The sequence below is a fragment of the Cytophagaceae bacterium genome (assembly GCA_016722655.1).
Lineage (GTDB): Bacteria > Bacteroidota > Bacteroidia > Cytophagales > Spirosomataceae > Leadbetterella.
The window spans coordinates 749729-807399 of record JADKIR010000005.1 but is presented as its reverse complement, the minus strand read 5'-3'; the positions used below and the strand labels follow the sequence as shown (position 1 = coordinate 807399).

General features: G+C 36.8%; 51 protein-coding genes (2 of these 51 running past the window's edge). 30 read left to right on the top strand and 21 right to left on the bottom strand.

Features of this window, described 5'->3' with window-relative positions; genetic code table 11:
• A protein-coding gene (locus IPP61_19340; protein ID MBL0327284.1) for an AhpC/TSA family protein crosses the window boundary here: on the top strand, positions 1 to 921 show its 3' portion. 540 nt of this gene lie to the left of the window's left edge; the window shows 921 of its 1461 coding nt (coding positions 541-1461); its start codon lies beyond the left edge, outside the window; the stop codon is at positions 919 to 921.
• A gap of 44 nt (positions 922 to 965) precedes the next feature.
• Here the strand turns inward: IPP61_19340 and aroQ are convergent, their stop codons facing one another.
• On the bottom strand, positions 966 to 1388 hold the full coding sequence (gene aroQ / locus IPP61_19335; protein ID MBL0327283.1) for a type II 3-dehydroquinate dehydratase: 423 nt from the start codon (positions 1386 to 1388) through the stop codon (positions 966 to 968).
• Positions 1389 to 1701: 313 nt separating this feature from the next.
• On the opposite strand from aroQ, the gene hemN reads away from it, so the two are divergent.
• Positions 1702 to 3072, top strand: coding sequence for an oxygen-independent coproporphyrinogen III oxidase (hemN, locus tag IPP61_19330; protein ID MBL0327282.1), 1371 nt, complete (start codon positions 1702 to 1704; stop codon positions 3070 to 3072).
• A 26-nt stretch (positions 3073 to 3098) separates the two neighbouring features.
• Here hemN and IPP61_19325 read toward each other — a convergent pair whose 3' ends face one another.
• The 3 genes from IPP61_19325 to IPP61_19315 form a co-directional block, all read right to left on the bottom strand.
• Positions 3099 to 3413: a hypothetical protein gene (locus tag IPP61_19325; protein ID MBL0327281.1), complete on the bottom strand. Its 315-nt coding sequence runs from the start codon at positions 3411 to 3413 to the stop codon at positions 3099 to 3101.
• 59 nt (positions 3414 to 3472) lie between these two features.
• Complete coding sequence (locus IPP61_19320; GenBank protein ID MBL0327280.1) at positions 3473 to 3904, bottom strand: hypothetical protein; 432 nt, start codon at positions 3902 to 3904, stop codon at positions 3473 to 3475.
• A 140-nt stretch (positions 3905 to 4044) separates the two neighbouring features.
• The gene (locus IPP61_19315) at positions 4045 to 4665 is read right to left on the bottom strand and encodes a PorT family protein (GenBank protein MBL0327279.1); all 621 of its coding nucleotides are present in this window, start codon (positions 4663 to 4665) and stop codon (positions 4045 to 4047) included.
• A gap of 89 nt (positions 4666 to 4754) precedes the next feature.
• On the opposite strand from IPP61_19315, the gene radA reads away from it, so the two are divergent.
• Both radA and IPP61_19305 read left to right on the top strand, forming a co-directional pair.
• Positions 4755 to 6128, top strand: coding sequence for a DNA repair protein RadA (radA, locus tag IPP61_19310; GenBank protein ID MBL0327278.1), 1374 nt, complete (start codon positions 4755 to 4757; stop codon positions 6126 to 6128).
• Between the two features lie 6 nt (positions 6129 to 6134).
• The gene (locus IPP61_19305; protein MBL0327277.1) at positions 6135 to 6599 is read left to right on the top strand and encodes an Lrp/AsnC family transcriptional regulator; all 465 of its coding nucleotides are present in this window, start codon (positions 6135 to 6137) and stop codon (positions 6597 to 6599) included.
• Positions 6600 to 6738: 139 nt separating this feature from the next.
• Here IPP61_19305 and IPP61_19300 read toward each other — a convergent pair whose 3' ends face one another.
• Complete coding sequence (locus IPP61_19300) at positions 6739 to 7437, bottom strand: hypothetical protein (GenBank protein MBL0327276.1); 699 nt, start codon at positions 7435 to 7437, stop codon at positions 6739 to 6741.
• A gap of 146 nt (positions 7438 to 7583) precedes the next feature.
• Here IPP61_19300 and IPP61_19295 point away from each other — a divergent pair, with 146 nt between their 5' ends.
• The 3 genes from IPP61_19295 to IPP61_19285 all read left to right on the top strand — a co-directional run bounded on the left by IPP61_19295 (position 7584) and on the right by IPP61_19285 (position 8976).
• Positions 7584 to 7724 (top strand): hypothetical protein, encoded by a 141-nt coding sequence (locus IPP61_19295; GenBank protein MBL0327275.1) that lies wholly within the window; start codon positions 7584 to 7586, stop codon positions 7722 to 7724.
• Positions 7725 to 7842: 118 nt separating this feature from the next.
• Positions 7843 to 8082, top strand: coding sequence for a 50S ribosomal protein L28 (gene rpmB, locus IPP61_19290; GenBank protein MBL0327274.1), 240 nt, complete (start codon positions 7843 to 7845; stop codon positions 8080 to 8082).
• A gap of 72 nt (positions 8083 to 8154) precedes the next feature.
• Positions 8155 to 8976 carry a purine-nucleoside phosphorylase gene (locus tag IPP61_19285; protein MBL0327273.1) on the top strand — a complete coding sequence of 274 codons (822 nt, stop codon included), beginning with the start codon at positions 8155 to 8157 and terminating at the stop codon, positions 8974 to 8976.
• A gap of 28 nt (positions 8977 to 9004) precedes the next feature.
• Here IPP61_19285 and IPP61_19280 read toward each other — a convergent pair whose 3' ends face one another.
• Positions 9005 to 9463 carry a GtrA family protein gene (locus IPP61_19280; GenBank protein MBL0327272.1) on the bottom strand — a complete coding sequence of 153 codons (459 nt, stop codon included), beginning with the start codon at positions 9461 to 9463 and terminating at the stop codon, positions 9005 to 9007.
• A 165-nt stretch (positions 9464 to 9628) separates the two neighbouring features.
• On the opposite strand from IPP61_19280, the gene IPP61_19275 reads away from it, so the two are divergent.
• Entirely contained in the window at positions 9629 to 10474 is an 846-nt protein-coding gene (locus IPP61_19275) for a M23 family metallopeptidase (GenBank protein ID MBL0327271.1), read from the top strand.
• A 19-nt stretch (positions 10475 to 10493) separates the two neighbouring features.
• On the opposite strand, the gene pssA is transcribed toward IPP61_19275, so the two are convergent.
• The 3 genes from pssA to IPP61_19260 all read right to left on the bottom strand — a co-directional run bounded on the left by pssA (position 10494) and on the right by IPP61_19260 (position 15651).
• The gene (gene pssA, locus IPP61_19270) at positions 10494 to 11180 is read right to left on the bottom strand and encodes a CDP-diacylglycerol--serine O-phosphatidyltransferase (GenBank protein MBL0327270.1); all 687 of its coding nucleotides are present in this window, start codon (positions 11178 to 11180) and stop codon (positions 10494 to 10496) included.
• Positions 11181 to 11217: 37 nt separating this feature from the next.
• Positions 11218 to 11853 carry an MBL fold metallo-hydrolase gene (locus IPP61_19265; protein MBL0327269.1) on the bottom strand — a complete coding sequence of 212 codons (636 nt, stop codon included), beginning with the start codon at positions 11851 to 11853 and terminating at the stop codon, positions 11218 to 11220.
• An 87-nt stretch (positions 11854 to 11940) separates the two neighbouring features.
• Positions 11941 to 15651: a hypothetical protein gene (locus IPP61_19260; GenBank protein MBL0327268.1), complete on the bottom strand. Its 3711-nt coding sequence runs from the start codon at positions 15649 to 15651 to the stop codon at positions 11941 to 11943.
• Positions 15652 to 15778: 127 nt separating this feature from the next.
• On the opposite strand from IPP61_19260, the gene IPP61_19255 reads away from it, so the two are divergent.
• The 8 genes from IPP61_19255 (at position 15779) to IPP61_19220 (ending at position 23924) form a co-directional block, all read left to right on the top strand.
• Positions 15779 to 16285 (top strand): hypothetical protein, encoded by a 507-nt coding sequence (locus tag IPP61_19255; protein MBL0327267.1) that lies wholly within the window; start codon positions 15779 to 15781, stop codon positions 16283 to 16285.
• Between the two features lie 95 nt (positions 16286 to 16380).
• Positions 16381 to 16701 carry a YtxH domain-containing protein gene (locus tag IPP61_19250; protein MBL0327266.1) on the top strand — a complete coding sequence of 107 codons (321 nt, stop codon included), beginning with the start codon at positions 16381 to 16383 and terminating at the stop codon, positions 16699 to 16701.
• A gap of 69 nt (positions 16702 to 16770) precedes the next feature.
• Complete coding sequence (locus IPP61_19245; protein MBL0327265.1) at positions 16771 to 17676, top strand: dihydrodipicolinate synthase family protein; 906 nt, start codon at positions 16771 to 16773, stop codon at positions 17674 to 17676.
• Positions 17677 to 17683: 7 nt separating this feature from the next.
• Positions 17684 to 18685, top strand: coding sequence for a 4-hydroxyproline epimerase (locus tag IPP61_19240; protein ID MBL0327264.1), 1002 nt, complete (start codon positions 17684 to 17686; stop codon positions 18683 to 18685).
• Positions 18686 to 18694: 9 nt separating this feature from the next.
• Positions 18695 to 19960, top strand: coding sequence for an FAD-dependent oxidoreductase (locus tag IPP61_19235; GenBank protein MBL0327263.1), 1266 nt, complete (start codon positions 18695 to 18697; stop codon positions 19958 to 19960).
• Positions 19961 to 20009: 49 nt separating this feature from the next.
• Positions 20010 to 21812, top strand: coding sequence for an ATPase (locus IPP61_19230; GenBank protein MBL0327262.1), 1803 nt, complete (start codon positions 20010 to 20012; stop codon positions 21810 to 21812).
• Between the two features lie 27 nt (positions 21813 to 21839).
• Entirely contained in the window at positions 21840 to 22535 is a 696-nt protein-coding gene (locus tag IPP61_19225) for a TrkA family potassium uptake protein (protein ID MBL0327261.1), read from the top strand.
• A gap of 84 nt (positions 22536 to 22619) precedes the next feature.
• On the top strand, positions 22620 to 23924 hold the full coding sequence (locus IPP61_19220) for an OmpA family protein (protein ID MBL0327260.1): 1305 nt from the start codon (positions 22620 to 22622) through the stop codon (positions 23922 to 23924).
• Between the two features lie 39 nt (positions 23925 to 23963).
• Here the strand turns inward: IPP61_19220 and IPP61_19215 are convergent, their stop codons facing one another.
• Positions 23964 to 24476: a hypothetical protein gene (locus IPP61_19215; GenBank protein ID MBL0327259.1), complete on the bottom strand. Its 513-nt coding sequence runs from the start codon at positions 24474 to 24476 to the stop codon at positions 23964 to 23966.
• A 130-nt stretch (positions 24477 to 24606) separates the two neighbouring features.
• Between IPP61_19215 and IPP61_19210 the strand changes: the two genes are divergently transcribed.
• Positions 24607 to 25455, top strand: coding sequence for a hypothetical protein (locus IPP61_19210; protein ID MBL0327258.1), 849 nt, complete (start codon positions 24607 to 24609; stop codon positions 25453 to 25455).
• Positions 25452 to 27467, top strand: coding sequence for a helix-hairpin-helix domain-containing protein (locus IPP61_19205; GenBank protein ID MBL0327257.1), 2016 nt, complete (start codon positions 25452 to 25454; stop codon positions 27465 to 27467). Before IPP61_19210 ends, IPP61_19205 begins: the two co-directional genes overlap by 4 nt.
• 5 nt (positions 27468 to 27472) lie before the next feature.
• Here IPP61_19205 and IPP61_19200 read toward each other — a convergent pair whose 3' ends face one another.
• From IPP61_19200 to IPP61_19190, 3 genes are read right to left on the bottom strand one after another with little or no spacing between them, the layout of a single operon-like run.
• Positions 27473 to 28096 carry a YceI family protein gene (locus IPP61_19200; GenBank protein ID MBL0327256.1) on the bottom strand — a complete coding sequence of 208 codons (624 nt, stop codon included), beginning with the start codon at positions 28094 to 28096 and terminating at the stop codon, positions 27473 to 27475.
• A gap of 45 nt (positions 28097 to 28141) precedes the next feature.
• Complete coding sequence (locus IPP61_19195) at positions 28142 to 29473, bottom strand: hypothetical protein (protein ID MBL0327255.1); 1332 nt, start codon at positions 29471 to 29473, stop codon at positions 28142 to 28144.
• A gap of 59 nt (positions 29474 to 29532) precedes the next feature.
• Positions 29533 to 30114 (bottom strand): YceI family protein, encoded by a 582-nt coding sequence (locus tag IPP61_19190; GenBank protein MBL0327254.1) that lies wholly within the window; start codon positions 30112 to 30114, stop codon positions 29533 to 29535.
• A 280-nt stretch (positions 30115 to 30394) separates the two neighbouring features.
• Between IPP61_19190 and IPP61_19185 the strand changes: the two genes are divergently transcribed.
• Positions 30395 to 31090 carry an SDR family oxidoreductase gene (locus tag IPP61_19185; GenBank protein ID MBL0327253.1) on the top strand — a complete coding sequence of 232 codons (696 nt, stop codon included), beginning with the start codon at positions 30395 to 30397 and terminating at the stop codon, positions 31088 to 31090.
• A gap of 12 nt (positions 31091 to 31102) precedes the next feature.
• Here the strand turns inward: IPP61_19185 and IPP61_19180 are convergent, their stop codons facing one another.
• Positions 31103 to 32950, bottom strand: coding sequence for a gamma-glutamyltransferase (locus IPP61_19180; protein ID MBL0327252.1), 1848 nt, complete (start codon positions 32948 to 32950; stop codon positions 31103 to 31105).
• A gap of 75 nt (positions 32951 to 33025) precedes the next feature.
• On the opposite strand from IPP61_19180, the gene IPP61_19175 reads away from it, so the two are divergent.
• From IPP61_19175 to IPP61_19160, 4 genes are all read left to right on the top strand, one after another.
• Complete coding sequence (locus IPP61_19175) at positions 33026 to 33412, top strand: VOC family protein (protein ID MBL0327251.1); 387 nt, start codon at positions 33026 to 33028, stop codon at positions 33410 to 33412.
• A 48-nt stretch (positions 33413 to 33460) separates the two neighbouring features.
• Positions 33461 to 35674 (top strand): carbohydrate binding family 9 domain-containing protein, encoded by a 2214-nt coding sequence (locus IPP61_19170; protein MBL0327250.1) that lies wholly within the window; start codon positions 33461 to 33463, stop codon positions 35672 to 35674.
• Between the two features lie 85 nt (positions 35675 to 35759).
• Positions 35760 to 39005, top strand: coding sequence for a serine hydrolase (locus IPP61_19165; protein MBL0327249.1), 3246 nt, complete (start codon positions 35760 to 35762; stop codon positions 39003 to 39005).
• A gap of 119 nt (positions 39006 to 39124) precedes the next feature.
• Positions 39125 to 40423 carry a DEAD/DEAH box helicase gene (locus IPP61_19160; protein MBL0327248.1) on the top strand — a complete coding sequence of 433 codons (1299 nt, stop codon included), beginning with the start codon at positions 39125 to 39127 and terminating at the stop codon, positions 40421 to 40423.
• A 51-nt stretch (positions 40424 to 40474) separates the two neighbouring features.
• Here the strand turns inward: IPP61_19160 and ychF are convergent, their stop codons facing one another.
• Positions 40475 to 41578, bottom strand: a complete 1104-nt coding sequence (gene ychF / locus IPP61_19155) for a redox-regulated ATPase YchF (protein ID MBL0327247.1) — start codon at positions 41576 to 41578, stop codon at positions 40475 to 40477.
• Positions 41579 to 41807: 229 nt separating this feature from the next.
• Here ychF and IPP61_19150 point away from each other — a divergent pair, with 229 nt between their 5' ends.
• Positions 41808 to 42014, top strand: a complete 207-nt coding sequence (locus IPP61_19150; protein MBL0327246.1) for a DUF2892 domain-containing protein — start codon at positions 41808 to 41810, stop codon at positions 42012 to 42014.
• 53 nt (positions 42015 to 42067) lie between these two features.
• Here IPP61_19150 and IPP61_19145 read toward each other — a convergent pair whose 3' ends face one another.
• Complete coding sequence (locus tag IPP61_19145) at positions 42068 to 42340, bottom strand: RNA-binding protein (GenBank protein MBL0327245.1); 273 nt, start codon at positions 42338 to 42340, stop codon at positions 42068 to 42070.
• 378 nt (positions 42341 to 42718) lie between these two features.
• Here IPP61_19145 and IPP61_19140 point away from each other — a divergent pair, with 378 nt between their 5' ends.
• The 3 genes from IPP61_19140 to IPP61_19130 all read left to right on the top strand — a co-directional run bounded on the left by IPP61_19140 (position 42719) and on the right by IPP61_19130 (position 46840).
• Entirely contained in the window at positions 42719 to 44755 is a 2037-nt protein-coding gene (locus IPP61_19140) for a PD40 domain-containing protein (GenBank protein MBL0327244.1), read from the top strand.
• A gap of 24 nt (positions 44756 to 44779) precedes the next feature.
• On the top strand, positions 44780 to 45700 hold the full coding sequence (locus IPP61_19135) for an alpha/beta hydrolase (protein ID MBL0327243.1): 921 nt from the start codon (positions 44780 to 44782) through the stop codon (positions 45698 to 45700).
• 117 nt (positions 45701 to 45817) lie between these two features.
• Complete coding sequence (locus tag IPP61_19130; protein MBL0327242.1) at positions 45818 to 46840, top strand: hypothetical protein; 1023 nt, start codon at positions 45818 to 45820, stop codon at positions 46838 to 46840.
• Positions 46841 to 46893: 53 nt separating this feature from the next.
• On the opposite strand, the gene IPP61_19125 is transcribed toward IPP61_19130, so the two are convergent.
• From IPP61_19125 to uvrA, 3 genes are read right to left on the bottom strand one after another with little or no spacing between them, the layout of a single operon-like run.
• Complete coding sequence (locus IPP61_19125) at positions 46894 to 47718, bottom strand: amidohydrolase family protein (protein ID MBL0327241.1); 825 nt, start codon at positions 47716 to 47718, stop codon at positions 46894 to 46896.
• A 25-nt stretch (positions 47719 to 47743) separates the two neighbouring features.
• A complete protein-coding gene (locus IPP61_19120) occupies positions 47744 to 48322 on the bottom strand; it encodes a hypothetical protein (protein MBL0327240.1) in 579 nt (192 codons plus the stop codon).
• A 15-nt stretch (positions 48323 to 48337) separates the two neighbouring features.
• Positions 48338 to 51196: an excinuclease ABC subunit UvrA gene (gene uvrA, locus IPP61_19115; GenBank protein ID MBL0327239.1), complete on the bottom strand. Its 2859-nt coding sequence runs from the start codon at positions 51194 to 51196 to the stop codon at positions 48338 to 48340.
• A 195-nt stretch (positions 51197 to 51391) separates the two neighbouring features.
• Here uvrA and IPP61_19110 point away from each other — a divergent pair, with 195 nt between their 5' ends.
• Both IPP61_19110 and IPP61_19105 read left to right on the top strand, forming a co-directional pair.
• Positions 51392 to 52048: an HAD family phosphatase gene (locus IPP61_19110; GenBank protein MBL0327238.1), complete on the top strand. Its 657-nt coding sequence runs from the start codon at positions 51392 to 51394 to the stop codon at positions 52046 to 52048.
• A gap of 26 nt (positions 52049 to 52074) precedes the next feature.
• Positions 52075 to 52770: an SAM-dependent methyltransferase gene (locus tag IPP61_19105; GenBank protein ID MBL0327237.1), complete on the top strand. Its 696-nt coding sequence runs from the start codon at positions 52075 to 52077 to the stop codon at positions 52768 to 52770.
• A gap of 127 nt (positions 52771 to 52897) precedes the next feature.
• On the opposite strand, the gene IPP61_19100 is transcribed toward IPP61_19105, so the two are convergent.
• Together IPP61_19100 and IPP61_19095 are read right to left on the bottom strand one after the other, a co-directional pair.
• Positions 52898 to 53848, bottom strand: a complete 951-nt coding sequence (locus IPP61_19100) for a G8 domain-containing protein (protein MBL0327236.1) — start codon at positions 53846 to 53848, stop codon at positions 52898 to 52900.
• Between the two features lie 119 nt (positions 53849 to 53967).
• The gene (locus tag IPP61_19095) at positions 53968 to 56544 is read right to left on the bottom strand and encodes a transglycosylase domain-containing protein (protein MBL0327235.1); all 2577 of its coding nucleotides are present in this window, start codon (positions 56542 to 56544) and stop codon (positions 53968 to 53970) included.
• A gap of 238 nt (positions 56545 to 56782) precedes the next feature.
• Between IPP61_19095 and IPP61_19090 the strand changes: the two genes are divergently transcribed.
• Positions 56783 to 57671 carry the 5' portion of an ATP-binding cassette domain-containing protein gene (locus IPP61_19090; protein MBL0327234.1) on the top strand. It continues 26 nt past the right edge of the window, so the window shows 889 of its 915 coding nt (coding positions 1-889); it begins with the start codon at positions 56783 to 56785; the stop codon falls past the right edge of the window.

The window sequence follows — 57671 nt, the reverse complement described above, 5'->3', positions numbered from 1 at the left end:
TCCTTCGCCGCCAAGATTATTAATGCCAACATTGAGCCGGAACTACCCACAGAAGCCCCAAAACTTGCCAACGGCAGAACCGATTCCACTTATCTTTTTAATCTTTACAAAAAGAAATATTTTGATAATATTGACTTCTCTGACGACCGCATGTTAAGAACACCATTTATTCAGTCAAAAGTTGAAAAATATTTCAAAGACCTTGTATATCAGGTAACTGACTCTATCAATGTCGATGCCGATAAAGTGCTGAAATTGGCCAAGAAAAACAAAGATGTATATAGATATGTACTTTGGTGGATTACCAACAAATATGAAAACATTGAAATCGTAGGCTTAGACGGAGTCTTTGTGCACCTGGCCAAAGATTATTATCTGAAAGATGTTGATTGGATGGATAGCACTCAAACTGCAAAATTTAGGGAAAGAGTTCAGATTTTAGAACCAATCCAGACGGGTAAAATCATGCCTCCATTGGTTTTGCAAGACACACTCGGTCGTGATATTAATCTTTATGATATCAAAGCCAAATATACTATTGTGTATTTCTATAGCTATGATTGCGGGCACTGCCGCGACCACGCCCCGGAGTTGGTGAAGTATTATGAAGAAAACAAGAACAAAGGTATCGCCATTTACCATGCGGGCATACATGTGACTGGAGACCCAGCAGAAGAACTCAAAAAAACCAAGGAATTTATCAATAATTACAAAACCAAAAATCTGATAAATGTACTGGATTCAAAGTTTAGATATGATTTCAGAAAAAAATACGATATATATTCAACGCCGACTTCCTATATTTTGGATAGCGAAAAACGAATCATTGGTCGAAGGATACCGGTTGAAGAGTTTAATAAGTTTATAGAGTTTCACGAAAAGAAAGTACAAGCAGAAAAAGCAGCAAAAGCAAGCAAATAAAACGAAAAGCCGGACATCAAAATCCGGCTTTTTTTTTTCTAAATCTATTTTTTATCAAGAAACCATTGTACCGCCAATGAATAGCCTTCAATCCCCAGACCGGCAATAATACCCTTGCATTTTGGTGTAAGAAATGAGTGTTTTCTGAATTCTTCGCGGGCGTGAATATTGGAGATATGGACCTCCACCACAGGCGTTTTTACTCCACCGATGGCATCGGCAAGGCTCACAGAAGTATGTGTTAACCCACCGGCATTTAGGACGATACCGTCGTAGGTAAAGCCTACCTGATGAATTTTATCAATAATCTCACCCTCGTGATTAGACTGAAAATATTCCAGTTCTATTTCAGGAAAATTCTTTTTCAGAATCTCAAAATAATCTTCAAACGACTGACTTCCGTATATTTCAGGCTCCCGTTTTCCTAATAGATTGAGATTGGGACCATTGATGATGAGAATTTTCATAAAAATTATTTTTTCAAATGGACTTTTGCAAATTAATTGATAGTCTATTATTAATCAAAGAAAAAGAATTTCTGTAAAATTAAATAGAAATGTCCTTTTAAGGTTGAAATCTTAAAATAAAATAACCAAATCTACCTGAGATTTAATTTTTTCAAAATCCGGGAAATGCCAAGTCATTATTATCTCAAATGACCACATAAAAGACCTCTTAGAGGTGACATTTATTACAAATTGGGTTAATAATTTATTATTTACCCAGAATCTTTTAAAATTTAACCAATTCACAAGGTAATTTTGTGAAAATTATGCAAAGATGAGTTTGAGCAGAAAGGAATATTTGATTGGAAAATATAATGTAGCCGGGCCTAGATATACCAGTTATCCAACTGTGCCGTTTTGGGATGTGGCCAATTTTAATGCAGAAGTTTGGAAAAATAGCCTGGCCACTTTTGGGAAAGAAGAAATCTCGGAAAATGGTCTGAGTATTTATATACATCTTCCTTACTGTGAGAGTCTTTGCACTTTTTGTGCCTGCCACAAACGCATCACCAAAAACCATAGTGTGGAAGATAGCTACATTGATGCCTTGCTTGTGGAGTGGAAAATGTATCTCGATATCCTGAATATCAAGCCCTTAATAAAAGAAATTCATTTGGGGGGCGGTACACCCAGTTTTTTCTCGCCCCAAAACCTCAGAAGACTGATTGACGGTATTCTTGAAACCTCGAAAATAGCACCGGAACATGCTTTTAGCTTTGAGGGTCATCCCAACAATACCACTTTTGAGCACCTCAAAAACCTGTACGACGTAGGATTCAGAAGGGTGAGTTTTGGAGTGCAGGACTATGACCCGGTGGTGCAAAAGGCCATCCACAGGATACAGCCGTTTGAAGCCGTAAAAAATGTTACAAAATGGGCCCGGGAAATTGGTTACACCAGTATCAGCCATGATTTGGTGTTTGGTTTGCCATTCCAGCAGTTGAGTTCCATCGAAGATACCATAAAAAAGACTCTTGAGCTGCATCCTGAGCGGATAGCGTTTTATTCTTATGCCCATGTGCCCTGGATCAAGGGTGTAGGCCAGCGGGGATTTGATGAAGCTGATTTACCGACACCAGAGAAAAAAAGAGAATTATACGAGCTGGGGCTGGAACTTTTTGAAAACGCAGGCTATTCCGAAGTAGGAATGGATCATTTTGCGTTGCCCGGCGACGAGCTTTTTGAAGCCATGAAAAATGACACCCTGCACCGTAATTTTATGGGATATACCACCCAGTCGGCGAAGGCCATGATTGGTTTAGGTGCTTCTTCTATCAGTGATTTATGGGGAGCATTTGGGCAAAATGCCAAAGACGTAGAAAAATACAAAGAACTTGTTTTTGCCGGGCGGTTGCCTGTAGAAAAGGGCCATTTGTTATCGGAAACCGACCTTTTTGTGAGAAGACAAATCCTGAATATCATGTGTAACCTGCATACAGAATGGGCAGATACGGATAAGCAATTAATTGATTTTGAGGGAATTGAAAAACATCTCAAGGGATTTGAGGAGGACGAGATTTTGGTGAGAACCGAAAACGGCTTTAAAGTAACCGAAGGAGCCTTTGTGAGAAATATAAGTATGGCCTTTGATCAATATCTTGATCTGAAAAATATTGGTGAAAAGATGTTTTCGAAGACGATATGAGAGAGAATTTTGAAATTTGAGTTAAATCACAAATACCTCAAAAAATTCCAGAAACCCCTGGTTTTTAGAAAATCTTCTTTGCTTTCGTTTTGATAGGCTTCTTTTTCGAAACTGATGTGCATGTATGCCTGATGCAGGTTTCGGAATTGAATCAGTCTGAGGAGCCACTCAGTTATATACCAAAGATAAAATAGCAATATCAGCATCTCCAGCTGTTGTCTAAGGTGAATTCGCTCATGTAAAATGATAGTTTTTGAAGGATTTTTGGGCCTTACCAACACAAAAGGCCACAAAGCTATGCCCGTAATCTTTGGTAGTTTAACGCCCTTAATTAGAATCATTTTCCATTTTTGCCCAAAAATAATCAAAATTCAGGCAAGAACTGAAACACCCAGGATTTTCAATGATTCTTCCTGTCTGTTTCCGGCGAAGTGTTCACTTTAACTTCAATCTTTCCATTTACTGTGCCTTTAGCATTTCTTATCATCACCGAATACACCCCGGCCTGGCTCAATGCTATCTGGTCAATTTCCACTTTTGGAAGATACGACCGGAAACCATCAGGCCCTTCCCAGTAATAAATGGCCCGGGTAAAATAAATGGGTGCCTCCAAAACGACCTTGGCTCCCTGACTCACTTCGATTTTTTCCACAAAACCTTCCTGATTCTTGTTTTTCAAGTCAATGACCTTGTCTTCCAAAAAAGAATAATAATAGAGCCGGCTTGTATCAGAGGGGTATTTCGATGGCTTGTGTTTTGAAAATGGTTTATTTACAATAACCGAAAAAAGTGAACTCAACCCTATGAATAATAAGGTAAATGTTTTAATCATACTCAATTTATGTGCTTTCCTGACAATCCTATATTGCTTGTTATCAAGCAATATTCAGACCAGATTTCTTTTATCGAAAGGAATTAACACAAAAAAAGAGCCTCATTTCTGAGACTCTTTCAAATTGCTTTATTCTATAATTACAAAATCTTATGCCCGATAGTAAGTTGCCAGCCGTTAAGTCTTTGGCTGAATTTTGGGTCATTAAATTTATCAGAAGATAAATTACTCAAGCTACCTTCATTTCTCAGGTCAATTTCAAAACCCAAAAGTTTTATGCCCACACCTGCCTGATATCCAAAAGTAGCATTTTCAAAAGCAGCATCTACATCATTGGTCACTTTTTTGAGTTCATCTAAAAACTTCTGGTCTTCACTGATTTTAATAGAGGCCACCGGACCTGCATTGATTCTGATTCTGTTAAAAAGTTTATAACCAATCAGTATCGGAATATCAATATTATTGGTTTTGATATCCACACTTACGGGACTACCACCTCCAACCGGTACAAAATCAACTTTACCGCCTTTCGTGGCAAATAAAACTTCGGGTTGCAGATACAATTTTTTCCCGATACGGCTGTAAACACCAAACGAATAACCTGTTTTAGTGTCTTTACTTTCTTTAATGTTCTGGCTAAAAGAACCGGCATTGGTAACCATACTTGAGAAGTTGATCCCTCCTTTGATTCCTAATGTAAACTGGGCCATTGACAAATTTGAGATACAAATGGCAGCTAAAATCAAAATAGCTTTTTTCATAAAATTTGAGATTGATAATTAATTTTTTGATTCGTGTTACTAACGTATATTGCAAGTTATTAGTACAAAATTAACGAGTTCTTAACAAAATGGCTAAGCTTAAATCGGCTTATTTCTGTCAAAGTTGTGGCTATAATTCACCAAAATGGCTGGGAAGGTGTCCCTCATGCAACGAATGGAACACCATGGTTGAAGAACTTTTGGCCAAAGATGAACCCGAAAAGGGCAGCTGGCGGTTTGGTTCTGCTTCAAAAACTGCCTCTAAACCCAGACTTATTTCTGAAATCAATAAAGCTGAAAAATACCGTATCATCACGGAAGATGAGGAGTTTAACCGAGTTTTAGGCGGGGGCATGGTACCGGGTTCACTCACGCTGGTAGGAGGGGAGCCTGGAATCGGGAAATCCACGTTGATGCTACAGCTGGCATTGAGCCTTAAAGATTATATTGTATTGTATGTTTCGGGTGAAGAAAGTGAGCAGCAAATAAAAATGCGGGCAGAAAGAATACCGTACTCCAATCCGAGATGTTATGTACTGACTGAAACTTCTACCGATTTGATTTTCAAACAAATAGAACAAGTTGAACCGGATGTTGTCATCATCGACTCAATCCAGACGCTTGTTTCACCCCTCATCGAAAGTGGTGCCGGAAGTGTTTCACAGGTAAAGGAATGTGCCGCTGAAATCATGAAATATGCCAAAGAATCTGACGTGCCGGTGATTATGATTGGTCATATCACAAAAGATGGTTCATTGGCAGGTCCGAAGGTACTTGAGCACATTGTCGATACCGTTTTGCAGTTTGAGGGTGACCAATATATGACTTACCGTATTTTGAGGACGACCAAAAATCGTTTTGGAAACAGTTCAGAATTAGGGATTTATGAAATGCTAAGTTCAGGGTTACGTCAGGTAACCAATCCCTCAGAGATTCTGATTTCTGAAAAATCGGAGAGTCTTTCTGGGGTGGCCATTGCAGCCATGATTGAGGGCAACCGGCCATTGCAGATAGAAATTCAGTCTTTGGTGAGTACTACTTCTTATGGTACCCCTCAAAGGTCTAGCAATGGATTTGACCCCCGCAGGTTGCAGATGTTACTGGCGGTTTTGGAAAAAAGAGGTGGTTTCAGACTGGGCACACAAGATGTATTTCTCAATGTAGCCGGTGGGTTGAAAGTGGAGGATCCTGCTATAGACTTGGCGGTGTGTGTGTCCATTGTGTCATCTTATGAAGACTTGCCGGTGAGTCATTCCTATTGTTTTGCCGCCGAGGTGGGTCTTGGTGGGGAAGTGAGGCCGGTAAACCGCATTGAAAGCCGGATTTCGGAAGCGGCCAAGCTGGGTTATGAGAAAATTTTTATTGCCAAAAATCACCTGAAAAGCATAAAACCTGAAGATTTTAAGATTAAAATATTGTCAGTGAGTAAATTAGAAGAAGTTTTTTCTGAATTATTTGGATAAAAAATCATGGTAGAATTAGACGATATCGACAAAAAAATCCTGGATACCATCCAAAAAAACAGCCGGATTACCACCAAGGAGCTTTCGTATGATTTGGGCTTGTCCCAAACACCCATTTATGAGAGAATCAAGCGGCTGGAGCGGGAAGGCATCATCCAGAATTATGTGGCCTTACTGAGCAAAGAAAAGCTCGAAAAACCGCTCATGGCTTATTGCAATGTACAACTTCGTGACCATTCCAAGCCGTATCTTCAGGAGTTTGAGCGGGAAGTGGTGAAGTTTACAGAAGTGGTGGAGTGCTATTATATCGCCGGAAATTTTGACTATCTGTTGAGAGTAATAGTAAAAGACATGAATGCCTACCAAAACTTTATGGTCAACAAACTGGCAGCTCTTGAAAACATACAAAACGCCCAGTCGATGTTTGTCATGACCGAGGTAAAATGGTCCACCGAGGTGCCGATTGATTGAAGTAGTTTTGGTCAAAATTTTTTCGATTTTGTTTAGACATTTAAAAAATTTCAAAGGGCTCAGCATTTGAGAAATTTCGACAAAAATTTCATTTAATCTATATAATTCTTAAACTTTTAGTTTTGATTTAGGAGGATATTCATTTGTTTGTCATAGAATACAACAATTCATATATGAATTTGCCTAATCCTTTTTTTGCATGGATTTCCGAACCACTAAATCTGACAGTTTGCCATCCATCTAATAATAATTCTCTTGAGCGAAAGTTATCATTTCTTATTTGATCCTTTGTACTATGAAATTCATGACCATCGCATTCTATGTTGTATTTCGAAATGGTTATCCACTCATTATTGAAATATCTTTCAGCAGTTATTGCAAAATCCAATCGGTATTTACCAACTTTATGCTGTGGTAATAATTTAATTATATTTATTGCGGTTATTTCATTTTTATTTTCATTGTAGTTTATTTTTGAGGAGTTATATAAATTTAAATACCCATTTGAATCTAAAACTGTATTAAAATCTTCACTAATTAATGTGCCTAAAATTGCTGATGACTTTTCAATTCCGTTAAGTTGAAATCCAATTATTTTATAGTAATCACCTGTTATCAAATCATCTTGAATTAGCTTAGTGGAATTATTTCTTAACTCATTCTTTACCTCACTAATAAAACTAAAAGAAAGGTCACTAAATTCATTAAAATCAAAGAATAAACTGTGACTAATAATATTGAGGAATTCTTCCAAAAATTGTTTCTCAATTGGTGATTCACAAAGTTCAAGAAGTGAATTGAACCCAATATTTATTCTATCCAGTATTTTAAGATTCATACATTGAAAATAATTAAAAGTAAATTGTTTATTTTTTTAAAATTAGGGAAAATATTACATTAAATATAATTTGGATTTTAATATCTTATGGTTTGATATATTGAATTTAGCATTAAAACATTTAAATTCTCAAAACCTCCTATTCCATGAAAAACAAAACAAAAAATAAGCTCAAAGAAGGTCTCGATTATTACTTCGATGCCAATGGTTTGATGGTTTTTACACGGGAATATCATCTCAAAAGAGGGTATTGTTGTAAAAATAATTGCAGAAATTGCCCTTATTGAGATAAATTCTTAATTCAAGTTTTTTTTTTCAGGAAAAATTCGGATATTTGCAGCCCAATTAGGTGAATCGAATACTCAGTATCGAAGATTTTTATTAAATAAATAATATTTGTTAATCATGTCAAAGGTTTGTCAAATAAGCGGAAAGAGAACCAGTTCAGGTAACCACGTTTCGCACGCCAACAACAGAGTGAAACGTAAGTTTTATCCTAACCTAAAAACCAAGAAATTTTTCCTTGAGTCTGAAGGCGTATGGGTAGAATTGAAAGTGGCTACTAGCGTAATCCGTACCATCAACAAAAATGGTTTGGAAGCTACTATTCTGAAAGCAGCCCGCAAAGGCACGTTGTCTCTTTAATAAAAAAGATTTTAGTTTTTAGGATTGGATTTTGGGCTTATACCCGGAATTCAATCTTTTTTTTTGCATAAAATGGAAAATCAACTCATCAAAGCCGTAGAATTTCTAAAATCTCAAATCGGAGATTTTTTACCCCAAACCGGAATCATACTTGGAACCGGACTGAGCAAACTGGCCGATGAAATAGAGGTTTTGCATGTTTTTCCATATCAACAAATCCCTGGCTTTGTGGAGGCCACCGTAGAATTTCACCAGTCTCGTCTGATTTTTGGCTATATAGATTCCAAGCCTGTGGTATGTATGCAGGGTAGGTTTCACTACTATGAAGGCTACAACATGGCTCAGATCACCTTTCCAGTGCGTGTAATGCAAGCACTGGGCATTAAAACTATGCTGGTATCCAATGCCGCAGGTGGTCTCAATCCTGATTTTTCAGAAAGCAGCCTGATGATCATCAATGACCACATTTCACAGTTTTTGCCCGATAATCCCCTGAGAGGAAAGCACAATTTCGGAGGCGACCGTTTTCCCGATATGAGCGAGCCGTATGACCAGGAATTAATAGCTTCTGCCGTTTCGATCGCAAATGAACTTCAGATAGAGAGTGTGCACCAGGGTGTGTATGTGAGCGTAACCGGACCTCAACTAGAAACCAAAGCCGAGTACCGCATGCTCAGAATGTTGGGTGCCGATGCTGTGGGCATGAGTACCATTCCTGAAGTAATGATGGCCCGTCAACTAAACCTTAAAGTATTTGGGATGAGCGTTATCACCGACATGTGTATTCCTGAAACCCTCAAAAAAGCCGAACTTTCAAAGATATTGGCAGCGGCAGCTATTGCCGAGCCCAAAATGACCCTGATTTTTAAAGAATTGATAAAAAGAAGTCTTTAATTTCTTCTCATTCCTTTTACTTTATTCATCATTCCTGTGTCAGAAAAAGTAAAGAATTTGTGAGTGAAATAATTGAAAACAAAACTGAAGCCCATCCCGCAAAGTGGCTGATAGTACCAATAGGGCTAAATTTGTAGTCAATAATCGGAAGTGTAACCTCAAACTCGCCAAACATTGCTTTGAGTGCCAATAAAGTGTAATAAGCACCTTTAACCGTGATAATATAGGAAAAAAATAAAACTACAAGATATTTAAGAATTTCCGAATTAGTCTTGCCAGATTTTTTGGAAGAAAAAGCCAGGTTTTTGGTAAGAATAAATCCCACCGGAACAGAGGCAATATAACCAATCGAAACGCCTGTCTCATAGGCAGTTCCAAGAATTCTGATACATAGAATTGAACCAACAATATATTGGACAATTACCCCCGAGCCCGCAGCTGCAAAATATCCGAAGAATGATTTATGTTTACTGAGTTTACGTTTCAAGGTTAAATTTTAAGATGAAACACAAATATCCCATTTTTATACTAATTAATCAATTTTTTAGTTGAATTATTCAATAAAATCAGAAGCAAATTGCATTAAATCCCGCAGGATTTCACTCCAAAATTTTATTATATATATTTGCATTCACAGATGAAAATCAAAAGGATGAAGTTATTAATTTTAGTGGGATTATTTTCTGTATTTTCTTTAAAGGCTGATGCCAGCATAAATCCTCTTTTTGGACCGGGAAATGACTTTTTTGAAAGATATAAAGAATTACTCGTTGATATCAGAACGCAGAGGATTAGTCCTGATGCAGCAAAGACTGAATTTCAACAAATTATGATGCTTTTGCGTGAAAATTATCCAAATCATTTTCCTGAATCCGAAATTGAAAATATAGTTTTTCCACTAACAGGTAGTAACCTGAATGCAGTCGGTGGAAAGGGCAAGGGTTTTTATGTCAGAAATTTCAACTTGTTTGACTATTCAGTAAATGGAAGCCATCCAGCACATGATATCTTTATTTACGATCCCAATCAAGACTGTATTGATGACAGGAAAAGTTCTTTTGTTGATATTGTTTCAGTTGGTCATGGAGTTGTGCTGGCAACAGAAAAATCGTGGTCTGACACTTCCAGTTATCGGGGAGGTAATTATGTTTGGGTGTATGATTTTGAGCGTGGTGGCCTCTGGTATTATGCCCATCATAGAAAAGTGGTGGTAGAACCCGGCGATATCGTAAAACCCGGCGATAAACTCGGAGAAGTAGGTCGTACCGGCTTTAATGCTATGCATCGGAGAAGTGATACCCATTTACATTTGATGTATTTGAAATTAGATGATGAGCTTTCACCTGTACCCCAAAATTTCTATTCCTGGCTCAAAGAGGCAAAAACCATATCAAAATCAAGTACTGCCGATCAGGACGAATTCAGGATTTTTAAATCAGGAAGTTATGAATATTTAAAATCAATTACTACAGAAAAATTTCTGAAGAAAAATAATTAAAAACCTGAGTATAGCTTATTTAAATTTTTGACTTAAAAATAAAAGAAATCAAAATATAAGCAAGAATAATTAGTGGAATAGCTGCAAGCTGAATAAAGCCAAGAATAATAATAGAGCCTGCAAGAAACAGGTATTTGATATTATTTTTTTTCCAGGAAAAATCTTTAAATTTTAAGGCAAAAAGAGGGATTTCTGCATTTAACAGAAAACTAAAAAGTAAAACATATCCTATTATAATCCACTGATTTTGAAGTAATTGTTGAGCAATTCCGGGTTCTGAAATCAAAAAAGGGAAAGTTGCTACAACCATCCCATTTGCTGGCGTGGGCAAACCGATAAAGCTGTCAGATTGTCTTTCGTCAATGTTAAATTTTGCCAGTCTTAATGCCGAAGCAGCTGCCAGAATAATCGGGAAATAAGTCAAATATGGATTAATGCCTGAGATATTTTTCATCAAAAAATACAAAATAAACGATGGTAAAACCCCAAACGTAACCATGTCGGCCAATGAATCCAATTGTTTTCCTATGTCAGAGCCCATGTTAAACATCCGTGCAACAAAACCATCTAAAAAGTCTAGAATTAAGGCAAGCAACATAAGTTTGGAGCCCATTTGCAGGTCACCATCAAATACAAAAATAATCCCCAGAATACCACAAGCCAGATTGCCTAAAGTTATAAGATTTGGGATGGTATATATTTTCATTAATTATTGAAATTCAGATATTTGCAAAATTAAAAATTTATTTCAAAAAAGGATTATATAGTTTTTCTTCACCAATATTGGTAGGCTGCATGTGACCCGCATACACCACGTAATCGCCAGGTAAAGTAAAGAATTTTGTTCGGATAGAATTTAATAAATCAGTATGACTGCAATACGGAAAATCAGTACGACCGATGCTACGGCTAAAAAGGCAATCTCCACCTATTATAAAGCGGTCTTTATGAGAAATAAATGCCACATGTCCGGGTGCATGACCTGGGACAAATACGATATCCAGGCTGGAATTTCCAAATTTGAAAGTATCACCCTCACTAAAATATTTATCGGCTTCAACAGGTTCATAGCCTTCAATACCCCAGGTTTTACATCTTAGTTCTACATCGTCAAGAATCACTTTTTCGTTTGGATGCATATACATTTCCACCCCAAAAGTACGCTTGACATAAGCTGCTCCAAACACGTGGTCAAGATGGGCATGAGTAAGAAGAAGTGCCTTTACAATGAGTTGATTTTCAGCAATAAAAGCCTTGAGTTTTTCCTTTTCTGATTGTGAAAGACAACCCGGATCAATAATGACAGCCTCTTTGGTTTCGTCAAAAAGCACGTAGGTGTTTTCGGAAAAAGGGGAAAATACAAAGGATTTGACTTCCATTCTTAATAATTAAATTCAATGCAAATATAATTAAGAATGTGGTAGGAATAAGAAAATTGAATAAGGAGACAATGACTTTTCCCTTATTTAGAAAATTGGAAGATCAATAAAGAAAGTAGTTCCCACGCCTTCTTCAGTTTCAAACCAAATATTACCTCCAGCATGTTCAATTCCTCTTTTGGCCATGGCGAGTCCAAGTCCAGAGCCACCTACTTTGGTACTGAAATTTGGAATAAATACTTTTTTCCTGATCTCTTCCGGAATACCACTACCATTGTCTTTTACTTCAATCATTCCGAAATTTTCCTCCTCGTTTTTATAAACTTTTACCTTGATTTCCGGCTGGCGGATTGGCGGTACTGACTGTATCCCGTTCAGAATCAGGTTGGTTATGACACGATTGACCAGCATTCTGTCGCCCAAGACAAACACTTCGGTTTCAGATGAATCGAAATCAATTTTGATATTGTTATTTTGAGAATATAAATCAGTTGTTTTTTGCACCGACGCAACCAATTCAAATCTTTCATTTCTTGGTACCGGCATTTTCGCAAATTCTGAGAACGAATTGGCGATTTCACTGATATTGTCAATCTGCTCATTCAATGAATTCAAGGCCCTTTGTATTCTGTCTCTTGATTTAGGATCATCCATCGGAAGGGTCCTTTGGAGTTGCTGAATTGAAAGTTTCATTGGCGTTAAAGGATTTTTAATCTCATGTGCAACCTGTTTGGCCATCTCACGCCATGCTGTTTGTTTTTCGCTTTGAGAAAGTGCCAACTTGCTCTCATTGAGCTTTTTAAGCATCTTATTGTAAGACTTGGTCATCAAACCAATCTCATCATTTGAGCCCCATTCTATTGATTCGTCGAGTTTGTCGAGGTTGGTTTTTTTGAGTTTTTGAGCTATAAGTTTGAGCGGTGCCGTAAGGTTTGAACTCGCAAAATACGATAGAACCAATAACAGCAAAAACATAAAGAGGAAAATGATAAGGATGGTCGCAACCACTTCTTTCACTTGCTGGTCAAGCATGGTTTTGGAATCAAAAAACGGAATTCCTACAACGCCCAGATTGTGATTGTTTCCACTTTTTATGCCCAGATATACTGTTTTATAGTTGAGCGTTCCCAATGCTTCGTCGCTTATGGTTTCGTTGGCTTTTTGTTCAACTATTTTGCTATACGCCACAGGATTGAGATACGTTGACAACAGATGATATTGATATACCAGTGGTCGGGTCGAAAATGTTAGTCTTCCGCCCTGATTATAAATATTGATATCAACCTTAGTATTTCGGGAAAGTTCATTGATTTCACCCTCAAAAAAACCTTTGCTCATCTTTCCACTCTGGTAGTTTTCGAGATGAAGTTTCACGGTACTCGCAATATTTTTGGTGTTATCAAGAAATGATTTTTCCTGTATTGTCACAAGTGTGGTTCTTACTACACTTAAAGTAAGAATAATCAGGATAATAAGTGGCAATAAAAAGGCACCGTTGAGGTAGAGTTGAATTTTTGTAGAAAAATTCATCGAAAAACTCTTGAAACCATTTAAAAAAGCAAACAAACTCAAAAGAATTGAGATGCCCATTATTGACATCAGGAATAAAAATGAGAAGTTTGAAAGGAGTTTTTTAATATTGGTATCTTGTTGCGAAACGATAATAATTCGGCCTTTGCTGCCTTTTATGGCCAAATGGGTAAATCCGTTTACACTTTGTTCTTCTTCAAAAATCTTTTGATTCTCAAGGTTTTTTAAAGGGAAATTCATCATGTAATTAAAACTTCCCGAATTAAAAATCATTCTTCCGGTATTGTCAAATATGCCGTAGCTATATTGTTTTGACTCTGGATTTTGCACATATTTTTTGTCGAGCAAAAGTTCTGGATATACACTATTGGTATTTTCATCTTTAAGTTTCAGATCCAGTACTACAGTTCCAACCGGCGTTTGTCCTGACAAAATCTGATTAAAATACACATATTCCTTGATGAAATTATTTCCCGTTTCATTTACAAAAAATAAGTCTTTGACATCAGTTTTGTAATTATCCTGTCGGTATTTTTGTTCGAAATCAGTCAAAGTCATGGCCGATTCATCAGGATTAAAATTATTTCCCGTGGCATCAAAAACCTTTACATCTACATCGTATTTGTCAAAATACATGTCAAGTTTTGAATCTTTGATTTGCTGACTTATACTCTCTGCGGTAAGATTTTGTCTGGAGAAAGTATTGATAATGCTGCTATCGTTTTTGATTAACTTACCAAACCTGTCGAGCAAGCCTTCGCCCAGTAAGTCGTTGTCGGCAAGGTATTTAAGGCCAAAATTTTTCTTATCCAGAAGGTTCTTTTTTGTTTCTTGTTTTTCGACTGCTACTATTGAAATCAAAGCAAAACAAAAAGCAGCAAGAATAAAATACAGGAGGGTTTGGAACCGTAAAGCATAGAAAAACCTCGAAAGTTTGAAAAAATAAACCGAGAGAAAAAATATGCCTGAAAATAGAAAATACACTGAGGAGTTTTGCCAGAAAAAGAAAATAAAGCTGCCGGCAATAAATCCGTAAAGCCAATGAAAAAAGCCAATGCGGGTATTGGATTGAATTTTTAGAAAAATGTTAATAGCGATGTGCGAAGCCAGAAAATAATTGCACAATAGCAAAAAGTAATAGGCAAAGCTTATTACTCTATATTTAGAAAATCCCAGATCGAGCGAATATCCCAGATTATACATCGAATTTTCATAAATACTTTCAATTTTATAACCCATAAAATGTCCCAGTGCCATGACTCCGATTACAAGTAAAACTGAAATCAGGCTTTTGATAAAAGGCCGGGTTTTTGAAAGGCTGGAAAAAAACTGACTTCTGTAAAAATAATAGGCTGCAAATGTTAAAAACACAAGCAAAAATGCCCCATTGATAACTGTATCTCCGAAAGTTGGAGATAACATATTGCCTTCATAGAATGTCGGATTGAGAAATTCTTTATTTACTACCGAAAAGGGTAGCCCTGTAACCAGCATGATAATTCTGGTAATAAACCCAAACACAAATAGCAACAATAATGCGGCCCCGAATTTATGTACCTGGGCTAATTCTCTTACTTTTCCAAAAATATATAAAGCGAAAAAAATAAGGGTTAAACCAAGAAAAATCAGTGTGTTTTTTGGTATTTCGGTATTTAAGGAATTGTCTTTTTGAGGTGCAGTAAAATAAAACAAATCTTCGCCCTCCACTGATTTGATATCGAGTGATTTTTGATAAGGGGTTTTCGAAATTTTCAGAGGAAAAGGCTGAAATAACTGGTCGTTATAACTCGACTGTAAATAATCGTTTTGATTTTGATAGTGACGGTACAGATATACAATCGAAACAATGCTGATATCATCATTTCCTAATTTAAAGTCATTTTTTAAAAATATACCTTTGTTTTGGTGAAATTCTATAAGTTCGGTGTTTTTTATGTTCTTTATGGTCTCATATTCAGGTATATAATTATTATTTGACCAATAAGAAATTTTGCCATTTTTATAAATGTAATAGGGAAATAGGGTAGCGATTTTTATTTGTTGGAAAGACTTTGGATTGGTGGCGTTGTATTGTTCTTTTATTTGATTTGATTCTATTTGGGCATTATTAATTTCAAGGCTAATCTTTTTTTGCAGTTTTCGCTGGTAAAAAAAATCTGATCCCGTATAATTATTTTTATCAACCACTAAATAATAAATCACACCGGCTACAAGAGTGATTACTCCCAGCCATAAAAAAACTTTGTTTTTAAGAAGTGATTTAAACATTAATACCTGTTGCTATATTTTTTTAAAATTTACCTAAAATCATGCCAAATAAGAATAAAACCATGTTTTTGGGGATTAATTTGGCTTTAAGAAACCAACCGCATAATTTTGAACAAAAAACTAACGGATGTTAAATGAATTATTGATAATAGGCATACCTGCGATTTTGGTACTAACTGTTCTTTTTCTGATCTATAACTATTTCCTTAACCGTCATTTTAATTTTGCAAAAATCAAAAGCACCCAGGAAATCGCCCTACCACTACGCTTACAAGCCTATGAACGTATGGCTTTATTTTTGGAACGTATCAAGCCTGAAAACCTTTTGACAAGGCTGCCACTTGACCAAATTAGTCTTTCAGACCTCCAAAGTCATATTGTTGGTGATATCCGAAACGAACTGCACCATAATGCGGCTCAACAAATTTATGTGGCTGATGATACCTGGAAACTCATAGAAATTACTGCAAACAGCACTATCAGCGATTTGCATTCTATTTTGCAACAATTGCCAAAAGGAAATTCTGCCAAAGAGGGCTCATTGCATATTTTAAAAACCCAGGATTTGCCTTGCAAAAAATTGATTAGTAGTGCTTTAGATAAACTTAGGGAAGATATGAATACCTATTTTTAAGTAGAATATTCTTCAGACATTAAAATAATATTAATACATAATTCTTGGGTATCAATCTTTAATATTTTACCTTTAAACATAAAATCAACAATAAAATGGGAGTAACATCTAAACATCTGGCTACCTTTATTTTAGGGGCCGCTGCGGGTATTGCATTAAACAAATATCTTCAGACTGAAGAAGGCGAAAAACTGATGGAAACCTTGAAAACCAAGGGAAATGAACTAAAAGACGAAGCGGAATCTGCCATTGAAAAAGCTCCTGAATACTTTGAAGACCTGAAAACCGGAGCCAGTGAAAAAATGAATGAGGTCATGCAAAGTTTAAAAGAGAAATATCCTGAGGCAGAAAAAATGATTTCTGATTTGTTTTCAGGACTTATCAAACCCAAAAGCCCGGATACACCGGCAGTTTAATTTTTTAAATTATTTAAAGTTTTTATTATCAGGTATTTATTAATGGCCTGATGTTTTATTTTTTTGAATATGACTCCAACATGGGAAGGCGTTTACCCCGCCGTAACAACCAATTTTTTTCAGGATCAAAGCATCGATTTTGAAACTTTTAAATTTAATATCGAAAAACAAATAGAGGCAGGAGTTCATGGAATCATCATTTGTGGTTCTTTGGGCGAAAACGGCACTTTGTCATTTGACGAAAAATTAAGTCTGCTTCAGGAAGCAAAAAGTACTATTGCGGGCAGGGTACCATTAATTATGACTATTGCCGAAAGTGTAACTTCTGAAGCAAAAAAGCTTGCCAAATACTCTTCAGAGTTGGGTGCTGAAGGCTTCATGATGCTCCCTCCCATGCGTTATCATGCCGACGACCGTGAGATTTTACATTATATGCATTCTGTAGCTGATACCACCGACCTTACCGTAATGGCTTACAATAATCCGGTAGCATACAAAAACTTTATCTCAATTCCGATGTTTCATGAATTGGCTCAAAATCAACATTTTGTGGCCATGAAGGAGTCAACCGGTGACATCAGGAATCTTACGGATATCAAGAATTCTTTGGGCGATAGATTTAAGATTTTCAGTGGTGTGGACGACCTCGCTCTCGAGAGCCTTATGATGGGTGCCGACGGTTGGGTAGCTGGTTTGGTTTGTGGATTTCCACGCGAAACGGTCGTGATTTATGAATTGGTTAAGCAGGGGAAGTTTGCAGAAGCACTGGAAATTTATCGTTGGTTTTTCCCTCTTCTACATCTTGATATTGGAAATAAATTTGTTCAAAATATTAAGTTGGCAGAAGTAGCCACAGGTTTAGGAACTGAATGGGTTCGTGAACCACGCCTGCCTCTTGCCGGACAGGAAAGGCAGACAATTTTGGATATTATTGAAAAAGCATTGGCAAAAAGGCCAGTTTTACCTCAATTGTAACATGCCTATTAATCAGGATTTTCATTGTTATGATGCCCATACTTGCGGTAATCCGGTAAGATTGGTTGCCAAAGGTGGACCTCAATTAACCGGAGAAAGTATGTCTGAAAAAAGGCTTCATTTTCTTAGGGAATTTGACTGGGTGAGAAAAGGTCTTATGTTTGAACCTCGCGGCCATGATATGATGTCAGGAAGTATCTTGTACCCTCCGTCTGATCCCAAAAATGATGTTGGTGTTCTGTTTATCGAAACCAGCGGCTGTCTGCCTATGTGTGGTCACGGTACTATTGGAACTATAACCATTGGTATTGAAAAAGGCTTGATTTTGCCTAAAACTCCAGGAAAAGTATTGATGGAAGCACCTGCCGGCTTGGTGAAAATTGAATATCAAAGCGAGAAAGGGAAGGTTAAATCGGTGAAATTGACCAACGTGGCATCTTTTTTATACAAAGAAAATATCAAAGTAGAATTTAGCGGACTGGGTCAGTTAACTGTTGACGTAAGTTATGGTGGAAATTTTTATGCCATTGTTGACCCCCAACCCAACTTTCCGGGACTGGATAACTATACCGCCGAGCAATTGGTGGCCTGGGCCAGAGAAATCAGGGCAAAAATTAACGAAGAGCACCAATTCGTTCATCCCGAAGATGCAAATATCAACGGTTTATCTCATGTGATGTGGACCGGCAAACCGCTTGATGTGGACTCCAGTGCCAGAAATGCAGTTTTTTACGGTGATAAGGCCATTGACCGCTCACCTTGCGGCACGGGTACTTCGGCAAGGATGGCCCAATGGGCAGCCAAAGGAAAGCTTAAAGCAGGTGATAAGTTTATTCATGAAAGCATAATCGGAAGTAAATTTATCGGTACGGTGGAGGCCAAAACCAAAGTTGGAGATTTTGAAGCGATCATTCCGGGTGTAGAAGGTTGGGCAAGAATTTATGGTGAAAATTTTATAAATATCAATGAAACCGACGACCCCTATGCGTTTGGATTTCAAGTCATATAATTTCAGAAAATGAAAACAGAAAAACCCACCGTCATTATTGGTGGAGGAATAATCGGACTTTTCACAGCATATTATCTATTAAAATCAGGTAGAAAGGTAGTCATATTTGATGCTACCGATGGTTCAGATGGCTGTTCTTATGGAAATGCCGGAATGGTGGTGCCCAGCCATTTTGTGCCACTTGCCTCACCGGGAATCATCGAAAAAGGTCTAAAATGGCTTCTGGACAGTGAAAGTCCTTTTTATATTCAACCTAAAATCTCGATGAGTCTTTTAAGATGGGGTTTGAATTTTTATAAAGCGGCTTCAGAAAAAAACATGCTCAAATCTGTTCCATTTTTAAAGGAAATAAGTCTTTTATCAAAATCAGAATATCAGAAAATTGAAGATTCCGATGATTTTAAAACCGGACTGATACAGAAGGGTTTAATCATGTATTGTAAAACCGAAAAAGGCCTGGAAGAAGAAATAGAAACCGCCGAATGGGCCAATAAAATTGGAATTAATGCCGAAGTCCTGAATTTGAATGAAATAAAAATCAAAGAACCCCATTTAAATCCTGAAGTTGCCGGGGGAGTTTTTTTTCCGGGCGACGCACATCTTAATCCGGGAATTTTGATTAAAAATCTTAAAGAATATTTAGTAAATAATGGGGTAATATTTCACCATAAAACAACAATTGATAATTTTGAAATCTCAGGAGATACTGTTTCCATGATTAAATTTTCTGGAAAAACTCAGGAAATTCAGGACCTGGTTCTGGCCACAGGTTCATGGTCTGAGAATTTGGCAAAAAAATTAAAAATATATTTGCCCGTTCAGGCGGGAAAAGGATATAGTATTAGTCTGAAGTCTGAAGAAAAAAACCAAATGCGGTATCCTTCGATTCTTACAGAAGCCAGAGTTGCTATGACTCCCATGATGCCGGATATTTTGAGAATTGGCGGCACGATGGAAATCGGAGGAATAAATCATGAAAAAAATATGAACAGGGTAAAAGGCATTGTAAAGTCAATACCCGTTTATTTCAATGATTTTCCATTGCAAATGCCTCAAAAAGAGGATGTTTGGGTGGGTTTGAGGCCATGCTCACCTGATGGATTACCTTATATTGGTGGCTCAAAAAAAATCCGGAATCTCTATTTTAATACGGCTCATGCCATGATGGGTGTAAGTCTTGCACCTGGTTCAGGCAAATTACTGGCAGAAATTATGAACAAACACATTGTAAATATGGATGTTAGTGGTTTTGAAACAGAAAGATTTGCATATTGAAAAACCTTTCATACTTTTGTCAGTTAATTTAATGAAATAAGGAAAAACTTTGAACCTAAAAGATAAATGGGTTGACTATGAGGATACTTTGTCGCTCCTCGAAGACAAAATAGTCAAAAGGCTGAATCGTATTATTTTTCTTACACTTCTCTCTGGATTTTTACTAATTATCTACCAGATTGGATTTCCCAAAGAAAATTATATTACCTCATCTGTAAATAATGTATTAAGGCAGATTCCCAGGGTTTTGATGCTTCTGTTTTTGGTAAAATGGGTTTTTAAATTGCTGGCCAGCAGGTTTAAAGTCATTTTTCAGCGTAAACATATCACAGATTTTATCATATTCTCCAGCTTATTCTTATTTAATTTTTTAAAAGGCCTCAACGACATATTTTCAAGTGAGTATTTTCTTTATATTCTCATCACAACCTTCTTTTTGTTGAGATTGATGGTGGTTTCTGCGGAAGTCAAAAATTCACTCATGAGTCCTTCCATTCTTTTCACCATAAGTTTTAGTGCTTTAATATTCTGGGGCACTGCCATGCTTCTTATTCCTTCAGCTACACATGGAAACCTTAGTCTTATAGATTCTCTTTTTACTTCAACTAGTGCCGTTTGTGTTACCGGCCTGGCTACGGTCGATGTTTCGAGTAAATTTACCAATCTGGGACATGATATTATTCTGGCATTGATTCAGGTGGGTGGACTTGGCCTAATGACATTTACCAACTTTTTTGCGGTGTTGTTTCGGGGAGGTATGTCACTTCGTAATCATTTGATTTTGAGTAATATTATTGAAACAGATCAACCAAATTCTCTCTTTAGCATCCTGAAAAAAATACTGTTTTATACATTTGCGGTCGAAATTGCCGGAGCAATTTTAATTTACTTTTTTACTAATTCCAATCTTCCCGGTGGTTCATTTTCCGATTGGTACTTTTCTTTTTTTCATGCTATATCAGCCTTTTGTAACGCTGGCTTTTCGACGATTCCTGACGGACTTTTTAACAAAAATATCAGATATAGTTATAATTTTCAATTAGTTATCTCTTTTTTAATTATCATGGGAGGTATAGGTTTTCCTGTGGTTATAGACATGTACCAGACCTCCAAAGCGTATTTAAAGGGTTTTGTGAGATATTTCTTTTTTAATGAAAGAATAAGTTTTCAGGCCAGAAATCTGGGGGTCCATAGCAAATTGGTTTTGACCAGTACATTTATATTATTGGTTTCAGGAACTTTGATTTATTACTTTTTAGAATTTAATAATGTGCTCAGAGAACACCCAACTTTCTATGGAAAATGGGTCCAGTCTTTTTTTGGCTCTGTAACTCCCCGTACAGCCGGTTTTAATACTGTTGATATGGGTAAATTGATGCAGGGAACCATTTTGGTTTATATACTTTTGATGTGGATTGGTGCAGCACCAAGCTCAACAGGAGGTGGTATAAAAGTAACTACATTTACCCTTGCAGTTACGAATGTAATTGCTTTGGCTCGTGGAAAAGACCGTATTGAACTATTTAAAAGAGAAATATCAAACAGCTCGGTATTAAGGGCTTTTGTCGTAATTTTTCTCTCACTTTTGATATTAGGTGTCGCTATTTTTATGGTGAGTATATTTGATCCTCAAATCCCATTGCACAAAGTGGCTTTTGAATGTTTTTCGGCTTATGGTACTGTGGGTTTATCTCTCAATCTTACTCCACAGCTGTCTGATGGCAGCAAACTGGTGTTAATTGTTAGTATGTTTTTGGGCAGGGTAGGTTTGTTTACGATGTTATTTGGTGTGTTTAAAAAAGTAGATTGTGAAAATTATCGCTATCCAAAAGACAGCGTACAAGTTTTGTAAGAAAAAGAATTATTATTTTTTAAAAAAATGAGATATATAGTTGTTGGATTAGGAAATTTTGGCTCAACATTGGCTATGCGATTGACCAGTATGGGTCATGAGGTTTTTGGTGTTGATAGCCGTTTTGATGTGGTGGATCAATATAAAGATAAGATCACTCATACCATTAGTATTGATTCTACCAAAGCAAAATCATACAATTCGTTGCCAATCAAAGATATAGATGTTGTAATTATCGCGATAGGCGAGGATGTAGGTGCTTCTATTATCACCACGGCATTGATGAAACAGCATAATGCCAAACAAATTATCGGTCGTTCCATAAACCCGGTTCACAGAACAGTTTTAGAGTCTATTGGCATTGAAACCATTTTTAATCCGGAAGAAATTGCGGCGGAAATGTTTGCCAAGCAGCTGGAAATGAGAGGAGTGGTTGAATCATTTGACCTTGCCGACAATTGCAGTATCATCGAAATCGAAGTGCCGGAACGATATTTGGGTCGGCAGATTTCTAGTATAAATTTTGATCAGAAATACGACCTGAAATTAATCGCCATCAAGCGATTTGAAGAAAAGAAGAATTTCCTGGGAATGAAAAGCAATAAATCTGTGGTTGATATTCACGTTGACGAAAACCATATTCTTTCTGAACAGGATATTTTGGTGATGATGGGCGAGCTCAAAAACTTTGAGAATATGCTTGGCAAAGACCTCAGAGATTAATATCTGGTCTTTAACACTTATTAACTTTTTTCATAAACTAAACGTACTTCGGGAGCGTTTTTACCTTAAAAATACAGGTAAACTATGCGTAAAATACTTTTATTTTTATTCATTGTATCATACTTTGGGGCTTTTGCACAAATTACCCAAAACCCTAAAATCAAGAAAAAATCTACTAAAGATGTAAGCATCACAAAGGTGGAAATTACGCCTGAACACACCATTGTGTCCATGGAATTTGTGGCTAAAACTCAGAAAGAAACACTTAAGGAGTATTTTGAGAATAATCCAAAACAAAAAAGGGAGCTTGAAAATATTAATCCCATGGAGCGTCAGATGATCCTAATGCAGATGATGCAAAGTATTGGCGGTGCAACCATAAGTTTTCAAAAAACTTCTTTTATCAAGACCTCGGATGGTAAAAAATATAAGTTTTTAAAAGTCACCGGAATACCCGCTTCGCCCGATAGAATTGATGCCCAACCAGGCAAAAAATATAGTTTTAAAGTATATTTTGAAAAATTAAGCCCTGGATATGAGTTAATTGATCTGATTGAAAGCAATGCAGATAAACAGGAGCAAATGACCTATTGGAATTTTCACGGAATTACAATTAAAAATCCGGGTGAAAAAAATAACAAAACCATAGTCCCTGAAAAAGAAATTGCTAAAACTGATGATGAAGAAAATCAGGAAGATGTGGTCGAAGAAAGTCAGGATTTCAGGTTGTATGGTAAGGTTTTGGATGCCAATTCTGGTAAACCAATTTCTGCAAAAATAATTTGTTTGGATCCTGAAAATAACAACAAAGTAGATTCACTTTTAACTTCAAAATCAGGCAATTATGAGTTTTTTGTACCCAATAAAGAATTGGTATATGTTGTGACTTCAGAAGGTTTTGAAGGCCAGGAAGATAGTTTTGATCCCAAAGTATTTTTTAATAAAGGTAGTTTTCAGAGAGACATTTATCTTGAACCCCTCAAAAAAGAGGAACTAACAGAAACTAAAACTGAAATACCTGTGGGTGAAAAACTTGATAGTGCAGCGACTGGATTTAAGTTGGATAAAGTTTATTTCAACCTTGGCGATGCCACCGTGTTGCCGGAAAGTTACGATCAACTTAATCAACTAGCCGATTATCTGAAAAACAACCCAAAATTAAAAATACAGATTGAAGGTCATACAGATAACCGTGGCGATGCAGATGCCAATAAGAAGCTCTCCCTCGATAGAGCCTATAAAGTCAGAGAATATTTGGTAAATAAAGGAATACCCGGAGAAAGAATCAAATTTAAAGGCTATGGCGATACCCGACCGGTTGTGACCAACGACAAAGAAGAAAACCGGAGATTAAACCGCAGAGTAGAATACAAAATCCTTGAAGATTAATCTTCAAGGATTTTTTTTATCATATTAATTATTAATTTTTTAGCTCTTAAATTGGTGGTCTGTTTCTTTAAAAAGGATATTGAAGGTAGTCATACTGCCATAGCATCTTGATATGTACTGTTGAATATCCACTTTTTCTTCATCACTTATCATTGACGCATTAACTTTTTGCTCCAAAACCCGTAGTTTATCCCGCATCATCACGATTTTGTGAAAGAAGGTCTCAACGGGTATTTCTTTTGAAGCCAAACCCGTCTTCCCGGGTTCCAATATCATTTTTCCGCCTTTCCATCGGTCGCCAAGGGGAACAATTTCAGTAGCATCCATCCAATTTTGCAAAATTTTGGTCAGAGATCTTTCCACATCAAAAAGGCTGACCATATCGGCGTCAGGTGTCACAGACTCGATTATTTCAAAAGGTGCATTAAACTTAATTTTTCGAGTTCCTTCATCAATAAACGTTACTTCGTAGCCATCTGATTTGATGTTTAATACTACTCCGGCACCATAATTTTCGTGTTTTATCCTTGAGCCTATTCCCAGCAGTTCCATTTTTATGAGTTTATGTTTTCTATTAAAAATCAAAACTTGTGCCAATACATAAAAAAGATATTAAAGACAGATTAATTGAGAATTTCAAAAATATAAACAACTGAATTTCTGATTTTTGTGCTCATTTTTTTTGGAAATAATTTTTTTAAACTTATTTTTAAAAAAAATATTAATCCTGAAACACCTGATTGCCACAATATTACTTTTAAATGTATTCCATACATCTTCAGCTCAATATACTTCTCTTGGAGCCGAAAACTATGCGATGGCCAATAGCTTAGTCGCATTCCCTAACCGGACTTCAATTTATAATAACCCCGCCGGGATGTCTTTTTTTAAGGAAACTAGCTTGGGTTTAAGCTATTTTAGGGTTTTGCCGATCGAGGGCTTTAATACCTTGGGGGCATGGGCCACGACTCACAAAAAAGGATTTTCTTTTGGTTTTTCAGCCGATAGTTTTGGAGATCAATTCTATAAGGAAAGCAGAGCAGGCCTGGCTATTAGCAAAAAACTTGACAAAGTTTCGATGGGCTTGAAGTTCTCAATATTAAACAATAAAATCGAAGAGGTATCATCAAAACAAACCTTTCTTGGTGAATTTGGTATTATTGTGACTCCGCATCGTTTTTTCAATCTCGGGCTTCATGTAGTCAATTTTACCCGGGCATCACTATATTCCAGTCAAGATTTGCCAACAATAGTTTCTACCGGGGCGATTCTAAATCTTTCCAAAAGTGCCAGGTTTTCGATACAGCTTGATTATCCGTTAAACCGCAAACCCGAATTACGTACTGGCCTTCAATACGCCGTAAGACCTAATCTCAAATTGATGACTGGCATTAATCCGGTTCAAAAAACCGTTCATTTCGGGCTGGGAGGAGTTTTTGATAATAAATCGTTTGATTATGCAGTTGCCACGATTCCATCCGTAGGGTTGAGCCATCATTTTTCTTTACATTATAAAATTAGAGGAAAATGAAAAAAACAATTTGGGTATTTTTTCTTGTGGCAATGGTTATTAAAATCTCTTATGCTCAGGTTTTAATGAAACAGGAAATTGACTTAAATAATTTTATCCAAAATCTGACTCCGGTTCAAACCGAAGATATCAATTATGAAGATTTATATGAAAACCTTTTTACATTATACCAAAATCCCATTGACATTAACCGGGCTGACGCCGCTGAACTGAGGAGTCTGTTTTTGTTAAGTGAATCTAAAATTAATGCAATAATTAGTCACAGGCTAAAATATGGTGCATTTTTGAGTATTTATGAACTCCAGGCGGTTGATGGCATTTCTATTGAAGATATAAGGCTTATTTTACCTTTTATTACGATTAAAAATATTTGGGGGAGTACAAATCTCAAAAATTTTGCTTCAAAATCAACGGAACATTACCTCCTACTTAGAGCTGATCAGATTTTGGAGCCTTCGAGGGGCTATCGGGAAGATAAGTATTTGGGAAGCAGACAAAGGTATTACACCCGTTACAGAATGGCACACGCCAGAGATTATAGCATGGGTTTTGTAAGTGAAAAAGACGCAGGAGAAAAGAAGTTTTTTGATTTTGCAAATTTCCATATTCAGGTTCAAAACAAAGCTTTTTTGAAAAATATTGTTCTGGGAGACTACCTGGTTCAGTTTGGTCAGGGAATGATTTTTTCGGCAGGATTTGCCCCTGGAAAAGGTAGTGAGCCCGTTTATACAACCCGAAGGGGCAATTTGGGAATAAAACCATTTAATTCTGTTTTAGAAAATGGGAGTTTGCGTGGCATAGCAAATACTTTAAAATTTAAAAATCTGGAGATTACGTCAATGTATGGAAGAAATAGGAGGGATGCCTCAGTTACTGAAATGGAAGATGATCAGGATACTTATTTCAGTTCAATTCTAAGCTCTGGTTTTCATCGTACCGAAAGCGAAATTGCAAACAAAGACCAGATAATAGAAAATAATTATGGAGGAAATATCCTTTACAGACTTCCGCATCTGCATTTGGGCTTTTCGGTCTTGCATACTGCTTTTAATCAGGATTTTAAGAAGCGGGAACAATTGTATAATTTTTATGAATTTACCGGAAAAAACAATACAGTTTTAGGTCCCAATTTCTCAATTTCATGGCAAAATTTCAACTTTTTCGGGGAAGCAGCAAGGTCTTCTTCAGGCGGTATGGGTTATATTTTGGGTTCAGTTGGGTCTTTGGGTCCGAAGGTTGAATGGGCTCTTAACCTGCGAAATTATGCTCCCGATTTTCATTCGTTTTATGGTTCAGCTTTTTCGGAAGGCACAAGAAGCATCAATGAGAGGGGAATTTATAATGGTTTAAAATATACGATTAAAAAAGGCCTGGAAGTCTCGGGTTTTTATGATAGATTCAGATTTCCATGGTTGAAATATCAGGTTAATGCTCCCTCGGTTGGGCATGATTACCAGATCAGGCTTTCGCATCGACCCAACAAGATTTTTAATCAGTATATAGCTTGGCACCACGAAGAGAAGCAAAAAAATATTTCTTCAGATGAATTGACCGCCAGAGAGTTGCAAAATACTTTTAGAGATAATATTGTTTATGGTGCCGAATATTTTTGGAATAAAACGATAAAATTTCAATCCAAAATCCAGCGAAATTCATTTATAAAATCGGGAATATCTGATTCAGAAGGTTATGTGATTATTCAGGATGTCGAGGCTAGTATTAAACGGCTTCAATTTAAGGGCCGGATGGCTTATTTCAATACGGATGATTATGATTCCAGAATATATGCTTATGAAAATGACGTACTTTATGCGGTTTCTTTTCCTGCGTATTATGGAAAAGGAATGCGTTATTATGCTATTTTAAGAGTACCCGTTAACCGACACCTGCAAACCTGGATCCGATGGTCAAATACCACTTTGAAAAAAGGAGAAATAATTGGAAGCGGGAATGATCAGTTGCCCGGTAACAAGAAAAATGAGATAAAGATCCAACTGAAATACAGCTTCTAAAACTGTCAATTTAATTTTACTATCAATTCAAAATTAATATCAACTTTATCGTCTATTTTAATCAGTCTGATCGGGCTTTTGGGCGTTATACCGTATTCACTCATTGATATTTTTTTGGTTGATTTTAGTTTGAAGGCATTTTGACCTACTTTCGAAATTTTCACATCTAAAACCTGTGCCATAGCTTTTCCCGCAATTGTGATAATTGTAACAGCGGTGTAGTCATAAGCTTTATTTTGCTCAAATTCCTTAATACTTGACTTAGGAATGGCATTAATGATTTCAACTTTTATTTGTGGATGGGTTTCGGCTTTTAGTGATGTGTAAAGGTCTTTATTCATTAGGCGGTTATTACAATCCAAAGCGGTAGTTCTGATATTTAATTGTGCATTTTGAAAATCTACATGCTTGCTGTATTTATTAAAATCAGCAGTAAGACTAGCCTTTGAAAATTTATCTTTACATCCACATCTAAAATCGGTAATATTGGTTGAACCTTCCAGAGAAAGCACACTCCGATCGTCAATTTGGTAGTTGAGAGTAACAGGCTTTTCAACAAAAAGTAAAAGATAAGATATTAAAATGCTAAAAATCATGATTCCAATATTTGCAAATAAACAGAGCCTCATTACCTGAGACTCTGTTATTTAGTTTTGTTTTATATAAAGCTTAACTTAGAATCCTACGATTGCTTCTATTACTACACCATTGAATTTACCTCCATTAAGGATATTTCCAGTTGGGTAATCAGTGTATTGTTGTTTAACATATTCACCTTTAAGAAGCACGTTGTCAGTTACAAACCATCCACCGGCAAAAGCTACTCTGTCAATTTTTTGTTTGTCAGCTTTTGTAGCAATCATTTGACCATTAACAACATTATATCTTAGTCCAAGAAATACATTTTCTTTTTGTCCTATTCTGTAAATCAAGTCAGTTGCAATTTGATTAGCACTTCTTTTATCAAGTTTTGCAACTTTTTCAGCATTTGTACCACCTTTTGCGTTTTCAAATGTACCAAAGAATTCAAATCCCTGAACTTTTGCAAACAAATTTAATTGAAGAGCAGTAATTTGATTGGTATAACCTGGGTTTACTCTGCCAGAAAATGCATTGGCTGTAGCAGTTGCTGTTTCAGGTTCAAGAACCATCCAATAATTACTACCTGTACGGTCGCCACCATAAAGTGTGCTTCTTCCGCTGTTTTGGTTGGCATAGAACGAACCGGCAACTCTTACTCTTGTTTTTTCAGAAATTGATTTATCATAAGCTAATTTACCATATACTGAAGGTCCTCTTTTTGCAGTTTCAGTAGTACTACCCGGCATCAAAGGTTTTTGTACACCACCATTGATCAAACCATTTGATAATGCTATCATACCTATCACATCATTTTTCTTAACATATACTTCGGCACCAATTTCTGTTGCAAATGCATCCATGATATAGTTTTCAATAAATGGATTGTAAAGAGCATGTCCACCGTCAGTTCTTCTAAAGTGTTGATCACCATAGTTAATTTCCATGTGACCGGCTTTGATAGTCATCACACTACTCAATTTATCCCATATAGCACCTTTGAAAGGTATTTTATCCATTTGAAGGTATCCACCTTTTACCCATGATTCATTGTGGTGTTTGGCAGAAAGGTAAGTAGTTAAATTCAATGCAATACCTTCGGCTAATTGAACGTCAGTATAAAGGTTGGCTTGAGCAACGTTGAAACCTGGAGCTAATCTTGGATATAATTTAACAGCTCCTGCTGCTGGTTGACCTGCATTTTCGTGACTTAAACTCTGAAACTGTTGGGTAAAACCGGCACCGATTCTAACTTTCAAACCTTCAAATTTAGTATCTGTTTCTTTTTTTGTTTCAAACTGGTTTATTCCAGATTTGTCGTACGCACGAAGATTATTAATAGTTGGTTGTTGAGCTAGGGTTACCACTGGCAATGAGAATAAAGCAACTACGGCCATTTTTCCCATTAAGGTATTAAAAGATTTCATAATAGTATAATTTAAAAATTATTGGTTACTGATTAATTAAATATATGATTTTGATTAAATTACTTTTTTAGAACAACATCGAATGCGATGTTAACTTTATCTTCTACTTTGAGGGTTCCAGCCACAAATGAAGGAGGTTTGATACCGAAATTGGTCATCAGGATTACTTCGCTACCTTTAACCTGAATGTCTCCGTTGGCCAAAGTCGTAACTTTCAAAACAAGGTCAGTTGGTTTAGTTACTCCGGCGATGGTAAGCTTCCCATTTACTTTAATAGTTCCTTCTTTTCCATTAAGGTCAGAAGAAAGGGTATTTGTATATTCATAGCTGATGTTAGGAAATTGTTCAGCTTTCAAAGTTTTGTGAGTCCTTTCATCCATCAAGTCTGAGTCATTGTGACTTTTGATCGACTTGGTTTCTATTTTAACGACTGCTGAATTTATTTTTGTAAGATTACCATCATTAAGACCAAAATCTCCGCTAAAAGCTACCTTGGTAACATTTGAAGACCATTTATGCATTGTTGAATTTCCACTTAAAGAAATTTTTGCCGATTTGGCACTGAGCTTGGTTTGGGCGAAGGCTACATTTCCTAAGACAAAGGAAGACAATAGCACTAACGTAATAAGTTTAAGTTTCATTTTTAATATATGATTTTGATGCACAAATATGGTATGATAAAAAAAATGGGAAATGACAAGACTTTGTGTTTTAATAGATGTTTCTCATTTAGTTGTGTGACGATAGTCACAAAATCATTTTTAAGTGTATGAATAACAGTTATTTGTGTCACTTAAAAATACTTAGTATTAATATCTTATGTATTTACATTATTATACAAAAAATATAAATGTAGGTAGTTATAATGTATTAAGTTCCAAACAATTCAATTATTAGTATAGTTATTTGAAAAAAAAGTAAATGCATAATAATTATTTGATAATTGGAGGAAGTTCGGGAATTGGGAAAGCGACCTCTGAAATTTTATCGTCGGGAAATCATCAGGTTTTTGCCAGCTATTTTAAGAAAAATCCTGAGGTCAGCGGAGTGAAATATTTTTATCTGAATGTTTTGGATACAGACTATGATTGGGCCTCGCTTCCTGAAATTGTTCATGGCCTGGTTTATTGCCCGGGAAGTATAAACCTTAAACCATTTTCGAGAATAAGCCCGGAAGATTTTATAAATGACTACAACTTTCAGGTTTTGGGTTTTATCAAAATTTTTAAAGCAATTTTACCCAGACTAAAAATGGCCACTCAATCATCAGTAGTTGTTTTCTCAACCGTGGCAGTTCAACAGGGTTTTCCATTCCATTCTTTGGTAAGTAGCTCAAAAGGAGCAATTGAAGGTCTTGTAAAGGCACTGGCTGCCGAATTTGCACCGCAAATCAGAATTAATGCCATTGCCCCTTCTTTAACCAATACTCCTTTGGCTGGAAATATTTTGAATACACCAGAAAAAATTCAGGCTAATGATGCACGCCACCCGATGAAAAGAATAGGCCAACCCACCGACATAGCTGAAATGGTTGCTTTTCTTCTTTCAGATAAGTCTTCCTGGATTACCGGACAGATTTTTCACGTGGATGGGGGAATTTCCAGCATTAAAAACTAAATAATTCAGGATTTACCACCCAATCCCGTAATCTTCCCCATGATTACTGCTGCCACCCCAAAAACTATTATGCTTCCAATCAAAGTAAATGGCATTGATTGGGCCACTGGTACGAGATTGAAAATCAATTTTATAGCCCATGTTTTTCAGGTTATTGACAGTCCATTCCGGCATTTGGGTGTTTAGCGTTAGGGCACCGGGTTTTTTCTCATGCTTTCCGAAAGATGAAAACATTTGATAAGTTTTGAAACTGGCTGCTTCAGTGGCTTCCTGAACAGTCATTCCAAACTCAACCACATTCAGGAAAAATTGCAACAACAACTGATCTTGTTCGTCGCCGGCTTGTTTTGCAAATGCCAAAAATGGCTTACCGTCTTTCATAGCCAGACTGGGAGTAAGGGTAACCCTTGGCCTTTTGCCGGGTTCTACCACATTAAATGGATTTTCTTTAGCATCCAAAACAAAAGATTGCATCCTTTGGCTGAGGCCTACTCCCGTGTTTCCGGCAATACATGCCGGTACCCAGCCACCGCTAGGGGTAAATGAGCACACCCAGCCTTCTTCATCAGTGGCCACCACTGAGGTAGTACCTGGGGTAAACTCTTCCAGAAACTTATCAGGATTGCCTTGGGTATTTATTTTTCCGAGTTTTTGCCAATCATTTAGTAAATCCAGGAAAGGATTGGTTTTGTTTTCAAAAGGGTAGGGGTCGCCGGGTGCAGCTTTGGGATCGTTTTTCTCCCAATTGATAAGTTTGATTCTCTCTTTGGCATATTCTTTTGAAAGTAAGCCTTTTATAGGTTCTGACGGTGGAAAATATGGGTCTCCATAGTAAAAATCACGGTCAGCAAAGGCCAGATTCATAGTTTGGTAAAGTGTATGAACATATTTTGTAGAATTGTAGCCCATGCCTTTCAAATCAAAGTTTTCGAGCATATTGAGTGTTTGCAAAAACGCCGGCCCCTGGGTCCATTGCTGCAGTTTATACACATCAATACCTTTATAATTGGTACTTAATGGCTCTTCAATGAAAACTTTCCAGTTGGCCAGATCTTGTTTGGTGATCAAGCCACCCTGTTCCTGTGTTCCTCTGGCGATTTCTTCGGCAATGTCACCTTTGTAAAATCGATCATAAGCAGCGTAAATGGCTTCTTTCCGGCTTTTTCCTTTTTTTAGTCCTTCCTGTTCTGTCTGAACCAGTTTATTTAAAGTATTCCAAAGGTCTTTTTGAACAAATATCTCACCGGCTTCAGGGGCTTCTCTTTTTTCTCCCAAATGAGGTAAAAATACTTTTTTAGAATAAGGCCATTGCTTGATCTGGTCTTTTCCTCTTTCGATGGAATTGGCCGTTTGAGCCTCAATCGGGTATCCTTCAGCCATTTGCATTGCCGGAGCCAAAACTTCTTTAAGGCTCAAAGTACCATATTCTGCTAAAATCGTCATCAAACCACCTGCTGTGCCGGGGGTAACCGCTGCCAGCGGACCATATTCCGGTGGGTATTGGTAGCCTTTACTTTTATAAAAATCTGCGGTAGCCCCAGTTGGAGCCACTCCAAGGGCATTGATAGCAATTACTTTTTTACTTTTTGGATTATAAATCAATGCCTGCGTTTCACCTCCCCAGCTAAGTACATCCCACATAGTACATGTGGCCGCAAGCATGGCACATGAAGCATCTACGGCATTACCTCCTTTTGAAAAAATCATTGAACCGGCAGCAGCGGCTAGTGGCTTTCCTGTAATGCCCATCCAATGCTTACCATGCAGGGGCGGTTTTTGGGTTTGGACAGGAAAATTATTGAATGACTGTGCCGTGACAAGGTTTGAAATTGCAAAAAATAGGAAGAGGTATTTTTTCATCTTTTGATAGTTTTCTAAAATAGTTTGGGATGAAAATAACTATAAATTTCTATTTTTAACAAAAAAAAGTATCAAATGCCAAAAATTACCCATATAGCAATCTATTGCTTAGACCTTGAGAAAATGAGAATGTTTTATGAGAAATATTTTGGTGCAAAATCCAATGAAAAATATATAAATGTCACCAAAGGTTTTGAGTCTTATTTTCTTTCACTTGAAGATGGCTGTGCTTTGGAAATTATGACCAAATTAAGTGTAAAAGATTCACCCGGAAAAGAAGAAATGCTAGGCTTGACGCATTTGGCAATAAGTGTTGGAAGTAAAGCAAAAGTAGATGAACTTACTATTTTGTTAGAACAGGAAGGATTTTCAGTAATTGGTCAGCCGCGGACCACCGGCGATGGATTTTATGAAAGTGTAGTTTTGGACCCGGAAAATAATAGATTGGAAATTACCGTCTGAATCCTATTTTTCCTATTTTTGTAGTTAAACCCTATTAAATACTTTTAAATGCTTCATCGTTTTTGGATACCCTTTCTATTGGTATCTCATGTAGTTTTTGCCCAGGATGCAGAAGTTTTCAAACCTTCGGTTGAAAAAGTAAAAATTCAGGCCACTGAAATATCCGGTCATATCAAAATTGATGGAAAATTGGATGAACATTTTTGGAAAAATGCCTCTCCCTTTTCTGATTTTCGGGAAATAGATCCTCATCAGGGCAAAATACCTGACCACCTCACCGAAGCCAGGGTTTTGTATAATAAACATTTTTTGTATTTCGGAATATTTAATAAAGATTCTCTTGGAAAAAAATCCATAAGAGTAATTGACTTCAAACGAGATTTCAACCCCCGCACTTCAGATTTTCTTGGCCTGGCGTTTGACGGCTTCAAAGACCACAGAAATGCTATGGTATTTACTACCAATCCTTATGGCGTTCAGCGAGACTTTCTGGCTTTTGACGACAGCTACATAGATTTGGATTGGGATGGTCTTTGGAAAATCAGAACTTCCAGAACTGACTCCGGATGGTACGCTGAATACGCCATTCCCTGGAAAACCTTAAGATACTCAAAGTCAATAGATTCAACTCAAACCTGGGGTTTTAATATCAATCGCATGAGAAGAATGACATTTGAAAATTATGCCATGTCGCTCTATCCCAGGTCATACTCCGTTTTGAGAATGGATTATGCGGGTCAACTTACAGGTCTTAAACCTCCACCGCCATCTACCAATATCAGAATTCAACCCTATGTATTAAGTTCTTTTGATTTTTATGAAAATGTAAAAAATAAAAAACCTGAAGATTATGGACTTAAGTTTGGGGGAGAATTAAAATGGGCTATTACCCCAAATTCGGTTTTAGATTTAACGGCAAACACTGATTTCGCACAAGCCGATGCTGACAGGCAGGTAAATAATGTTACCCGATTTTCCGTGTTTTTCCCTGAAAGACGACAGTTTTTTCTCGAAAATTCATCCTTATTTGGCGTAAGTGTGGCTCAGGCAAGTGATATGTCGGGTGGCTCGATGCGGATACAGCCATTTTTCAGTCGTACAATTGGACTTGATGCCACAGGAAATCCAATACCGATTGATGTCGGTGGGAGATTTGTCCATCGTTCACTCAAAAACAATTTCGGCGGGATGCTGATTAAGCAAAGGGACAATGAAAAAATGCCATCCACTATTTTTGGAGTAGCACGGTATTCGAGGAATTTCGGGAAGCAAAATCGGGTAGGGGGAATTTTTACGGCAAAAAATAACTTACTCAATACCAATTTGATAGGTACGATAGATGGTTTTTTCAGACTTACTGAAACCCACTCATTAAACTGGATGTTATCGGGCTCGAAGGATACCAAACTTAATATGTCAGGTGTAGCGGGTGCGGCACAGTATTTTTTTACCAATAATCAGTGGAAAATATGGTCAACACATACCATCGTTACCAAAAACTACAATCCTGAGATGGGTTTTGTATCAAGAAACGATGTGATTGGTACCACACCGGGTATTTTTTGGTATAATCGTGGAAACTGGATTCCTTTCAAAAAACTGTTGCGATCGTATGAGCCAAGTTTATTGGTAGAAGTTTATCATCAGGCAAGTACACTTAAGTTGACAGAAAGTAATGTGGGGATTAGTCCATTATGGTTCATGTTACAAAATGGAGGATTTTTCGGACATATTTTTACCCCATTCTACCAAAATCTTACCACTGGATTCTCACCGCTAGGTGTAGCAATAGCTGCTGGTAAATATAGTTACAACCGCCATACTTTTTATTATAGTACAGACGGCTCAAAAAAACTAAGCTTTGTCTGGAACGGCGATTACGGTAAGTATTTCGATGGCAAACTGCAGACATCAGATTTCAGGCTAAACTTTGCTCCTTTGCCTCATGTAGCTCTCAATGTGCGGTTTAACAGAAACAAATTCATTGAAGTAGGAGAAGAAAAGACCTCAAAAAATGTTGATTTATGGACTCTGGAAAGTCGTCTGGCTCTTAATCCAAGACTGCAGTTAATTGGTTTTTATCAGAGAAATATTGATCAAAATGCCAATAATGTAAACCTTCGTCTCGCATGGGAATACCAACCCTTGTCTTACATTTATCTTGTACTTAATAAACGTGAATTTGTATCAGATTTGCGACCAGATCAAAGAGCCCGTGAAGATCACGCCATTGCAAAAATTAGTTACCTGAAACAATTTTAAAGATTATTGACTTACTCTTTTTACAAATAATTGAGTATTTTCATTTTCAATTTCTTTAAATTTGAAATATTAACCCTTCATCATAATGAACAAAAGCTTCAAGTATATTTTTTCTTTTTTACTAAGTTTTCAATCCATTTTCATTTTTGGTCAAAAAAAACCTGAATTTCTGACTGATTATAATCAAAAATGGGTCGATTCGGTTTTTAATACTTTGACTTTAGAGGAAAAAATCGGGCAGCTGCTGATGCCACGTGGCAATGTGGGTTTTAAAGGATACACCCCCGAGAAGCTGAAAATGTGGGTAGAAAAATATAAAATCGGAGGATTAGTATTTTTTGGTGGACAGCCCAGTGTGCAGGCAGGAATCGTGAATCAGCTGCAGGCCGTTTCTAAAGTTCCCATGCTCATCGGGGTGGATATGGAATGGGGCATGGCCATGCGACTAGATAGTACGGTGCGTTTTCCATATCAAATGGCCCTTGGAGCAATGCCGGGCGGCGAAGATTTGATTTATCGAATGGGTCAGGAAGTGGCCAGACAATCAAAAAGAATTGGTATTCATGTAAATTATGCCCCGGTTGTCGATATCAACAACAACCCCAAAAATCCTGTGATTAACTTCAGGTCGTTTGGAGAAGATAAAATGGCCGTTAGTAACAAAGCGTTGGCTTATATGATGGGTATGCAAAGTCAGAAGCTCATCACTACTGCCAAGCATTTTCCGGGTCACGGTGATACCGGAGTGGATTCACATTATGATTTGCCGGTGATTTCGCATGATAAAAAGCACCTTTCTGAAAATGAACTATTTCCATTTAAATATCTGATAAATAATGGATTGTCTGGAGTGATGACCGCTCACCTGAGTATTCCTTCATTAGATAATACCCCAAATCTGGCCTCAACGTTTTCAACAAATATTGTATCTGACTTACTCAGAAAGGAGCTGGGTTTTGAAGGGCTCACCTTTACCGATGCCATGGATATGCAGGGTGCTGTAAAATATTTTCCCAATGGCGAAGCTTTGGTAAAAGCAATATTGGCGGGAAACGATATTCTGGAGACTTTTGAAGACGTTCCATTGGCAGTAGATGCAATCAAGGCTGCAATAGATTCCAAAAAATTGCCCATTGAAATTTTGGATCAGCGGGTGAAAAAAATTCTGAAAGCTAAATCATGGGTGGGGCTGGATCATTATGAACCCATAAAATTAGAAGGCCTTATTGAAGATTTAAATACTATAGAATCTGACTTTTTGAATAGAGTGATGGCTGAAAAAACGCTTATTGCTATTTCCAACAAAAACGAAATAATACCGGTTAAAGATTTGACAAAGAACACCTTAGTGGTTTCCATTGACAGTGATAATATGACTGATTTTCAGAAAATGGCGGCTAATTATACCCAGATTTCTACCTTAAATATTAATTCATCAAAAGTTGATTCCACCAGGCTTATTTCTGACCTTGAGACTATCAAAAACGCCGGCAATCTGATCGTAGGTTTGCATCTTAGTAATATCAGACCGGGTGCCAAGTATGGGGTAAATTCTGTCAATCAGGCTATTATAAATGAGATTTCCAAAAGGGAAGATGCTATTTTAGTGGTGTTCGGAAATATTTATGCACTTGATAAATATGAAAATATTGATGCATTTGATGGCCTGATTTTGACAGGTCAACTTTCAAAATATACAGAAGAGGCTGCGGCAATGGCTGTTTTTGGAGGAATTGACATATCCGGAAGATTACCTGCAAGTATCAATGAAAAATATAAACTCAATGATGGCATGAATGTCTCCAATATTGGGCGACTTTCCTATGGAATTCCTGAAATGGCAGGTCTTGACAGTAAGATTTTTAACCGCAGAATTGACTCGGTTCTTAATTTGGGTTTAAAAGAAAAAGCTTATCCGGGAGCTGTGATGCATGTGGCTAAAAACGGAAGGGTAATTTACCAAAAGGCAGTCGGATTTCATACTTTTGAGCAAGCCGACCAAAATGAGAAAGTTTTAAGGGCAAAGCCTGACTTTGAGAAAGGAAATCAATCAGACGTGATGGACAATCCGAATAACCTTACGGCACAAAAACAACTCAAATCAAACGGAACTATTCCAAAAGGTACTGTCAGACCCGATGATATTTATGATTTTGCCAGTGTAACTAAAACCACCACTGCCGGGTTAGCCATCATGCAAATGGCCAGTGAAGGGAAATTTGATATCGATAAAACTTTTGCTGATTATTATCCGGAGTTTAAAGGTTCAAATAAGGAAAACCTCACTTTCAAAGATATGCTCACCCATCGGGCAGGCTTGAAAGCATTCATACCGTTTTGGGTTAATTGTGTCGATAGTATTGCTACTTTGCAAAAAGCCGTTGAACTTCATCCCGAGCTGGAGAACGATTTTTTGAAAACTTATAAAAAACAGAATTTCTTCCAAAAATTGCTTAAAAAAGCTCCAAAATACACCATTGAATACGCCCATACGCTCAAAACCAATAAGAACATTTGGAACAAAGCTGTAAGTGCAGAAAGTATCGCATGGAAACCGGGAATTTTTTCAAATATAAAATCGGATGAATATGCCATTGAAATCACCGATTCGATGTTTATGAATAAAAACTATGTTCAGGAAATCATGAAGCAAATTAAAGAGTCTCCTGTAAATCCTGCTCAGGGATATGTTTACAGCGATTTGCACTATATGACTTATCCTTTTATCATTCCGACCATAACCGGAAAAGACATGGAGACTTATTTGAAAGAAACCTACAGGGCTATCGGTGCATATTCTTTGTCTTATAATCCCAAAAAACAATTTGGTTTAGATAGAATTGTACCTACAGAAAAAGACATTTTGTATAGAAAAACGCTGGTTCACGGGTATGTGCACGATGAAGCCGCTGGCATGATTGGTGGAGTTTCGGGCCATGCCGGATTGTTTGGAAATGCCAATGATTTGAGCAAATTGTTGCAATTATATCTTCAAAAAGGGTATTTTGGAGGAAAACAATTTATTAAACCTGAAATTGTTGATAATTTCACCGAATATCAGTTTCCTTATGAAGGTAACCGTCGAGGAATCGCATTTGATAAGCTCGATTTTAATAAGAAAATCTCTAATGGACCCCAAATGGCCTCGGCTAAAAGCTATGGTCATTCTGGTTTTACCGGAACATTTTATTGGGTTGATCCACAATATGACCTCACTTATGTATTTTTATCAAACAGGGTTTATCCGACTCGGGACAATAACAAAATTGGCTCTTTGAATATCAGGACAGAAGTTGGAAATCAAATTATTAAGACCATAAAAGGTAAGTAAGATCAGAGAAATTTTGACTATCAAAAAACAAAAATACCTTTCATGATTAAATGTCACCTCTAACCGGGTGACATTTTTTTGTCCGAAAATATCCCCAAATCTTTATCTACCTTTGCAAAATGGAAAAAATCTTGAAGAAACTCGGAATTGCAGAGAGAAATGAAATGCAGCTTGAGGCTGAGAAAAGCATTTCAGAGAATAAAAATACTTTACTTTTATCTCCTACCGGTTCCGGAAAAACACTGGCATTTTTGATTCCATTGCTGGATATTATCAATAAAGATTTACCTCAAATTCAAGTGCTTATTTTGGCACCTTCCCGTGAGTTGGCGATGCAAATTGAGTCAGTTTGGCGGGAAATGGGTACCGGAATTAAAATCAATTCTTTTTATGGTGGCCATACCGTGGAGGTCGAGATGAATAACCTCAAAAATCCTCCATTGGTACTGGTGGGTACTCCAGGCCGTATTGCTGATCATTTTACCCGAAATTCCATACAATCCAAAAGTATTAAAACCATTGTTTACGACGAATTTGACAAGTCACTGGAGATGGGTTTCCATGAACAGATTCAATATATACTTGATAATCTGCCCAAACCTTCTAAACAGGTTTTTGTTTCTGCAACGCAAGGTATTAGCATTCCGGAATTTGTGGATTCTGAACATTTAAATGTTTTGGATTTTATTGATGAAAAGTCTGGAAACCAAAAATTGAGTTTGAGATTTGTGAAAACAAAAAACAAATCTGAGGCGATAATTACACTTTTAGGCCAAATTTCTCAGGAACCTACTTTGATTTTCTGCAACCAACGCGATGAAGCGGAGGAGCTGGCCGGTTTATTATACCAGAAACAAATCAATTGTGTAATTTTTCATGGGAAAATAGAACAAGTTGACCGGGAAAAAGCTTTGATAAAATTCCGCAATGGTAGCGTAAGGTATTTGATAAGCACCGATTTAGCGGCAAGAGGTTTAGATATCCCTGAAATTGAGAATGTTATACACTATTCTCTTCCATTTCATGCTCAGGAATTTATACATCGCAATGGCCGCACTGCCAGAATGAATGCTTCAGGAACAGCCTATTTTTTTGATAATCCTGAGGAGAAATTACCCGATTATGTCGGAGATTTAGCAACAGAACTCATTCTGGAAGAAAAACAAAAACTCCCGGCAAAGGAAATTTGGAGTACGGTTTATTTCAGTGGCGGAAAAAAAGACAAAATTAACAAAATTGATATTGTAGGTTTTTGTTTACAAAAAGGGGGTCTTAATAAAGAGGAATTGGGTAGGATAGAAGTGCAGGATTTTGTTTCTTATGTGGCAGTCAAAAGTTCTAAACTGGTTTCCTTTCTTAAAACCATAAAAGACCAAAAAATCAAAGGCAAAAAAATGAAGATAGAATTGGCAAGATAAAAGAAAAGGCAGCTTTTAGGGCTGCCATTTCTTTTAATTTATATCAGTTTTTCAGACATTAAATCTGAAATGCATCACATCTCCATCTTTAACGATATATTCTTTTCCTTCAATTCTAAGTTTTCCGGCTTCGCGACATGCGGCTTCGGTGCCATAATTAATTCGGTCATCAAACGCAATCACCTCTGCTTTGATAAATCCTTTTTCAAAATCGGTATGAATCACACCAGCCGCCTGAGGTGCCTTCCATCCTTTGTGGATTGTCCAGGCACGAACTTCCTGTACACCGGCAGTAAAATAGGTAGCTAAATCAAGCAGCGTATATGCCGAACGGATCAATTTGTTCAACCCTGGCTCAGTCATTTTGTATTCTTCAAAAAACATTGCTTTGTCGTCGGCATCTTCCATCTCCGAAATCTGTGCTTCAATGGAGTTGTTCAAAACAATCATTTGATTTCCTTCTTCATCTGCTACTTTTTGAAGCATCTCGGAATATTTATTCCCTGTTAGCATTGAGGCCTCGTCCACATTGGCAACATAAAGTGTAGGTTTGATTGTCAACAAAAACATATCTTCTACCGAAACCATCTCTTCTTTGGTCAAGCCCAATTGTCTTACGTTTTTGCCTTGCTCGAGCCATGATTTTACTCTTTCACATATTTCCAAATCAATCTTTGCCAGGGCATCTCCGCCTACACGTGCTTGTTTGGCGATTTTCTGAATTTTCTTTTCTACGCTTTCAAGGTCTTTCAGTTGCAGCTCTGTATCAATTATTTCCTTATCTGAAACAGGATTGATTTGACCTTCCTCTCTAAGTACATTTTCGTCTTCAAAGCATCTCACCACATGAATTATGGCATCTACCTCACGGATATTGGCCAAAAATTTATTTCCCAGTCCTTCTCCACGGCTTGCTCCTTTCACAAGTCCGGCGATATCCACAATCTCTATTTGAGTGGGTACTACCCGGTTTGGCTTTACAATTTCTTCCAATTGATCAAGACGGGTATCAGGTACATCAACCAGGCCCACATTGGGGTCTATTGTACAAAATCTATAATTTGAGGCCTGTGCTTTAGCACTGGTTGAAACCGCATTGAAAAGTGTTGATTTGCCTACATTGGGTAAGCCTACTATCCCAGCTCTTAAAGCCATATTTTCTTAATTTTTTCGCAAAATTACTCTAATTCTTATGTTTTGGCAAATCGGCATTGTTTTTACCTGCCATATTTTTTTATCTATTGGATTTGTTTTTATTATTTATAGAAAATTGATATTGGAAAAATGATTCTATTTTTAAGAACAACTACTTTAATTATTTTACAAAACACTTTGATTTCAGACATTTATGATTTAAATTTAAGCAAACAAACCTTAAATTATTATGAAAAAAAACATGGGATTGATTGATCGCGGCCTCCGGGTTTTGGTGGCTCTGGTTCTGGCTTTTCTTTATTACAATGGTACACTTACCGGCACATGGGGCATAGTTGCTTTAGTTATTGCCGTCGTATTTTTACTTACCAGTCTAATTAGTTTTTGCCCTCTTTACACTGTTATCGGGCTGAATACTTCAGACAAAAAGGAATAAAAAAAAGTACCTCACCCATGGGTGAGGTACTCCTCAAATTGAATCACGACGGATTAATATCTTTCTCTTCTTTGAGGTCTTTCGCCTTTTGGTTCAGCTACTTTAACCACAATAGTACGTCCGTCAAGTTCTGTTTCATTCAGAGCGTTAATGGCATTTTTTGCCTCAGCGTCATCTGGCATTTCTACAAAGCCAAAGCCTTTTGAGCGACCTGTAAATTTGTCCATAATAATTTTGGCTGAATCAACAGTGCCAAATTCTTCAAATGCACCCAATAGAGTGTCATCAGAAGTGTCGTAATTCAATTTTGCTACGAAAATGTTCATTTGAAAAAAAAATAAAATTTGAAAAATAGAGCAAAACAACGTAGCGAATTCAAAGAATAATTGGTAATTATACCAGAAAGGCAAACGAAGAAAACTCGAAAACGCTGTAAAGGTAGAGGTATAATTTGTATTTCCAAATTTTTTTTATAAATAAATCAATTTTTTGGAATTATAATTTACTAAAAGTGAGATAATTATATTTTGAAAGTTGGCAATTAGGCTAAACTTTTAACATTTTGTTAGGATAATTTGTAACATTATCACTCTCAATTTCGTATTTTTTTTTAATTCACAACAATAAAAACCTACTGCCGTTTTATATTTGTTGAAAATCATTTTTTTGAATCCTGACTGGCAGAAAAATTTGTAAATAGTTTTATGAGAAAAATTATCATTGTGCTTTTTGGATTGTATTTCGGTTTTAGTTCTTTCGAGAGTTTTTCACAAATAAAAAACTATAAAAGAGGACTGAGTAGCATGGAAAGTGGCAATTTTGATATTGCAATCAAAGAGTTTTTAAAAGTTAAAGATATTGACAGTAGCCAGGTTGGAGTTTTGAATCTCAAAATCGCAGATTCTTATCGTTTGTCAAACCGCTGGATAGAAGCTCTTCCTTATTATGAAAAAGCTGTAAAAAAGGATGTTTCTGATCCTGATTTGCTTTTCAATTATGCCTACGCACTCAAATCAAACGAAGAGTACGATATGGCAAAAGACTATTTTCAGAAATTTCTTGAAACCAAACCCGCCAATAAAGTGCTCACCGAAAGAGCCCTCCGTGAAACCAATACATTACAGATGATTGGCTCTCTAAAAGAAAAAAATGCCGGGCTGGAGTTTAAAAATTTATCAGAATTGAATACCTGGGGTATCGAGTATTCAGGAATGATACTGGATGGATCTTTTGTTTTTTCGGCCAGTAAAAAAGAGAAAACATATTCCAATGGTCTGCCATTTCTCGGAATTTACAAAGTAAAAATTAAAGAAGACCTCTCCGTGCAGGGAACCGTAGAACCCTTTTCTTCAAAAATTCTGGACCCTGACAGGAATGAAGGCTCACCTACTTTTACTCCTGATGGTAAAACCATGGTTTTTGCCAGAGGAAATTCGGGTAAAAGAAAAGATAATTCCTCTGATGTGGATTTGTATCTAAGCAGATATGTGGCGGGTGAAGGTTGGACTGAGCCTCGATTGGTAAGTGCCTCAGATTCGGCATCTTGGGATGGTTCTCCTGCCTTTTCACGTGATGGAAAAACCTTGTATTTTGCCTCCGACAGACCTGGTGGGAGTGGTGGATTAGATATTTACCGGGTTAATATGGATGCCTCGGGTCGATTTGGGAATGCGGCCAACATGGGTAAAGCAATAAATACCGCCGGCGATGAAATGTTTCCTTTTGTGTCAGAAGATGGCAAACTTTATTTTGCTTCTGACGGGCATCCCGGGCTTGGTAAACTGGATTTATTTGTTGCGGTTAGGTCTGGAGGAAAAATTACTGTTGAAAATCTCGGACTTCCATACAACAGCTCAATGGATGATTTTGGCTTGTCTTTTGATGAAAATGGAAATCAGTTTTTTACGTCAAACCGTGCTGCAGGCAAGGGCTCTGATGATATCTATTTCTATCAGGCTCCGCCAAAACCTAAAGAAGAAGAAGTAGCCGAAAATGGAGAAAACCCCAATAATAAACCTTCAGGCACTCCTGAAAGTGAAAATAGTAAGGTAGTTAATTATTATTTAAACGTTAATGTATTTACACAAATAGCCGACAAAACTGTTGCTTTAGATTCTTCTGGTATCAAAGTTCTGAAAATCGAAGGAGGCATTGAAGAGCAAATTAGTGAGCACATGCTGACGAATGGAAAATCGGAACCAATAAAATTGGAAGAAGATACTGATTATGTGATTCTCGCAGAAAAAAGTGGGTTTTTATCAAAAAGAGCCGAATTTACGATGTATGGTAGAAGCATTCCCGTACCATTGTTAACAAAACCTGTAACTGATACAACTTATATTACCAACATAAATCTTGAGCAAATCTTTATTGGAAAAACTTTCAGGCTGGAAAATATATATTATGATCTCGACAAATATGATATCAGACCCGATGCAGCTCTGGAATTGGACAAACTGGTACAGATTTTAAAGGATAATCCTACCATAAAAATTGAGCTGGGATCACATACCGATATCAGAGGGACCGATTTGTATAACATCAGATTGTCGCAAAGACGTGCTGAGGCGGTTATTAACTATTTGTCTATCAAAGGGATATCCAAGGAAAGGCTGGAAGCAAAAGGCTATGGTGAAACAGAGTTAATTATTCAGAATGCCAAAGATGAAGAAGAGCATCAGGTAAACCGGAGAACCGAATTTAAAGTTCTGGAATTTATCAAAGCCACAGAATCTGAATAGTTTTCATGAAATAATAATTTTGAAATGGTTAAAGTATTGTTTTTCTGGATAATATCATTGAATATTTTGATAGCTCAAACCAAAATTATCCCTTTATATGAAGGTGCAGCACCCGGCTTGAAACCGGGTTTAAATGTTAAGGAAGATTTGAAAGTTGGGGAAACTGACGGAATTACAAGGCTAAGGGATATTACTATACCCACCCTTACAGTTTTTTTACCAAAAAATAAAACCTCCGATGCTGCTGTTATCATCTGTCCTGGCGGAGGCTATTACATATTGGCATGGGACCATGAAGGTACCAGTATAGGGGAATGGTTTGCCAAAAGAGGAGTAACCGCCTTTGTTTTGAAATACAGACTTCCACAGCCGGAGCTTTTTGAGAATTCGGAAATAAGACCCCTTCAGGATATTCAGCAGGCCATTAGGTTTGTAAGAAAAAATGCAACTGGATACAAATTGAATCCAGTCAAAATAGGAGTGATGGGTTTTTCGGCGGGTGGACATTTGGCTGCAACAGCTTCAACACACTTTAATAAACAGGTAGGTGAAATCGTAGATACGAATGTTAATGTCAGACCAGATTTTTCGATTTTGATGTATCCGGTTATTAGTTTTACTGATGGACTGGCACACCTGGGCTCGAGAGATAATCTTTTAAATAAAAATATTTCTTTAGAAAAAATCAAAGAGTACTCCAATGAACTTCAGGTAAATAAAGACACACCGCCGGCATTTTTGGTTCATGCTATTGACGATGGTGTATTGGTGGGTAATAGTATTGAGTATGTAAAAGCACTGAAATCGCAAAATATTCCTGTAGAAATGCACATTTACGATAATGGAGGGCATGGATTTTCAATGAAAAAGTCAAATACCGGCCCGGTTGCCAAATGGCCGGATAGGCTCGCAGAATGGATGCAAGCTCACAATTGGATGAAATAATGTAATCTTGGTTCAAAATTTGCGGTAGCCATTTAATAAAAAATGAATTGTATATTTTTTTTTAAATAAGTTTAAGGTTAATTTTATACATCAAATCGATATTAAACATTTCAAAATATGAAAAAATTAATACTTTCAGTAGGCATCGGACTAATAGCCGGCTCAGTTTCAGCTCAGGTTGTTAATTCTACCCTTATTCATGTAAATGAGGGTGCAGTTCTTAGTTTGGGGTCTTCTGTTGTAAACAATGGCGAGATTTCGAATAACGGCAAGGTGATTCTTAAAGGTGACCTTACCAACAATGCCAAAATTTCGTCTAAAGGCGATATGGTGTTTAATGGTAATAGCACACAAGAAATTAATGGTTCTGAAAAATTAGAGGTTTCAAGAATTTCCGTTGAAAATGATATTAACATTAAGTCATCGGTAAAAGTAAATGAATCAATTAATTTTCAAAGAGGAATTGTAACTACCGAAGATGCTGTACTTTCTCTTGGTGAAAATGCAAAATACACTGGAGCAAGTGATATTTCACATGTTGCTGGTTCAATGCAAAAGTCAGGTGTTGGAAGTTTTGACTTTCCGGTGGGTGATGGGGCAACTTTGAGAAGTTTTGAAGTTAAAAACCTTAAAGGTAATACAGTAGAAGCCAAATATGTAGCTCGCAACCCAATGGATGTTTCTACTGAGTTGGATTACAATATGGAAGAAATCAACCAAACTGAGTATTGGGTGCTTAGTACAGCCAACAATGCCGATTTGGATGTTAAACTTTCTGACAACAGTGATGTGGCCTATTTGAAAGGTGGAGTTTGGGTAAAATCCAAAAAAGGTTTTAATGCCAGTAACGGTGTAAGTTTTACATCAGGTAAAGGCAAAAACATTGTTCCTGAAATTGGGGTATGGCCTAATCCTACCTACGGTGAGTTTAATTTGAAACTTACCGGGATGAGAGATACCGACAACATTACCGTTGAAATAGTTAATCTGGATGGTAGAAAAGTGATGAGCATGGAAGGTACCGTTCAGCAACTGAGAAAAGCATATTCTTTACCCAAAGGTTTGGTTACAACTAACCTGACTATCAGAGTGGTAAATGGAGAAGAGGCGATGACTCAGAATTTGATTTTGCATAGATAAATTTTATAGTAGAATATTAAAAAAGGCCGTCCTTTGGATGGCCTTTTTATTTTTCAAATCCCATAAAATCTGCAGGCATTACCTCCAAAAATATCAGATTTTTCGGTTGAAGAGAGTTTTTCGAAATAAGATTCCACAATTTCCAGTTGTTTTGAATACTGAGCTGCCAATGTGCAAACCGGCCAATCGGAGCCATAAACCAGTCTTTTTGTACCAAAAGCTCCTAAAACCATATCGAGATAGATATAGAAATCTTCCTTTTGCCAGCCCGACCATTCGGCTTCTGTAACCATTCCCGACACTTTACACATTACATTGGGCAATTCCCCTATTTTTTGCATATAATTGGCCCATTGACTTACTTTTTTATCTTTTATGTAAGGTTTCGCCATATGGTCGATTATAAACTTATTGTCAGGGCAATTTTTTATCAAAGTTTTGGCTTCTTTGAGCTGGTGAGGGAAAATTAAAATATCATAACAAAAGTCAAATTCTGAAAGTGTTTTTACACCGGATATAAATGCCGGATTAGTAATAAAGCCTTCTTTTTCGGCTTGTAAAACATGCCTGAAGCCTTTGATGACAGGTGTTTTCTTGAATTCCTGCAATTGTTCTTTGAGATTCTCCGATTGCAAATCTACCCATGCTACAATCCCTTTAATGAAGTCGTTTTTGGCAGCAAGTCCGAGCATAAAGTCATTTTCTTCCAAAATCTGGTTAACCTGCACCGAGACACATCCATCAAATCCATTTTCTTTTAATATGGGAGCAAGGTTTTCCGGTAAAAAATCTTTTTTAATTACTGACATGCTGTCGTCAATCCATCCGAAGTCTTCAGTATTATATTTCCAGAAATGCTGGTGAGCGTCTATTTTCATTTTTCTGATGTTTTTATCAAAAATATTAAAAAATTTCTGGATGATTTCCAAAAAACCTTTTTTCTGTTTTAACAATAAAATTTCTCAAAATAAACACCTTATCAAAGTCTTCAAAAAATACGGATTGGGCATCGCCTTCTACCTGAAATGTATGAGCAGTAATATTAGAATAATTTCTGTTTTTAAGTTCAGTAAATTCAACTGGTGAAATGTGTTTCAGGATTTCTCCGAATTTTTCCTTTTCTTCATCCATTTCCAGAAATACCAGACTTTCATAAAAAGCCGGAACCAGGTGTGCATCAAACCAGAAAAAACGATAAATTCCTCCTTTTGAGATTGATTTTTCGAGCTTTTGTATCAAAAATATCAGGAAGTAAAACCGGTTTTCACTTTCTTTTCCCCTGACTACATTTCTGAAAATATATTTATGATTTAAAACCAGATTTATATAATCCTCATTTGTGTCAGAATGTTGAAAATCAGGTAATTCCAGGAAGGATTCAAATTTTTTTTCAGTGGTTTTTCTATATTTTCGGGCAGAAACCAAAAGCCTTAATCCCAAAGCAGCTAAAAGCAGAAGCCTGAATTCCAATGGGACCCTCATCTTAATTTATCAGTATTAAGGTTTGATTTTGTCTTTTAGAAAATGTGCTGTATAGTTGTTTTCAATTTTTGTCATTTCATCTGGCGTACCTTCAAAACACACGTAACCCCCTTTATCTCCACCTTCCGGGCCGAGATCAATGATCCAGTCTGAGCATTTGATTATTTCCATATTGTGTTCAATAACCACAACGCTATCGCCCTGATTTACAAGGGCATTAAGAGCCTTCAAAAGCTTTTTGATATCATGAAAATGCAATCCCGTGGTAGGTTCATCAAAAATAAACAAGGTCCTTCCTTTATCAGAATTCCCTTTTCCTAAGAAGAATGCAAGTTTTACCCTTTGGGCTTCTCCTCCTGATAGCGTATTGGAAGCCTGACCTAGTTTGATATAGCCCAATCCCACGTCTTGAAGGGGTTGCATTTTTTCTGCGAGCTTGGGTTGACTGGCTCTGAAAAATTCCAATGCTTCGTCCACAGTCATGTCGAGGATTTCAGCAATGTCTTTGTCCTGATATTTTACTTCTAATACTTCTTTCTTGAATCTTTTGCCATGGCAGCTTTCGCAAGTGAGTTTTACGTCTGCCATAAACTGCATTTCGATGGTCTGGTGGCCTTCTCCCTGGCATGCCTCACAACGGCCCCCTTCTACGTTAAATGAAAAATGAGAGGGTTTATAATCACGGGTTTTCGAAAGAGGCTGCTCGGCCATGAGAGCCCTCAGAGTATCATAAGCTTTTATATAAGTAACCGGATTGGAACGGCTTGATTTTCCAATAGGATTTTGATCAACCATTTCAACCTGAGTGATACGGCTTAAACTACCTGAAAGATCCTCAAAACGACCTACATCGTCACCGAAATCACCTTTCAACTTTGCCAATGCAGGATATAGGATTTTCCTGATTAGGGTTGATTTTCCGGAACCTGATACACCGGTTATTACCGTAAACACACCCAAAGGAATTTTTACTGAAACGTCTTTCAGATTATTTTCTTTGGCTCCATTGATTGAAATAAAATCAAAGAATTTTCTTCTGGTTTTAGGAAGAGGAATGGTCTCTTTTCCACTTAAAAAATTGACAGTATGACTTTTGTTGCCAGCCGGAATTATATCATCCCATTTGCCCTGGTAAACCAGCTCGCCACCAAGATTACCTGCATCAGGACCAATGTCTATGATTTCATCAGAGGCCTTCATTACATCTTCTTCGTGTTCTACCACTATTACAGTATTACCCAAATCTTTCAGTGATTTTAGAACACTTACAAGCCTTTGAGTGTCACGAGGGTGAAGTCCTATACTCGGTTCATCCAGGATGTACATTGAGCCTACCAGTGAGCTACCCAATGAAGTAGCTAAGCGTATTCGTTGGGTTTCGCCTCCGGAAAGAGAATTTGAAAGGCGGTTAAGTGTCAAATATCCAAGTCCAACTCTTTCCATAAAATCGAGCCGGTTGTTGATTTCTATCAGTATTCGCTTGGCTACTTTGTATTGGTAATCATTAAGCTCCAGATTTTTAAAAAATGTCGTAACCTCTGAAATGGGCATCAAAACCAAATCAATAATCGATTTTCCGGCGATTTTCACATAAGAAGCATCTTTTCGTAGTCTTGAACCCCGGCAGTCGGGACATACTGTTCTGCCGCGATATCTGCTTAGCATGACACGATATTGAATTTTGAAGGTTTGTTCTTCCAGAAACTTAAAAAAATCGTTTAAGCCTGCAAAATGTTCATTTCCGGTCCAAAGTAACTGGTATTGATCTTCGGTCAGGTCTTTTATGGATCTGTGAATAGGAAAGTCGAATCTTATACCTTTTCTGATCAATGGCATAAGCCAGTCATTCATTTTTTCAGACCTCCAGGGTGCGATTGCACCTTCAAATACGGAAAGGTTTTTATCGGGGAAAACGAGGTTATCGTCAATACCCAAAACGTTACCAAATCCTTCGCATCGTTTACAGGCACCATAAGGATTATTAAATGTAAAAAGATTTACTGATGGAGATTCAAAGGTTATTCCATCTAATTCAAAACGATCCGAGAATTTTTTCGTAATTTTTCCTTCCTCGGTTGCAATTTGTATTTCAACCTCGCCTTCACCCTCAAAAAATGCTGTTTGAATTGAATCTGAAAATCTAAATTGTGTATCTTCATCAGGATTTCCGGATTCGTCAAAATGTACTACTGCTCTGTCAATCAGAATTTTATATTTTGATTTCTCATGTATTTTTTTGTCAAAATTCTCAATCACTTCTTCAATCAGCATCATTTCTTCATTGACCAGAATACGGCCAAAACCTTTTTTTAAAAGCAATTCCAGCTCTTTTTCGAGGGTTTTTTCATGATTGGTTTTTAATGGACAAAGTACCATCACTTTGGTGTTCTCCGGAAAAGAAAAAAGATAATTTACGACATCTGTTACAGTATCTTTTTTTACTTCTTTTCCACTAACCGGGGAAATGGTGATTCCAATTCGGGCAAATAGCAATTTGAAATAATCGTAAATTTCTGTTGTGGTACCTACTGTGGAACGGGGATTTTTTGAGCCAACTTTTTGCTCTATGGCTATTGCCGGCGAAATCCCTCTGATGTAATCAACTTCGGGCTTTTCCATGCGACCCAGAAACTGTCTTGCATAGGAACTCAAACTTTCCACATACATTCTCTGGCCTTCGGCATAAAGCGTATCAAATGCCAGTGAGGACTTACCACTACCCGATAAACCAGTTATTACCGTTAAAGTATTGCGTTTGATGGCTACACTGACGTTTTTTAGGTTATTTACTCTCGCTCCCTTAATAATAATATATTTTTTGGGATCAAGCTGATCAAAATCTATGGTTTGGGTACCGTTTACCGTTTCTTTCATTTTACAAAAATACTTTGTTTTTGGGTATATTTTTGGGGAATTTTAAAATTTTGGTACTGAAATTTTTAGCAAATCAGAAGAAATAAGTAGGTTTTTAGTTGATAAATATTTGTCAATCCAAAAAGTTTGGCTTTCTATTAAAACAATCCAAAAATATTTAAGTATTTAAAATGCTTATTTGTTTAATTTTGAGGGATGAAAAAAGCAGTAATATTTGATATGGATGGCGTAATATGCCATACCAATCCGTTTCATAGCATCGCATTTAAGCGATTTTTCGAGAAAAGAAATCTGTTTCCTACCGAAGAAGAATTTTCGCAACACATGTATGGGAAAAGTAATTCCTATATTTTGAGTCATTTTTTGGGCAGAAAAATAGAAGGGAAGGAATTTGATGATCTTGAATATGAAAAAGAGTCTCTTTTCAGGGAGATTTATGCAGAAAATATTAAAGAGATTGAAGGATTTATGGCTTTTTTGAAAAGCCTGAAAGAAGCAGGATTTTTGACAGGAGTGGCCACTTCAGCACCCAGAGCCAACCTCGACTTAATTATGAAGGGTCTTGGTTTTGAGACCATGATGGAATCAATTATGGCCAGTGAAAATGTAAGCCATCACAAGCCTCATCCGGAAGTTTATTTGCAATCTGCTGAAAATCTGGGTGTAAAACCCTCTGAAAGCGTGGTTTTTGAAGATTCATTTTCGGGTGTTAGTGCAGGCATGAATGCCGGCATGAAAGTAGTAGGAGTTTTGAGCTCTCATACAAAAGAAGAGTTGCCTCCATGTTGTTTTTATATTCAAAATTATAAAGACATAAAAACCGAAAATATTTTAAAAATCTTGAGTCAATAATTTTCTCTCAAAAAATATAAAAAAGAATGCGGAATTTATTTCTCTTACCCATGCTTCTTGCTGATAATACCCATCAAAAATCATTGACGCCGGAAGCCATAGCGGTTATTAAGTCATTGAAAGTATTTTTTGTAGAAAATATTAAAACCACCCGAAGGTTTATTTCTTCTTTAAAACTAGGCATGGTGATTGATGAGCTTCAATTTTTTGAAATCAATCAGGAAACAGGATTTGAAGAGGTTTATAATAATCTTCAGGAATCTGAGGGTGATTTTGGAGTAATCTCTGAAGCCGGATGTGCGGGAGTGGCAGACCCTGGAGCCTTGGTGGTAGAAGTGGCACATCAATTGGGGATAAAAGTAAATCCATTGGTGGGTCCAAATTCAATACTTCTAGCTTTAATGGCATCAGGTTTTAATGGTCAGTCTTTTGTTTTTCATGGTTATTTACCAATTAAAGATGATGAAAGATCGAAAAAACTCCGCCTAATAGAGAAAGAAGCCAGCCAGAAAAAGCAAACACAGATTTTTATGGAGACTCCCTACCGCAACCATCAGCTTCTGAATGCAATTTATAATAACCTCAACCCAGCCACAAGACTTTGCATTGCCTGTGACATTACCTCTGAGCAGGAATTTATCAAAACGCAGTCCGTAGGTACCTGGAAAAAAAATGGCCTTCCTGATATACAGAAAAGGCCAACAATTTTTTTGATTTATTAATTAGTTTTCAGGGGGTATATTTGTTACTTCCAAAATCTGAAAGTGAACCGGTTTTTAATGTAAGGTTCTTTACTTTTCCCAACTTCTTTAATTTCGGTTTTGAATAATTACTTTTCATTTTTCTAAATTAATTAACATATATTTTTTGGGAAACTATCTTACCATCCACATTAGCCTGTAAAATAAGGCTTTGCTTCTCTATATTATCTTTTAAGATAATTAATGAATGATCAATATTTTTTTGAACTTCAGCGTTAATTCTTTTTCCAGAAATATTAAAGATCTGAAAATCAGAAAACTCCTTCTGTGTTTTTATTTCAAAAATTTTGTTTTCTACCGGATTTGGAAAAACTAATAAACTGGAGGTCTCTAGGTGATAAAATTGGGAAATGATTTTTGAAAACTCAAAAGAACCATCCTGGTCAATCATTTTTAATCTGTAGTAATTGTTGCCAGGTTTTGGTGAATCGTCAAAAAAAACATAACTGCCTTCACCAGAGCCAGAAATAAGGCCAATACTTTCGAATGATTTACTATCAAATGATCTTTGAATATCAAATTTTGAAAAATTAGTTTCTTCACGTGTCTCCCAATTTAATTTTATTTTTGAAATTATAATATCGGAACTAAAATTTGACAATTTTACTGGAAATGATGGGGGAATTGTTCCGTGAGCTACCCCTTTTGGAATTGTATTAATTTCATTTCCACTATAGGTAGTTCCACCAGTTATCTTTAGTTTGTCATTGTTTGAGTTGGAAAATGTCGAGCCAGTGGAGGCATTAATGTATAATACCGTGGTTTCAACTTTTCCATTATCAGAAACATTTAGAGTACCGTTTACAGTGATAGATCTAAAAATCGGGCCAATGTTTGAATTTGCAATTACTGTAATTCCTGTTGGGATAATTATGTCATCACCAGCAACAGGAAGCGTGCCACTTATTGCAGGATTTCCCGAACACCAATTTGATGCCACATTCCAATTGCCACCCGATGCTCCACAGAATGTTCGGGTTGCCGAAAAGCCTAAATAATTGGAAATTAAAAAAAGTAAAATGAAGATTATTTTTTTCACGAAGTTTATAAGGTTATTTAAATGACAAATGTCATATAAATTGCTTATTTTTTCACAAAAAACTTATTAAATGGCAACAATAAATATAAATAATCCCATTTTTTATTAATAATATAATATTATTTTAGACTATCCCCACCTGGCCGTCTGACTTTTATTCTATCAAGTGATATTGTGCTGTCATTGAAGCGGTTACGGTATCTTTGAATTGAATCAATTTCTGCTGGGGTTAGTTCTCCCAAGGCCGTTGAATCCACTGCAACTGCTGCGATTGAAAAACAACTTAAATAGTCTTTTTCAATTTTCATGGTTGGCTTAGGGAATGGCCCCGGACTATAACCTAAAGCTTTATCCCGGTAAACTGCATCCATGAATTGGCCAAAAATTGGAAGTGCCGACCGGCTTCCTTCCCCCAGTCCTCCCCTGAAGTGAATAGAGCGGTCATCGCCACCCACCCAAACACCCGCAACCAGGTCTTTGGTAAATCCTACATACCAGGCATCGGAGTTATTGGAGGTGGTTCCGGTTTTGCCGGCTACCTGTCCACCATTTCTGAATAATTCTGAATAGTTATACATACTTCTCCCAGTACCACCAGGCTCTTCTACATTACCTCTGAGCATATATTGCATCAAATAAGCGGATTCAGGTCTTATAGACTCATGAGTTTTAGCTTCAAATTCAAAAAGGACTTTTCCTGTTTTATCTTCGATTTTATATACGAAAATCGGTTCGCGATAGAGGCCTTCATCTAGAAAAATACCATAAGCTGCGGTTAGTTCATAAAGAGACACATCTGAACTTCCCAAAGCCAAAGAAGCTACCTGATCCATTGGACTTGTAATTCCCATTTTTTTGGCATAATCCACTACGGTTTTAGCCCGCATTTCATCGACCAACTGTACTGAAACTGAATTTACCGAGCGTGCAATTGCTGATCGAAGGGTCATGTTGCTGTTTGAAAACCTACCATTGGCATTTTTAGGCTTCCATTCTTTATCCTGGCCATTTTCTTTCCATTTCAATATTACTTCCTCATCTTTTCTCCGGTCACAAGGAGAGAGGTTTAATGGGCCGTCAATTGCGGCAGTATAAACGATGGGTTTAAAAGCAGATCCAGGTTGACGTCTTCCTTGTTTTACGTGGTCATATTTGAAATGGTTGAAATCAATACCACCTACCCATGCTTTTATAAATCCTGAATAAGGATCGTAAGCCATCATACCTGCCTGCAAATATTTTTTATAGTACCTTATTGAGTCCATATGGCTCATCAGCATTTTTTTATCTCCTTCCCAGCTAAACACGTTCATTGGAACTGGCAGGTTCATATATTTATTGATGGAGTCTTTGTTTCCATCATATTTATCTGCAAGTTTTCTATAAAAATTGGTTCTCTTGGCTACCGTATCAATAAATCCGGGTATTTCATCACCATTTTCATAAGTCCATGGATTTTTATCTCTCCAGTGATTATTAAATTCTCTCTGAAGCATTTTCATATGCTGTCTCATGGCTCGTTCGGCATGATCCTGCATTCTTGAATCAATTGTTGTGTAAATTTTTAAACCATCCCGGTAAAGGTCCAGGTCTATTTCGTTCTTTTTAGCCCAATTTTCTATTTGTCTGGAAAGTGCAACTTTCAAATAATTGCCCTGACCGTCCTCAGCATCTTCCATATTAATATCCAGTTTGATATCCTCTTCCTGTAGTTTTGCCGCCAATTTTGCGTCTAAATCTCCGTTTTGAATCAGTCGTTGTAAAACAGTATTCCGACGTTTTTTTGAGTTTTTTGGATTCCGAATCGGGTTATAATAGGTGGTTGCTTTTTGTAAACCCACCAAAACGGCTGCTTCGGATACCGTGAGTTTATCAGGTGTTTTGTTGAAATAAGTCTTTGAGGCTGTTTTTATTCCAAAAGTATTGTTGCCATAATCAACCGTATTAAGATAAAGTGTTGCGATCTCTCCTTTAGTAAATCTTTTCTCCAATTGGATTGCCGTAAGCCATTCTTTTGTTTTATATACGATAGTTTTTACCAATGGAATGTAATAAAGTAATCCTCTCATTTCCTTTTTACGGGTATTGTATAGGTTTTTGGCAAGTTGTTGGGAAATCGTACTTCCTCCTCCGGCATCCGAGTTGCCTGATAGTATTCCGGCAGCCACACCGGCCATTCTTCTCAAATCAATGCCTGAGTGGTCATTAAAACGCTTATCTTCAGTGGCAATCAAAGCCTTAAAAACCCATGGAGATATGGCCGCACTGTCAACGGGTTGACGGTTTTCAGTAAAGAATTTCCCCATTTCTAAACCATCTGCAGAGTAGATTGTTGATGCCTGAGATAATTTTGGGTTTTGAAGTTGCTCAATGCTGGGCATTCCCCCGGTGAGCCAAAGGAAATTCGTATTTATCAAAAACAAAAAAATCAAGGTGGCAAAACCAATGCGATAAAACCATTTATAAATTTTTCTTATCAGCGTGTAATTCTCTCCGTCCGTATCAAGATGACTAAACAAAAATGTATTTGTTCGATTCAAAATGTCAGAAATCCAGTTTTTAGAGGATTTAACTTTTTCTTCTCCTAATATTTTTATTAATATAATTTCAATCCAATTTCCAAAGGCAGCAAATTGCCTGGCGATAAAATTGATAATTAAGGTATAATATTCTTTTGCCTTTTTAAATAATTTCATTTCTCAGATTTATACTTCAAACCCTTTTCGCAAATTTAAACTACTATTTCAATTATTTATTTTTCTCTTTAAAAAAAAAGCCATTTACTTTCAAAAAAAAGCAAAATATATGATAAAGAAACAGGAGTTATATTTTTTGAAAATCAATATTTCCATTTACCACAAATTTTATCCTTCTAAATATTTTATATTATTCTTTCTAATTAGCGTAGTATTTTTGGCAAAAAAACTGTTCACTATGTCTGAAAATATTCTGGAGATCAGAAATGTTGTAAAAAACTATGCCAATCACACTGCATTGGACGATGTAAGTTTAACCGTGCCCAAAGGCGTGATTTACGGTTTATTGGGACCCAACGGAGCCGGGAAAACCTCGCTAATCAGGATTGTAAATCAAATCACTGCTCCGGATGCGGGAAGCATTTTGTTTGATGGTAGGCCACTCAATGATCACAATATATATGAAATTGGGTATTTGCCGGAGGAAAGAGGGCTTTATAAAAAAATGAAAGTAGGAGAGCAATTGCTTTATTTGGCAAGGCTAAAAGGCCTGAACAAGGAGCAGGCAATGGAAAAACTCAAAGAGTGGTTCATTAAGTTTGATATAAAAACCTGGTGGGATAAACATATTGAAGACCTTTCAAAAGGTATGCAGCAAAAGATTCAGTTTGTGGCCACTGTTTTGCATGAACCCAAGTTAATCATTTTGGATGAACCGTTTTCAGGTTTTGATCCTATCAATGCTACGTTGATAAAAGATGAAATTCTTGAACTAAAAGAAAAGGGCTCTACGATAATCTTTTCTACACATAGAATGGAATCTGTAGAAGAGCTATGCGACTATATCGCTCTGATTAATAATTCGAAAAAAGTATTGGAAGGCAGGAAAAGTGACATTAAACAACAATATAAATCTAATACCTTTACCGTAGAATTTGAAAAAGGAGTTTTAAAAGATGGCGAGACTTTTTCGATTCATTCAGAAAGCCAAACTTCAGATGGCAATCAGCTGGCGGTTATCAAAGCATCAAGTGGTGTAGAAGGAAATCAAATTTTGGCTGAGTTGATGCAACAGATTGAAATAAAGCTATTTAAAGAAGATATTGCCTCCATGAATGATGTGTTTA

What these genes read in the sequence shown, in the direction of transcription:
- IPP61_19295 (MBL0327275.1), top strand. Translation starts at nt 7,584, where the DNA reads ATGAAAAACAAAACAAAAAATAAGCTCAAAGAAGGTCTCGATTATTAC.
- IPP61_19135 (MBL0327243.1), top strand. Translation starts at nt 44,780, where the DNA reads ATGGTTAAAGTATTGTTTTTCTGGATAATATCATTGAATATTTTGATA.
- IPP61_19190 (MBL0327254.1), bottom strand. Translation starts at nt 30,114, where the DNA reads ATGAAACTTAAACTTATTACGTTAGTGCTATTGTCTTCCTTTGTCTTA.
- IPP61_19140 (MBL0327244.1), top strand. Translation starts at nt 42,719, where the DNA reads ATGAGAAAAATTATCATTGTGCTTTTTGGATTGTATTTCGGTTTTAGT.
- IPP61_19305 (MBL0327277.1), top strand. Translation starts at nt 6,135, where the DNA reads ATGGTAGAATTAGACGATATCGACAAAAAAATCCTGGATACCATCCAA.
- IPP61_19275 (MBL0327271.1), top strand. Translation starts at nt 9,629, where the DNA reads ATGAAGTTATTAATTTTAGTGGGATTATTTTCTGTATTTTCTTTAAAG.
- ychF (MBL0327247.1), bottom strand. Translation starts at nt 41,578, where the DNA reads ATGGCTTTAAGAGCTGGGATAGTAGGCTTACCCAATGTAGGCAAATCA.
- IPP61_19195 (MBL0327255.1), bottom strand. Translation starts at nt 29,473, where the DNA reads ATGAAATCTTTTAATACCTTAATGGGAAAAATGGCCGTAGTTGCTTTA.
- IPP61_19220 (MBL0327260.1), top strand. Translation starts at nt 22,620, where the DNA reads ATGCGTAAAATACTTTTATTTTTATTCATTGTATCATACTTTGGGGCT.
- IPP61_19095 (MBL0327235.1), bottom strand. Translation starts at nt 56,544, where the DNA reads ATGAAATTATTTAAAAAGGCAAAAGAATATTATACCTTAATTATCAAT.
- IPP61_19320 (MBL0327280.1), bottom strand. Translation starts at nt 3,904, where the DNA reads ATGATTAAAACATTTACCTTATTATTCATAGGGTTGAGTTCACTTTTT.
- uvrA (MBL0327239.1), bottom strand. Translation starts at nt 51,196, where the DNA reads ATGAAAGAAACGGTAAACGGTACCCAAACCATAGATTTTGATCAGCTT.
- IPP61_19105 (MBL0327237.1), top strand. Translation starts at nt 52,075, where the DNA reads ATGCGGAATTTATTTCTCTTACCCATGCTTCTTGCTGATAATACCCAT.
- IPP61_19215 (MBL0327259.1), bottom strand. Translation starts at nt 24,476, where the DNA reads ATGGAACTGCTGGGAATAGGCTCAAGGATAAAACACGAAAATTATGGT.
- hemN (MBL0327282.1), top strand. Translation starts at nt 1,702, where the DNA reads ATGAGTTTGAGCAGAAAGGAATATTTGATTGGAAAATATAATGTAGCC.
- IPP61_19180 (MBL0327252.1), bottom strand. Translation starts at nt 32,950, where the DNA reads ATGAAAAAATACCTCTTCCTATTTTTTGCAATTTCAAACCTTGTCACG.
- IPP61_19150 (MBL0327246.1), top strand. Translation starts at nt 41,808, where the DNA reads ATGAAAAAAAACATGGGATTGATTGATCGCGGCCTCCGGGTTTTGGTG.
- IPP61_19205 (MBL0327257.1), top strand. Translation starts at nt 25,452, where the DNA reads ATGAAAAAAACAATTTGGGTATTTTTTCTTGTGGCAATGGTTATTAAA.
- IPP61_19285 (MBL0327273.1), top strand. Translation starts at nt 8,155, where the DNA reads ATGGAAAATCAACTCATCAAAGCCGTAGAATTTCTAAAATCTCAAATC.
- IPP61_19235 (MBL0327263.1), top strand. Translation starts at nt 18,695, where the DNA reads ATGAAAACAGAAAAACCCACCGTCATTATTGGTGGAGGAATAATCGGA.
- IPP61_19170 (MBL0327250.1), top strand. Translation starts at nt 33,461, where the DNA reads ATGCTTCATCGTTTTTGGATACCCTTTCTATTGGTATCTCATGTAGTT.
- IPP61_19160 (MBL0327248.1), top strand. Translation starts at nt 39,125, where the DNA reads ATGGAAAAAATCTTGAAGAAACTCGGAATTGCAGAGAGAAATGAAATG.
- IPP61_19145 (MBL0327245.1), bottom strand. Translation starts at nt 42,340, where the DNA reads ATGAACATTTTCGTAGCAAAATTGAATTACGACACTTCTGATGACACT.
- aroQ (MBL0327283.1), bottom strand. Translation starts at nt 1,388, where the DNA reads ATGAAAATTCTCATCATCAATGGTCCCAATCTCAATCTATTAGGAAAA.
- IPP61_19130 (MBL0327242.1), top strand. Translation starts at nt 45,818, where the DNA reads ATGAAAAAATTAATACTTTCAGTAGGCATCGGACTAATAGCCGGCTCA.
- IPP61_19120 (MBL0327240.1), bottom strand. Translation starts at nt 48,322, where the DNA reads ATGAGGGTCCCATTGGAATTCAGGCTTCTGCTTTTAGCTGCTTTGGGA.
- IPP61_19325 (MBL0327281.1), bottom strand. Translation starts at nt 3,413, where the DNA reads ATGATTCTAATTAAGGGCGTTAAACTACCAAAGATTACGGGCATAGCT.
- IPP61_19200 (MBL0327256.1), bottom strand. Translation starts at nt 28,096, where the DNA reads ATGAGGCTCTGTTTATTTGCAAATATTGGAATCATGATTTTTAGCATT.
- IPP61_19175 (MBL0327251.1), top strand. Translation starts at nt 33,026, where the DNA reads ATGCCAAAAATTACCCATATAGCAATCTATTGCTTAGACCTTGAGAAA.
- IPP61_19225 (MBL0327261.1), top strand. Translation starts at nt 21,840, where the DNA reads ATGAGATATATAGTTGTTGGATTAGGAAATTTTGGCTCAACATTGGCT.
- IPP61_19260 (MBL0327268.1), bottom strand. Translation starts at nt 15,651, where the DNA reads ATGTTTAAATCACTTCTTAAAAACAAAGTTTTTTTATGGCTGGGAGTA.
- IPP61_19165 (MBL0327249.1), top strand. Translation starts at nt 35,760, where the DNA reads ATGAACAAAAGCTTCAAGTATATTTTTTCTTTTTTACTAAGTTTTCAA.
- IPP61_19110 (MBL0327238.1), top strand. Translation starts at nt 51,392, where the DNA reads ATGAAAAAAGCAGTAATATTTGATATGGATGGCGTAATATGCCATACC.
- pssA (MBL0327270.1), bottom strand. Translation starts at nt 11,180, where the DNA reads ATGAAAATATATACCATCCCAAATCTTATAACTTTAGGCAATCTGGCT.
- radA (MBL0327278.1), top strand. Translation starts at nt 4,755, where the DNA reads ATGGCTAAGCTTAAATCGGCTTATTTCTGTCAAAGTTGTGGCTATAAT.
- IPP61_19265 (MBL0327269.1), bottom strand. Translation starts at nt 11,853, where the DNA reads ATGGAAGTCAAATCCTTTGTATTTTCCCCTTTTTCCGAAAACACCTAC.
- rpmB (MBL0327274.1), top strand. Translation starts at nt 7,843, where the DNA reads ATGTCAAAGGTTTGTCAAATAAGCGGAAAGAGAACCAGTTCAGGTAAC.
- IPP61_19185 (MBL0327253.1), top strand. Translation starts at nt 30,395, where the DNA reads ATGCATAATAATTATTTGATAATTGGAGGAAGTTCGGGAATTGGGAAA.
- IPP61_19125 (MBL0327241.1), bottom strand. Translation starts at nt 47,718, where the DNA reads ATGAAAATAGACGCTCACCAGCATTTCTGGAAATATAATACTGAAGAC.
- IPP61_19300 (MBL0327276.1), bottom strand. Translation starts at nt 7,437, where the DNA reads ATGAATCTTAAAATACTGGATAGAATAAATATTGGGTTCAATTCACTT.
- IPP61_19245 (MBL0327265.1), top strand. Translation starts at nt 16,771, where the DNA reads ATGACTCCAACATGGGAAGGCGTTTACCCCGCCGTAACAACCAATTTT.
- IPP61_19315 (MBL0327279.1), bottom strand. Translation starts at nt 4,665, where the DNA reads ATGAAAAAAGCTATTTTGATTTTAGCTGCCATTTGTATCTCAAATTTG.
- IPP61_19250 (MBL0327266.1), top strand. Translation starts at nt 16,381, where the DNA reads ATGGGAGTAACATCTAAACATCTGGCTACCTTTATTTTAGGGGCCGCT.
- IPP61_19255 (MBL0327267.1), top strand. Translation starts at nt 15,779, where the DNA reads ATGTTAAATGAATTATTGATAATAGGCATACCTGCGATTTTGGTACTA.